Genomic DNA, 57,671 nt, shown 5'->3' with positions numbered 1-57,671 from the left:
TCGGTCGACCAGACCGACTGGCCCCACGAGAGGGTGGGCTCGCCGGCGAGGAGCGGCCAGCGGTCGCTGATGTCGCCCTTGACGATGTCGGTCAGGTCGTAGAAGGTGTTGGCCACCGTCTCCTGGAAGTTCGGGTGGGAGTCGGTCATCCAGCCGAAGATGTTGATGGCGTCGCCGAACTCGTTGGCCTGGAGCCACTGCACCGAGGTCTGGGCGAAGGTGTTGCCGTCCGCGTGGCGGAGGTTGACCTTGGTGCCGCCCCAGGCCTCCTGGAGGGCCGTGAAGTACGGGTCGTCCCCGGACGGGGGCGTGCCCCACATCGGGACGGTGATCTCGTACTCGCCGCCGGCCTCGGCGGTCTCGACGCCGTCGACCGATTCGGGGTAGGTGGTGAAGCCGGAGGGGTGGTTCGGCGGCTCGCCGACCAGGTCGGGCTGCACCGGGAGCTCGTACTCCTTGTACGTGGGCAGGAAGTCGAAGCCCTCGGTCGCCTGGGTGCTGCCGGCTCCCGACTCGATGTCGCTGCAAGCGGCGATGACGGGGAGGCCCGCCACTCCGGCGGCGCCGAGACCGGCCGCCTTGAACAGGGAGCGGCGCCGGAAGATCGACCCGTCTGAGGGAGTAGCCACGTTGCTGTCCTTTCGGTCGTGCTGCTGTGAGGGTGTTGCGGGGGGTGTGGCCGATAATTAGTTCGGCTATTCGATAAACTAAAGTAGCGCACGGTGACACCCCGCACAAGCGGGGGGTCAGGCGAAACGGGCGCGGATTGATCACGATTCGGGAACGGGACTTGTGGTGGAACATGCACATACGCCACTGTCGGGGACCGCTCGACGACCGTTGGTCGCCATCCACGACAATGCCAACTGACGGCTCGCACACCGCGCCGGAAGGCGCCGGCGGACGGTTCACGGACGCCGGCCGCCAGTGCCGGAGCGGTCTGCGGGCGTCGCGGACGAGGCCCACCGGCCCCGCCCGCGGCGGACGGAAAAAGGAACAGCAGGAGGACGAACATGGCGATGCGCATCGCGGCCAAGTCGGCCGGGGCCGACGGCGTCCCTGAGGGCGAGCCCGGCCGCGCCAAACGCGCCGACTTCACCGACGTGCGGGCCAACAACCTCGGCTTCGTGCTCCGCCAGGTCCGCGCCGAGGGCCGGTGCTCCCGCGCCGACCTGGCCGCCAAGACCGGCCTCAACAAGGCCACCGTCTCCTCCCTCGTCGCCGAGCTCATCGAGCGCCGCGTCCTGCGCGAGTCCGGCTCGGTCATCGGCAACATCGGCCGCCCCGCGGTCCTCCTGTCCGTCGACACCGGCTACTACGCCTCGCTCGGCGTCGAGGTCAACGTCGACTACATGACCCTCGTCGCCGTCGACCTCGCCGGGAACCGCCTCCTGTCCTGGCGCCGCGCCCACGACGGCTCCGGCTCCACCCCTGGCAAGTCGGTCTCCGCCCTCGCCGGGCTCGCCAAGCGCGCCGTCGACAAGATGGACGCCGAGGGCCGCCAGATCCTCGGCCTCGCCGTCGCCGTGCCCGGCATGATCGACAACGACGGCGTCGTCCAGCGCGCGCCCATGCTCGGCTGGGACCGGTTCGACCTCACCGGGCGCCTGCGCCAGGCCATGCGCGACCCCAAGTACGCCGTCACCGCCGACAACGACGCCAACCTCGGCGCCGTCGCCGAGCAGCGCTTCGGCTCCTGGGCCGGGGTGTCCAACATGATCTACCTGACCGGCGAGATCGGCCTGGGCGCCGGCCTCATCGTCGACGGCGAGCTCCGCAGGGGCGCCACCGGCTTCGCCGGCGAGATCGGCAACCTCCTCATCGAGGTCGACGGCCGCGTCGGCCGCGTCGAGGACTTCGCCGGCGTCAGCGCCGTCCTCAAGGAGCTGTCCGAATCGGACGACATCGCCGGCGCCGAGGTCGAGGCCGAGGTCGAGGACATCGTCACCCGCGCCCGCGCCGGCGAGGACCGCGTGGTCGCGTCCCTGGAGCGCATCGGCCGCTCCCTCGGCGCCGGGATCGCCCTCGCCGTCGACCTGCTCAACCCCGAGGCCGTGGTCCTCGGCGGCCACTACCAGGCCCTGAGCCCGTGGATCGGCCCCGCCGCCGAGACCGAGCTGGCCGCGCGCACCCACGCCTCCGGCGCGGGCGGGACCGAGGTCGTCGTCTCCTCGCTCGGCCACGAGGCCCCCGCGCTGGGCGCGGCCACCGGCATCCTCAACGACATCGACGCGGGCCGGATGCCGACCCCGCTCGGCGCCTGAGCCCCGCGGGACCGCAGCGCCCACGGGACACGGGAGCTGCGGTCCCCAGCGCCGCGGGCGACCCTGCGGGACTCGGCGGGCGGCGTTCGTTTCGGAACTGTTACCGCCGCCGTTTCCGCAGGCCCGCGCCTGCTGAGGGGTGGAAATCCGTCTATACCGCCCGCGCCGGCGCCCGGCCCGCCTTGACGCCGGTCGCGGCGGGGGTGTAGAAATCTTGCATTCCTCAATCGAAGCGCTTCGACAAGGTCCTTCACCGACAGCGCGGCTCCGATGTCAACGCCCTCACCGGTGGCGGCCCCCCATCATCGAAGCGCTTCGACGGCCTTTCGCACGACAGCGACGTCCAAGCAAGGGAGCCACCCATGAACGACCTCGACACGAGCCCCGCCTTCCGCGACCCGGGCCTGCCGCGCGAGAAGCGCGTCGCCGACCTGCTCTCCCGCCTCACCCTGGACGAGAAGATCGGGCTGCTGCACCAGTACCACCGGCCCGTCGAGCGGCTCGGCATGGGCCCGTTCAAGACCGGCACCGAAGCCCTCCACGGGCTCGCCTGGCTCGGCGAGGCCACCGTCTTCCCGCAGGTGGTCGCCCTCGGCGCCACCTGGAACCCCGCGCTCGTGGAGCAGGTCGGCGCGGCCGTCGCCGACGAGGTCCTCGCCTTCAACCACGACGACCCGGTCAAGGTCGGCCGCAACGTCTGGGCCCCCACCGTGAACCCGCTGCGCGACCCCCGCTGGGGCCGCAACGAGGAGGGCTACTCCGAGGACGCGTGGATGACCGGCCTCATGGGCGCCGCCTACGCGCGCGGCCTCAAGGGCGAGGGCCCCGTCTGGAAGACCGCCCCCACCGTCAAGCACTTCCTCGCGTACGGCAACGAGGCCGACCGCTGCACCACCTCCTCCAACATGCCGCCCCGCGTCCTGCGCGAGTACGAGTTCGCCGCCCACCGCCCGGCACTGGCGAGCGGCGACGCGGTCGCGGTGATGCTCTCCTACAACCTCGTCAACGGCCGCCCCGCCCACGTGACCCCCCTGGTGAACGACGAGCTGCGCACCTGGGCCGAAGACGAGGTCTTCGTCGTCTCGGACGCCTACGCGCCCAACAACCTCGCGCAGCTCCAGGGCTACTTCGAGGACCTCCCGACCGCCTACGCCGCCGCCGTCAAGGCCGGCCTGGACTCCTTCACCCAGGACGACGACCGCCCCGGCGAGGTCCTCGCCCACCTCCGGGCCGCCCTCGAGCGCGGCCTGCTCGACGAGGCCGACGTCGACACCGCCGTCCGCCGCAACCTGTCCGTGCGCTTCGGACTCGGCGAGTTCGACCCCGAGGACCCCTACGCGGGCATCGGCCGCGAGGCCGTGAACTCCGAGGCGCACCGGGCCCTCGCCCGCGAGGCCGCGACCCAGTCGATCACCCTGCTCAGGAACGACGGCATCCTGCCGCTCGCCGCCCCCGGGAAGATCGCCGTGGTCGGCCCGCTCGCCGACGTCCAGATGCAGGACTGGTACTCCGGCACCCTGCCGTACGCCGTCACCGCCCGCGCCGCGATCGGCGAGCGCGCCGAGGTCCTCCACGCCGAAGGCGTCGACCGCATCCGCCTGCGCCACAAGACCGGGTACGTCACTGTCGAGGGCGACGCCGAGGGCGACGCCGAGGTCGTCGTCGCCGACGGCACCGGCGCGGCCGCGCAGTTCGACCTCCTCGACTGGGGCGGCCTGTCCTACCTCCTGCGCAGCGTCGCCACCGGCAAGGTCCTCAACGGGACCAAGGACGGCCGCGTCACCGCCGACTCGCACGGCCCGCACGAGTTCGACGTCACCGAGACGTTCCGGATCGCCGAGATCGAGGGCGGGAAGGTCGCCTTCCGCCAGATCCACAAGCCCGAGGGCGCCGCCGGCGGCAAGTGGATCGGCGTCGGGGACGACGGCCGCCTCACCCTCGTCGCCGACCTGGCCGACGCCGCCGCGTTCGACTTCGAGTTCGTCGTCAAAGGCCACGACGAGGCCGCGGCCCTCGCCGCCGAGGCCGACGTGGCCGTGGTCGTGCTCGGCGACCACCCGCTGGTCAACGGCCGCGAGACCGAGGACCGCACCGACCTCTTCCTGCCCCAGTCCCAGGAGTACCTCCTGCGGCGCGTCATGAAGGCCAACCCGAATACCATTCTGGTCATGTCGTCCTCCTATCCGTTCGCCGTGAACTGGGACGCCACGCGCCCGCCCGCCGTGCTGTGGTCCGGCCACGGCGGCCAGGAGTGGGGCAACGCCCTCGCCGACGTCCTCTTCGGCGACCGCGACCCCGAGGGCCGCCTGCCGCAGACCTGGTACACCGACGCCGCCGAGCTCCCCGCGATGCTCGACTACGACATCGTGGCCTCCGACGCGACCTACCTCTACTACCTCGGCCAGCCGCTCCACCCGTTCGGCCACGGCCTCTCCTACGCGGCGTTCAAGTACGCGAACCTCGCCGTCGACCGCGAGCAGGCCCGCCCCGGCGACGAGCTCCGCGTCACCGTCGACGTCACCAACACCGCCGACCGCGACGGCGTCGAAGTGGTACAGCTCTACTCCCACCAGTGCGGCTCCCGCGTCAAGCAGCCGCTGCGCCAGCTCCGCGGCTTCGACAAGGTCCGCCTCGCCGCGGGCGAGACCCGCACCGTCGCGTTCACCGTCGCCGTGGACGACCTCGCCCACTGGGACAACGTCACCGGGCGGATGATCGTGGAGAAGAGCCGCCAGCGCCTCATGGTCGGCCGCTCCGCCGCGGACATCCTCCTGTCGGCCTCGGTCCGCGTCGACGGCGAGGTCGTCGGCCCGCGCGACCTCTCGGAGCCCTTGCGCGCCACCACGAACGACGCCTACGCGGGCGTCGAGTGGCGCGACGAGGACCGCACCGGCGGCGACGTGATCGCCGCCGAGGAGGCCGGCGGCTGGATCATGCTCGGCGACTGCGACTTCGGCGGAGTCGAACAGAGGCGCAGCGGCGGAGTCGAACAGAGGCGCGGCGGCGGAGTCGAACAGAGGCGCAGCGGTGGAACCGAACCGCGGCACGGCGCGCCCCGCTACACCACCGTGACCGCCCGCGTCGCCGGCCGGCCCTCGCAGCTCCAACTGCGCGTGGACGACCCGCTCGACGGCGACGTGCTCGCCAAGATCGACACCCCCGCCACCGGCGGCGTCTACGACTACGAGGACGTCACGGTCGACCTCGGCCCCGTCGAGGGCGTCAAGGACCTCTACGTGACCTTCGAGGGCCCCGTCCGCCTCGCCTCGCTCGGGTTCTCTTCTGCGCTCAGCGGCGGGGAGTCCTAGTGGCCGGCCCTGGCCGCGGCGTCACCATCGCCGACGTCGCCGCCCGCGCCGGGGTCGCCGCGAGCACCGTCTCCTACGTCCTGAGCGGCAAGCGGTCGATCTCGCCCGAGACGGCCGACCGCGTCATGCAGGCCGTCGCCGACCTCGGCTACCACCCGCACGCCGGGGCGCGCTCGCTCGCCTCCCGCCGCGCGGGCGTCATCGCGATGATGCTCCCGCTGCGCGACGGCATGCACCTGCCGGTGCTCATGCAGTTCGCCTCCGGCGCGGTCACCGAGGCCCGCCGCCACGACCAGGACGTGCTGCTCATGACCGCCGACGAGGGCCCGGCGGGCCTGTCGCGCGTCGCGGCCTCGGCCATCGTCGACGGCCTCATCCTCATGGACGTCGAGGTGCGCGACCCGCGCGTGGAGACCCTGCGCCGCCTCGGCCTCCCGAGCGTCCTCATCGGGTTCCCCGCCGACGCCGAAGGCCTGACCTGCGTCGACCTCGACTTCACCGCCGCCGGGCGGGTCTGCGCCGACTACCTCGCCGAGCGCGGCTGCGGCGACATCGCGCTCCTGGGCGCCTCCGAGGCGGTCTACGCGCGCCGCACCGGCTTCGCCGAGCGCGTCCGCGAGGGCTTCCTCGGCCGCTCCGGCGCGCGCGCCGAGGTCTGGCCCTGCCCCGACGAGGCGGTCTCGGTGCAGCGCACCGTGAAGGAGCTGCTGGCGGCCAACCCGGCGCTGACGGGCCTGGCCGTCCACAACGAGCCGGCCGTCGGCCACGTCATGCACGCGCTGGCCGACGCGGGCAAGCGCGTGGGGGAGGACTTCCACGTGGTCGTCATCGGCCCCGACGAGGTCGCCGAGCGGGTCCACCCGCAGCTGCCGTCGGTGCTGGTGCCCGCCGAGACGCTCGCGGAGACCGCGGTGCGCCACCTCATGCGCAAGCTCGACGGCCTGGAGGTCCCGGACTCGACCCTGGTCGAACCGCAGCTGACCGTCCGGTAGACCGGACGACGGCACGGCGGCCCCGAAGCCCTCGCAGGGCCTCGGGGCCGCCGTCCCTCATGGGGGGAGTGCGGTGCCCGCGGGTCACCCGACGTCGATGCCCTGGTCCTCGAGCCAGGCGAGCGAGTCGATCTTCTCGCCGTCCTGGAGCACCTCGAAGTGCAGGTGCGGGCCGGTCGAGCCGCCGGTGTTCCCCGAGAGGATGACGGTGTCGCCCTTGGAGAGCTCGTCGCCGACGCTGACGGGGACCTCGGAGGCGTGCGCGTAGCGCGTCTCGAGGCCGTCGCCGTGGTCGACGTAGACCACGTTGCCGTAGCCGCCGGCCTCGAAGCCCACGTAGGTCACGGTGCCGTCGCCGACGACCTTGATCTCGTCGCCCTCCCAGTTGCCGAAGTCGGTCCCGCCGTGCAGCCTGCCGTCGCGCATCCCGTAGTACGAGGTGATCGCCGCCTCGGAGGGGGCCGTCCACGGGTTGGCCGCCTCGGCCTCCGCCTCGGCCGCTTCGGCCGCCGCCTGCGCCGCCTCCTCAGCCGCCGCCTCGGCCTCGGCCTCGGCGGCGGCCTGCTCCTCGGCCTCCCGCTCGGCGGCCTCGGCCTCGGCCTGCACGCGGGCGGCCTCCTCGGAGGCGCTCTCGGCCGCCATCTCGGCGAGCACGGTGTCGACCTTCCAGTCGGCCTGGACCATCGTCTGCTCCTCGACGGTCCGGTCCTCGGCGGCCTGCGCGGCGGCCTGCCCCGACAGGGAGGAGACGACCCAGCCCGTGACGATGGCGGCGACGAGTCCCGCCGACACGAACCGCCAGGTGTGACGTTCGCGACGGATGCGGCGCCTGCGGATGATCGCCCGGATCCGGCGGCTGGTCATTTCGCGTCCTGCGGACTCGCAGGTGTCGTGATGTTTGCCCATAGCGCCGGGAAACCTACCCGAGCCGAACCCGACAATCGGCTCGTGACCAGCCGATACAACGTCCAAACTGGTCCCCTCGCGGCGCAGGTCGGCACCCGGGGGCAACCGCGGCTCCCCCGAAAGGAGGAGCGCGCTCACGCACAGTGAGACCTGGGTCGCGAACGGTGCCCCCGGTTATATCGGTAGACCCGTGACGTACGCCGCCGCCTAGACTTGAAGGGTCTGCGGCCGCGTCGGCCCGTCATCGCCTGAAGGAGTGCCCCATGATCACCGCTGCCGGTCTCGAGCTGCGCGCCGGTTCGCGCATCCTCCTGTCCGGGGCCGATCTGCGGATCCAGCCCGGCGACCGCATCGGACTCGTCGGGCGCAACGGCGCCGGCAAGACCACCACCATGAACGTCCTCGCGGGCCTCGCCCAGCCCTACACCGGCAAGGTCGAGCGCACCGGGCCCTTCGGGTACCTGCCGCAGGACCCGCGGTTCGCCGACCTCACGCAGACCGCCTCCAACCGGGTCCTGTCGGCCCGCGGCCTCGACCAGCTCCTGTCCGACCTCGCCAAGACCGAGGCCGAGCTCGCCGAGGTCGCCGACGACGAGAAGCGCGACAAGCTCGTGCGCCGCTACTCCCGGCTCGAGGAGCAGTTCTCGGCCCGCGGCGGCTACGCCGCCGAGTCCGAGGCCGCCCGCATCTGCTCCAACCTGGGCCTGGAGGACCGCATCCTCGCCCAGCCGCTGGAGACGCTCTCGGGCGGGCAGCGGCGCCGCGTCGAGCTCGCCCGGATCCTCTTCGCCGACGACGGCGACGGCATCCTCCTGCTCGACGAGCCCACCAACCACCTCGACGCCGACTCCATCAACTGGCTCCGCGGCTTCCTCTCGGCCCACAAGGGCGGCCTGGTCCTCATCACCCACGACGTCGACCTGCTCGACGAGGTGGTGAACAAGGTCTGGTTCCTCGACCCGACCCGCTCGGTGATCGACGCCTACAACCTCGGCTGGAAGGCCTACCAGCGCCAGCGGGCCGAGGACGCCGAGCGGCGCCGCCGCGAGCGGGCCAACGCCGAGAAGAAGGCCGCCAGCCTCACCAAGCAGGCCGCCAAGCTCGGCGCGAAGGCCACCAAGGCCAAGGCCGCCAAGGGGATGCTGCGCCGCGCCGAGGAGATGCTCGACAACCTCGAAGAGGACCTGCTCCAGGAGAAGGTCGCCGACGTGCGCCTCCCGCAGCCCGCGCCCTGCGGCAAGGTCCCGCTCACCGCGTCCGGGCTGTCCAAGTCCTACGGGTCGCTGGAGATCTTCACCGGCGTCGACCTGGCGATCGACCGCGGCTCGCGGGTGGTCATCCTCGGCCTCAACGGCGCCGGGAAGACCACGCTGCTGCGGATGCTCGCCGGGACGCTCGAACCCGACACCGGCGAGGTCGAGCCCGGCTACGGCCTGCGCATCGGCTACTTCGCGCAGGAGCACGACACGCTCGACCACACCGGGACGGTGCTGGAGCAGATGCAGTCGGCCGCCTCGGACTCCGGCGCGGACCTGCCCGACTCGGAGCTGCGGAAGATCCTGGGCGCGTTCCTGTTCCCCGGGGACGACGTGCACAAGCCCGTGGGCGTGCTCTCGGGCGGGGAGAAGACGCGGCTGGCGCTGGCGAGCCTGGTGTGCTCGGGCGCGAACGTGCTGCTGTTGGACGAGCCGACCAACAACCTCGACCCGGCGAGCCGCCAGCAGGTGCTCGACGCGGTGGACGGCTTCGGCGGCGCCATCGTCATGGTCACCCACGACCCGGGCGCGGTCGAGGCGCTGCGCCCCGAACGGGCGATCCTGCTCCCCGACGGCGACGAGGACCTCTGGTCCGACGACCTGATGGAACTCGTCGAACTCGCTTAGCGCCCGCCGGTGACGCGGCCCCCGGCCCCACCGGGGCGAGCACCGCGCGCAATGGCGCACGCTTTCGGGTGACACCCTTGCCGCGCGGCCGCGTTCCTGTCGGACCCGCGCGGAAGGACGGGCCTACCTTTCCCCTCTCGGGAGGGTGGGGGCTGGGGATGGGAGAACGGCGACGCCGGCCTATAAGCCCGAGTACATCATCACGATCGCCGCGCAGGCGCCCACGCCCGCCGTCACCAGCGGCACCGGCACCGAGCGCCGCCCGCCCGCGCCCCGGCCCGCCCGCCGGCCCTCGGTCCGCGGCGCGGTCGCCGCCACGATCAGCCACGGGCACAACGCGATCCACCCGTACTCCGGATGCTCCGGATTCGACCCGCTCAACGGCGCGATCATCAGCGCCAGCACCGGCCCGACCATCAGCGGCCACACCGCGCTCGACCCGAAGCGCCGCAGGCTCTCCACCACCGCCGGCCCGCACGCCACGCACACCAGCGCGGGCATGATCGCCAGCCACCACAGCTGCCCCGGATGCGCCGCGATCTCGCCGACCGCCGCGTTGTAGGTGTCCACCAGCCCGTACGGCCACGACGGCCCCACCGTCGCCGCCAGCCCCAGCACCGCCAGCGCCGCGCCCGCCGAGACCAGGATCTGCAACGGCCGCCGCCGCACGAAGTACAGGCACAGCAGCGACACGGCGAACCACGCCGCCCCGTACGACAGCAGCGCCGCGATGCCGAGCAGACCGCCCGCCGCCGCCGCGCCCCAGAACGCGTCCCAGCGCCGCACCCGCCGCTCCGAAGCCACCGCCCCGCACGCGAGCACCGCCGCGCACGCCGCCGCGGCGATCCCGTCGATCCCCAGCGTCGTCCACGCCGCCCACGGCCCCAGGATCAGCGCCGGCGACAGCGCCCGCGCCGCCACCGGCCCCGCCACCGACTTCACCGCGACCAGCGTCAGCGGCACCGTCAGGCACGACAGCGCGATCACCGTGATCGCCAGCCCCGCCTCGGAACCGGTGTAGGACACCAGGAGCGCCACCGCGCTGCGGGCGCCCGCGGTCGCCGTCGACATCGTCGTCGGGTCCACGTTCGTGTGCAGCGCCGCCGACCACGTGATCGAGGCCAGGTAGGACGCCACCAGCAGCGTGGGCCACGACAGCCGCGCCGCCGCCGGGCGCGAAGCCGCCGCCAGCACCGCCGCGGCCGTCAACGGCGCGACCACCATCCCGGCCGTGACGTGCAGCGACAGGTTCTGCGCGGGCCACCACGGCAGCGTGGTCGGGCCCACCACGTCGGAGGTCGACACCGCCACCGACGCCACGGTGAACGTCGCCACCAGCAGCGACGTCCAGATCGCGATGTCGCGCAACCAACTGCGTCGCAGGCGGGCGGGCGCGAGGGCGTCCACCCGGTCGGTGTAGGAGGTCTGCGGTGCGGTCACGTCACGAAACTATCGGGTATCCGACACAAGCGACCGCCGGGCGCGAAAAGTCCGGCAAACTTCACAACGTTCCTTCATCACCCTCCGTGCGTAGGAAAGGACTCATGGCACCTGAGGTACCAGCACAGCGCAGCGCCGGCCCGGGGGACGCCCCCGCCACCAGGACCGATCCGAACCGGCAGGTCCGCGGCGAGGAGCGCCGCGCACTCACCGAGCACGTCACCGCCGCCTACGAGAAAGGGCAGAGCATCAGGGACATCGCCTCCACGATAGGCCGCTCCTACGGCTTCGTTCACCGCCTCCTCGCCGAGGCGGGCGTCGACTTCAGGACCCGGGGAGGGGCCCGCAAGGGCGCCCGGAAATAAAAACCGCCCCCGCGGGCGTTCTCCGACTCGGAAACGAGATCGAAACGGCCCAAGACCCACACCACACGACGACCGAACTTGGGCACACCTGCACACAGGAGGCCCAGTGTCATCGATGGGACCTGCCGGCTGGGACGCCATGCGTTCCATGCGCCGCGCCGACGACCTCAAAGGCGTCACCCTCTCCCGCGGCGTCAAGCGCCGCATCCTGCGCTTCGCGCGCCCCTACCGCCGCGACATCGGGCTGTTCATCGCGCTCGTGACCGCGATCGCGGCCATCGGCGTCGCCACCCCGGTCCTCGCCGGCGACATCGTCAACGAGCTGACCGGCGCGGACGGCACCCAGCGCGGCGTGGTCGCCATCGCCGCCGTCATCGCCGGCCTCGCCGTCGTCGAGGGCGCCCTCAACCTCGCCATGCGCTGGTACGGGGCGAAGCTCGGCGAGGGCATCATCTTCGACCTGCGCCGGTCGGTGTTCGGCCACGTCCAGTCGATGCCGGTCGCGTTCTTCACCCGCTCCCAGACCGGCGCGCTCGTCTCGCGCCTGAACAACGACGTCATGGGCGCCCAGCGCGCCTTCACGAGCACCCTCTCCGGCCTCGTCTCCAACGGCATCGCCGTCGCCCTCATCATCGGCGTCATGTTCTTCCAGTCCTGGCAGATCACCCTGCTCTCGCTGGTGCTCGTCCCGGTCTTCCTGGTCCCCGCCAAATGGGTCGGCCGCAGGCTCGCCGTGCTCACCAAGGAGGGCTTCGACCTGAACGCGGCCATGAACACCCAGATGGCCGAGCGGTTCAACATCGGCGGCGCCATGCTCGTGAAGCTCTTCGGCCGCCCCGAGGCCGAGTCCGCCGACTTCGCCGACAAGGCCGACCGCGTGCGCGGCATCGGCATCACCACCGCCATGTACGCGCGCACCTTCATCGTCGCCCTCACCCTCGTCGCCGGGCTCTCACAGGCCCTCGCCTACGGCCTCGGCGGCGCCCTGGTCTTCGCCGGGCAGCTCAGCGCCGGCACCGTCGTGACCCTCGCGCTGCTCCTCACCCGCCTCTACGGGCCGCTGACGGCCCTCTCGAACGTCCGCGTCGACGTCATGAGCGCCCTGGTGAGCTTCCAGCGCGTCTTCGAGGTCCTCGACCTCGAACCGCTCATCCGCGAGGCCGAGGACGCCCGGGAGCTGCCCGACGGCGCCGCCGCGATCCGCTTCCGCGACGTCGAGTTCCGCTACCCCGGCGCCGACGAGGTCTCCCTCGCCAGCCTGGAGGACCTGGCCCGCCCCGACCGCTCCGACAACGGCCGCCAGATCCTCTCCGGCGTGTCCTTCGACGTCGACCCCGGGCAGCTCGTGGCCCTCGTCGGCCCCTCGGGCGCCGGCAAGACCACCACCGCGAACCTGGTGCCGCGCCTGTACGACGTCACCGCCGGCGCCGTCGAGGTCGGCGGCACCGACGTGCGCGAGCTGTCGCTGGCCTCGCTCGCCGCTCACATCGGCATGGTCACCCAGGACGCGCACCTGTTCCACGACACCGTGCGCGAGAACCTGCGCTACGCCCGCCCCGCGGCCACCGACGACGAGATCTGGGAGGCGCTCGACCGCGCCCAGATCGGCGAGACGGTCCGCCGCCTCGAATCGGGCCTCGACACCGTCGTGGGCGAGCGCGGCTACCGCTTCTCCGGCGGCGAGAAGCAGCGCCTCGCCATCGCCCGCGTCCTGCTCAAGGCCCCGCCGATCGTCATCCTCGACGAGGCCACCGCCCACCTCGACTCCGAGTCCGAGGCCGCCGTCCAGCGCGCCCTCGACACCGCGCTCGAAGGCCGCACCTCCCTGGTCATCGCCCACCGGCTCTCCACGGTGCGCCGCGCCGACACGATCGTGGTCCTCGAGGGCGGCAGGGTCGCCGAGTCCGGCACCCACGACGACCTCGTCGGTCGCGGCGGCCTCTACGCCGAGCTGTACCGGACGCAGTTCGCCGAGGGCCGCGGCCCCGAAGGGGCGCTCTCGGCCGCCGTCTGAGGCGCCGCACCGGCCGAGCCCCGAACGCGAGGACCGTTTCGCGCTGCCGGATCGCGCGAAAGCGGGGGTATTGTAGTGTCCAGAGGCCACTTCGGTTCAAATTCGCCGAAGTGGTGAAGCGCCAGCAATGGCGGCACATATCAGGCCGATACGGCGCCCTGCTCGGCCGGGGACCCCCGGGCGGAGCAGGCGGCGGGCCTGAGCATCAACATCGCAAGGAAACACAGCAATGGCGCAAGGCACCGTTAAATGGTTCAACTCCGACAAGGGCTTCGGCTTCATCGCCCCTGACGGCGACGGTCCGGACATCTTCGTCCACTTCACCGCGATCACCGGCAACGGATACCGTTCCCTGGAGGAGAACCAGCGGGTGGAATTCGACGTAGAGCAGGGCAAGAAGGGCCCGCAGGCCGCCAACCTGCGCGCGCTCTAAGCAGGAGAGCGAACGAAGCCGCTGCCCTTCACAAGGAGGACAGCGGCTTCTGTGGCGTCCGGGCCTATCCGGTGCGGTAGCCCCGCAGGAACGTCCCCTCCGAGCCGTCCGGGCTCTCCAGGCTCCGCTCCTCGACCACGTCCCCCTTGGGATCGAACAGCGACACGAGGATCGTGTGGGCATGCTCGGCCGCGTTGTACCGGTGGTCGACCACGATCATCGACCCGTCCGCCAGGAACACCACCTGTGCCCGCTCCGTCTCGACCGGCAGCTCCAGCTCCTCGCCGGTCGTGAGGTCCACGTACCGGTCGCAGCGGTCCGCCTCGACACGGCCCGACTGCGCGGTGTCGCCGAGCTCGAAATGGAAGCAGGCCCGCGTCAGGTCCGCCGAGATCGACGACAGACCCGTGAACCCGGGGTCCCCGGTCCACGACGCCGCGCCGTCGAGCACGACCTCGCCGGAGCCGTCCGGGCGGGCCGCGTAGACCCCGTCGCCGCTGACCAGGTACTCGCCGTCGGGCGTCCACCGCGGCGAGCAGGAGAACTTCCCCGACAGCTCGGACATCTCGCCCGTGGACACGTCCAGCAGGTAGCCGTCGCCGCCCTCCCCGTCGGGCATGTTGAGCGCCACCCGGTTCGAGTCCGGTGACCACGACGGCGGGCAGTCCTTCCCGCCGATCCCCAGCTCCAGGGTGCCCGCCTCATTGAACGACACCAGCGCGCCGTCGCACGCCTCGCCGTAGGCCACCGTGTACCGCTCGCCGTTCGGGGCCAGGGCGTAGTCGGGCGCCGGAGGCAGCACGGTGGTGTGCGCCTCGTCCTCGAACCGGTGGATCGAGGACAGCAGCTGCTCCTCCTCCTGCCGGTAGACCTCGAAGTAGAGCACTTCCGGCAGCGCCCCCAAGGACGGCGCGGCGTCCGGAGCGTCCCAGCCGGTCCAGCCGGTCCAGCCGTCCGAACTCCCGCACGACTCCTCCTGCGCGTCCTCGGTCTCCGTGCGCTCGGCCACCGGGGTCCCCTGCGACGCGGCCGGATCGCCGGCCGGCGGCGCGGCCTCGACGCCGCCGAACATCTCCGCGGTCGCGAGGCCCGCCAGCGCCAGTCCGCAGACGGCGGCGATCGCTCCCGCGGCGAACCGGCGCTGCCCGATGCGCCGGGCCCGCCGTCGCGCACCCGCGGCCAGGTCCTGCGACGGACCGGCCTCGCCTTCCGCGATGCCTTGCAGCAGCGCGCGAATCGAGTCAGGCACGGGCCTCTCCCCTCACGTTCGCGAACTCCAGCTCCCAGCGGGGCAGCCCCCCGCCGGCGTCGCCGAGGACCACCAGCTCGGGGAAGGAGTTGCGCAGCCGCCGCAGCCCGCGCTGGACGCGGGCGCGCAGCGTGGTCACCGGGCAGTCGAGGACGGCCGCGGCGGCCGCCTCGGTCTGGTCCTCGAAGTACCGCAGCACGATCGCGGCCCGCTGCGTGGCCGGCAGCGACAGCAGGGCGGCGTGCACGGCGAGCCGCAGGGCCGTGTCCGGTTCGTCGACGAGGCGCTCGGGCACGGCGTCGGTCGCGATCTCCGCGACCTTCCCTCGCCGCCAGCGGCTCACGTGCAGGTGGTACATGGTGCGCCGCGTGTAGGCCTCGGCGTTGGCCGTCCGGTGCAGGCGCTTCCACGACCGCCACGTGCGGGCCAGGGCGTCCTGGACGAGGTCCTCGGCGAGTCCGCGGTCGCCGGTGAGCAGGTACGCCGAGGCGCACAGGGCCGCCGACCTGGCTCTGACGAAGTCCTCGAACTCGTCCTCCCGCGTCGGCGGCGCCCCGGGCGGGGCGTTCGATCCGCTCACGATCGGTTCCGTTCCGTGAAAAGGAGATGCGGGTGCATATCTTCCTAGACGGGAATCCCGGCCGCGCCGCGCCTCCCCCGAACGGACATCAGCGCCCGGCCGAACGGCGGAGCGAAAACCGGCGTGCGATCCCCGGAACCGCCCGGCACACTGGTGCCGTGGAAATCATCGAATTCGACGCGGGCGACGCCGATCTGATCGATCAGTCCTACGCGATCCTCACCGCGGCGCACCGCGCGGACACCCCCGAGAACCCCGCCGCCCCCGAGCGCTACTTCAGGACCCTGTTCACCCACGTGATCCCCGGCCGCGAACGGCACTGGTTCGCCGCGGTCGACGAAGGCCGCGCCCTCGCCTACGCCCGCGTCAACTTCTTCACCGACGACAACCCCGAGCTCGCCATGTACGAGCTGCCGGTCCACCCCGACCACCGCGGCACCGGCGCCGAGGCGCTCCTGCGCGACCACGTCGAGCGGTACTGCGCCGAGCACGGCCGCACCACCCTCCTCACCGCCACCGCCGTCCACTGGGAGGGCGGCCCCGCCCGCGACGAGACCACCGCGCGCACCCTCGAAGCGCGCGGCTACTCCCGCGCGCTCGTCACCGTCAACCGCCGCAGCCCGGTCGACCCGCTCGGCGCCGACGAGGAGCGGCGCCGCCACGAACAGGCCCTCGCGAAGGCCGGCGACGCCTACGAGGTGCGACAGTGGATCGGCCCCGTCCCCGAGGACCTCGTGGACACCATGTGCCGCATGGAGACCATGATCATGGCCGAGGTCCCCCTGGGGGAGATCGAGGCCGAGCCCGAGCGGATGGACCCCGAGAAGCTGCGCGGCAAGGAGGCCGTCTACGCGGCCGAGGGCCGCACCTGGCTCCACTCGGTCGCCGTCGAGCGCGCCACCGGCGAGGTCAGGGCCTGGACCGAGATCGCGATCGACGACGGCGACGACCGCAACGTGCTCCAGGGCATCACCATCGTCGACCCGGCCCACCGCGGCCACCGCCTCGGCCTGCTCCTCAAGCTCGCGAACCTCCGCCAGCTGCGCGCCCACGCCCCCGGCATCGCCCACATCTGGACCGACAACGCCGACGTCAACGCCCCCATGATCGCCATCAACGAGCTGCTGGGCTACACCACCGTCGACGCCAACGCCGAGTACCAGCTGAAACTGGAGGCCTGAGCGCCGTGGACCTCCGCCGCCTCGACCCGGCCGACCGCGACGCCGTCGACCGGGTCCACCAGCTGTTCGAGCTCGCCCGCGCCACCGAGACCCCCGAACTCGCCCCGGTCTCCGCGAGCCGGTACGCCAGTTTCCTGGAGCACCCGCCGCCGGGCGCCGAGTTCCGCTGCTACACGGCCGCGCAGGACGGCGCCCTGGTGGGCGCCGTCTGGCTCTCCATGCCGCTGAAGGAGAACGCCCACTACCTCGAGGCCGAGCTGCTGGTCCACCCCGGCCACCGCCGCCGCGGCATCGGCACCGCGCTGCTCGACCGCCTCCTGGACCTCGCCCGCGACGAGCACCGCAGCGAGATCGTCCTCCTCGCCCGCGCCGCCGTCGCAGGCGGCCCGCCCCGCTCGGACGCCGGGGCGCGGTTCCTCGAGCGGCACGGCTTCGCCCCCGCGCTCACCGAGATCGACCGGAAGGCCGCGGTCGGCGCGGCCACCGCGGACGAGGAGCGGCTCTGGGACGAGGCGCTCGCCGCCTCCGGCGACTACGAGGCGGTCTCCTGGATCGGCCGCTGCCCCGACGAGCACGTCGCAGGACTCGGCCGCATCGACTCGATGATCTTCACCGAGATCCCCCTCGGCGACGTCGACCTGCGCCCCCGCACGGTCGACGCGCAGTTCGTCCGCGACCGCGAGGACCGCGCCGAAGCCCAGGGCAACGACCTGATCCGCACCGTCGCCGTCCACCGGGCCGGCGGCGGCCTCGTGGCCAACACCGTCCTCTACGCCCACCGGGACGAGACCTACGCCCAGCAGGCCATCACCATCGTCGACCCGGCCCACCGCGGCCACCGCCTCGGCCTGCTCGTCAAACTCGCGAACCTCCGCCGGCTGCGCGAGGCCCGACCCGAGGTCACCGCGGTCTGGACCGGCAACGCCGACGTCAACGCCAACATGAACGCCATCAACGAGCGCCTCGGCTTCCGGCCCGTCGACGCCCGCGTCTCTTACCGGCGCCGGCTCGACGCCTGACCGCGAAGCGGGGGCGGCGCCGTAATTCGGTTGCCGCCCCCGCCGCCGAATGTCCAGACTGAACCCATGAGCAACCTGGAAATCCTTGAACTCGACCCCGCGGACGGCGACCTCGTCTCCGGCGCCTTCGAGGTCCTCCGCGCCTCCCACGCGGCCGACAACCCCGACAGCCCCGCACCCCACGAGGGCAAGTTCGCCAAGGGCCTGGTCCACCCCACCCCCGGCGAGCAGGAGACCACCCTCATCGCCGTCAAGGACGGCACGGTCGTCGGCGTCGCCGAGATCGGCCTGCCCATGCGCGAGAACCTGCACTTTGGCTGGGCCGAGATCCACGTCCACCCCGACCACCGCCGCCAGGGCACCGGCGGGGCCCTCCTGGACCACTTCGTCGCCTACACGCGCGAGCGAGGCCGCACCGAGCTGACCCTCGACACCCACATGACCTGGGAAGACGGACCCGAACGCGCCAAGACCGGGCAGGAGTTCCTGGAGAAGCGCGGCTTCAAACTGGCCCTGACCTCGATCAACCGCCGCTGCGCCGTCGACGCCCTGGACCCCGCGACCGAGCAGCGGCTCCTGGCCGAGGCCCGGGCCGCCGCCGGCGACGACTACGAGATCGTCTCCTGGATCGGCCGCACCCCCGAGGAACTGGTCGAGACCATGGCCCGCATCGACTCCACGATCCTCGCCGAGGTCCCGCTGGGCGACCTCGCCCTCGAACCGGAGACGATCGACGCCGAGCTCAAGAACGCCAAGGCCGACCGCAACGAGGCCATGGGCGTCATCCCGATCCAGACCGTCGCCCGCCACCGCGCCAGCGGCGAGGTCGTCGCCAACACCGCCGTGTTTGCCTACGACGACACCGGCTACACCGACGCGTTCCAGGGCATCACCATCGTCGACAAGGAGCACCGCGGCCACCGCCTCGGCCTCCTCCTCAAACTGGTGAACCTCGAACTCGTCCGGGAGAACTTCCCGCAGGTGCGCGCGATCTGGACCGACAACGCCGACGTCAACGCCCCGATGATCGACATCAACGTCCTCCTCGGGTACGAGGTCGTCGACGCCCTGGGGGAGTACCAGATCAAGTTCCCCTCCTGACCGAACCGCATGGAGACGAGGGAGACAGTGTCTCCAGGCACAAGCCGACCCCGGAGGTGGCGACCGCCCTCCGCGGTCGGCTATTGTCATTAGCTGGCCCTCCTTGTGGCCCGATCAGGCGCGTCCCGCCCCATCACCGTCGGCTTATGGTGAACCTAATCTCCGCGGAACGTGCGTCACTCACGAAGTCGTTCTCGCGGAAGGCGAACCATGACTGTTGACCCAACTGTGCCGAATGCTGCCCCCAGTGAACCGGGCACGGCACTCGAAAACACCGAAACCCCTGAAACCACCCCGGTCCCCGAGGTGGGCGACGCCGCCGCCGAGGCTCCCGCGGTGACCGAGGCGGCCCCCGGATCCGCCCCGGCCGAGACCCCCGAATCCGCCTCCGGCGAGGACTTCACCGTCGAGACCGACGCCGTGGACCCCGTCGCGACCGGCCCGGGCTTCGAAGAGCTCGGCCTGCCCGAGAAGATCACCGCCGCACTGGCCGAGCAGGGCATCATCACGCCCTTCCCGATCCAGGCCGCCACGATCCCCGACGCGCTCGCCGGGCGCGACATCCTCGGCCGCGGCCAGACCGGCTCGGGCAAGACCCTGGCCTTCGGCCTGCCCACCCTCGCGCGCCTCGCCGCGGGCGGGCGCACCAAGCCCAAGCACCCCCGCGCGATCATCCTGACCCCGACCCGCGAACTGGCCATCCAGGTCGCCGACTCGCTCCAGACCTTCGGCGACGCCGTCGGCATCGACATGAAGGTCGTCTGCGGCGGCACCGCGTTCTCCCGCCAGATCGACGCGCTCCGCGCCGGGGTCGACATGCTCGTCGCCACCCCGGGGCGCCTGCGCGACCTGATCCGGCGCGGCGAGTGCTCGCTCGACGCCGTCGAGCTCGCGATCCTCGACGAGGCCGACCAGATGGCCGACATGGGCTTCCTGCCCGAGGTCGAGGAGCTGTTCGACATGCTCCCCGTCGGCGGCCAGCGCATGCTCTTCTCCGCCACGCTGGAGAAGGAGATCGACGTCCTCGTCCGCAAGTACCTGTCCGACCCGGTCACCCACTCGGTCGACCCGTCGGCCGGTTCGGTCACCACCATGACCCACCACCTGCTGCTCATCGGCCCGCGCGACAAGGCCACGATGACCGCGGCCGTCGCCGCCCGCCCGGGCCTGACGATGGTGTTCGTGCGGACCCAGCTCGCCGTCGACCGCATCGCCGACGAGTTGCGCGAGGCCGGCGTCAAGGCCGAGGGCCTGCACGGCGGCATGTCCCAGGTCGACCGCTCGAAGGTCCTGGACCGCTTCAAGAACGGCCGCCTCGACGCGCTGGTGTGCACCGACGTCGCGGCCCGCGGCATCCACGTGGACGGCGTCGACATGGTCCTCCACGTCGACCCGCCGAAGACCCACAAGGACTACCTGCACCGCGCCGGGCGCACCGCCCGCGCCGGGCAGTCCGGGCACGTCGCGACCCTGGTGCTGCCGCACCAGAACCGCAGCATGTTCAGCCTGATCGAGCGCGCCGGCGTAGAGGCCCAGCGCCACTACGTGAACGACAACTTCGACGCCGAGCTGACCGCGCTCATGGGCGCCCGCAACTTCACCGACCTGCGCGCGGTGGCGGCCGACCACCAGGCCTCGCAGAACGATGCCGAGGCGGCCCGCCTGGAGCAGCAGATCCAGCGCTTGAAGGAGGACGCCGAGGGCCTCCGGGCCCAGGCGACCCGTCTGCGCGAGCAGGCCGAGCGCGAGATCATCGAGGGCCCGTCCAAGCGCCGCGACGACCGCGGCCCGCGCCGCGACCGCGACGACCGCGGCGGGGGCTACCGCGGGAACCGCGACGGCGGCCGAGGCGGCTACCGGGGCAACCGCGACGGCGGTGGCGGCGGCTACCGGGGCAACCGCGAGGGCGGCTCCTACGGCGACCGCGACAACCGCGGCGGGGGCTACCGCGGGAACCGCGAGGGCGGCTCCTACGGCGACCGCGACAACCGCGGCGGCGGCTACCGGGGCAACCGCGAGGGCGGCTACCGCGGCGACGACCGCGGCGGGCGCGGCGGCTACGGCGACCGCGACCGCTCGTACGGCGACCGCGGCCGGGGCGGCTACGGGGACCGCGACAACCGCGGGTCCCGCGGCGGCGACGACCGGGGCGGCCGCGGCTTCCGCGGGGACGACCGCGGCAGCCGGGGCGGGTTCCGCGGCGACGACCGCGGTGAGCGCGGCGGCTTCCGCGGCGACCGCGAGCGCCGCGACCGCTGGTAGGCGATGACCGACGAAGCGGCCCTGAGGACTGAGTCCTCAGGGCCGCTTCGCGTCTCCGGTGCCGCGCCGAGGCGCCTCCTCTGGCGGCCGGCCGCCCGGCGCCGCACCGAGCAGTCCAAAGATATATATCGGAATCGAGGTTTTCGCCTCTGGCGCCGAAGGGCTCCGCGGCGCTGCGGTCGCCGTTTTCTTGTTAACGCTCCCATTTCTCGCCGGAGTATCGGAGGGTCCGGGACGCGCGCGGATCGGCTGCGGGACCGGCCCCGCATACGTCCCGGACCCCCGCCTAGGCCGGGACCCCGGCGGCGGCGGGTTCCTTCGCTTCCCGCTCGCTTTTGTTGAGCCACAGGGAATCGACCGCGAACGCACCGCCTCCGGAGAAGCCGATGGCGAGTGAGACCACGGCCAGCAGCAGCACGTACTCGTAGCCGCCGTCCCGGGAGTAGAACCCGCCGTCGAGGTGCACGAAGTACATCGCGCCGAGCATGACGCCCGCCAAGGCGAGCCCCACCAGGGGTAGGAGCGCTCCCACAATAAGCGCTGCGCCGCCGATGAGCTCGGCGAAGACCGTGAAGTAGGCCGACAGCGTGGGTGCCGGGATGCCCATGCCCTCGAAGCCCTGCGCGGTCGCCTCCAGGCCGTTGACGCTGAGTTTCTGCCAGCCGTGCGCGATGAAGACGACACCGAGCATGACGCGTCCGATGAGGAGTGCGTAAGGTTGCAGTTTTGTGAGCATATGCCCTCCAAGGGAAATGCTGCCCCTGTTGGCGGGCCGACGAATCGCGTCGGGCGGCGGTCGGCGCTGACCGCCGTCTCCGGATCGGAACCCGGGGCAGGCGAGGTTGAAAGTTCAACTAACTTGGAAGCATATCAAGTAAAATAGACGATTGTAAATATGCCCGCTCGATATTATCTCGCGCCTTTCGCGGCATAAGGCCGCCGCGCGGCGAGAGGCGGCGGACCGCCGGCCCGCCGCCCCTTCCCGCAGCCTCCTACCGCTGCGCGCGCTGCCTGACGAACTGGTCGACCACCTCGAAGGGCTTGCCGATGTCGTCGCTCATGAGCTTCTGCACCAGCGTGTACTCGGTGCCGTCCTGCGTGACGATCCTGGCCTTGTAGCTCATGCCCTTGAGCTGCTCGATGTGCTTGACCTCCTCGAACGGCAGCCACAGCGCCGCCGATCCGATGAGGCCCTCGACGCCGCCGCACTCCTGCATGACCTGCTTGAGGCGCTTCTCGCCCTCGCCCTGCCCGAGGTGCAGGAACGCCAGGCCGGTGGTGGCCGCGAACAGGTGCCGCTTCTCGCCGTTCAGCTCCACCACGTCGCTCGCGGCGATGATCCGGGCGCGCTCGGCCGCGTGCGAGGCCGCCGTGGTCGCGCCGCTGGAGACGGCCAGCGCGAGGTCGACCCCCTGCTTGGCGAGGGCTTCGCGCACCGACGCGGCGTCAGTGTCCTCGTCGAACACCATCGCGCTGAGGCCGTCGACGTCGAACGGCTCCCCGTCCCGGCCGACGACCCGCATCGGCCCGTCCCAGGACAGCTCGAACCGCAGCGCGCCCGAGGCGATGGCGGCGCTCGCGATGATCGTCCGCACTCCGCCGCGCGGGAAGTTCGCGGCCTCCAGGTCGGCCCAGAGCCGCTTGCCGCGCCCCTCCTTGGCCTCGGTCAGCAGGCCGTCCAGGTTCGCCCTCTCGGGGCCGAGCACGCGCTCGACGGCCCGGTAGGCGGCGTCGGCCTGCTTGCCGTGGACGGCCGCGGCCGTCCGGTGGCACAGCTCGGACCACGGGACCCGCTCGACGTCGGGGGAGATCCACTCGGCGTCGACGCGCCGGGCGATCGCGTCGAAGTCGGCCAGGAGCCCGGTGGCGGGGGCCTCGTCGCCCGGCCGCGGCTCGCCGGGGGCCCCTTCGAGCGCGGCGACGCGGGCGGCGATCGGCGGGTGGGTGTCGAGCCGGTGGGCCTTGTCGGGCAGCGGCTCGGCCCGCAGGGCCTCGATCTCCTCGGCGCGGCCCTCGCGGAAGGCCGCGAAGCCGCCGAAGACGTCGTCGGGCACGAGTTTCTGCTGGGCGCCCAGGAGCATGTACTGCTCCTGGTACCGGCTCCAGGCCGCGGCCATGACCGGCAGCTCGCGGAAGGCCGCGCGGGTGTTCTCGCCGCCGGTGAGCCTGGCGGCGATCTGGTCGGCCTCGAACTCCTGGGCGCGGCTCACGCCCGCCTGGACGTTGAAGAACAGCGCGGCGTAGGCGCGGAACAGCCACGTCACGGGGTTGAAGCGCCGCTCGGCGAACGCGGCGAGCATGAGCCGCACGGCGACGTGGCCGCGGTAGGCCAGCGCTCCCAGTCTGGTGTGGGCCTGCGAGTAGTGGCCGAACTCGTGGCCGATGACGGCGCGGAACCGCCCGGTCGTGAAGGACGCGAGCAGCGGCAGGCCGACGATGAGGTAGCGGCGGCCGCCGACCAGGCCGAGGGCCTTGGCGTCCTCGCTGACGGCGGCGTTGAAGTCGGGGTCGACGAGGATCTCGTCGGGGCCGCGGGTGCCGGCGGCCTCGGCCGAGCGCTCGGCGAGCTCCCACAGGCCGGGGGCGTCGGCGCGGGTGAGCCGGACGCCCTGGGGCGGGGAGGGCTTGTGCCGCAGGGCGCGGTAGAGGGCGACGAGCACGGCCACGGTGATGCCGAGGCCGAAGCCGATCACCTCGACGCTGGCGCGGCTGCTGCCGAACCGCATCACGACGTAGACGGTGCCGGCCGCGACGGCGGCGACGATGAGGAGGGCGTAGACGTAGAACCCGCCGAGGAGCGCCACGGAGACCGCGGCGCGCAGGGCGTTGGGCTTTCGAGGGGCGGGGGCGGTATGGGTCATGTTCGAGGGACTCATGGGAAGGATGTTAGTGAACAGTCCTCAGTGTTTCACCGCGGCATCGCCCACCAGGCACGGAGTCTCCGGATCGTTTGCGGGCGAACGATTCTCCGGTGAGTCCGCAAACTCCCGACAGTCCTCAGTGGCGGCGGACGGCGTCCTCGACGAGTTGGAGGACGCGCGTGATCGCCAGGTCGTCCCGGCCGGTCGCCAGGTAGTGGACGAGGCCGTCGTACATCAGCTGGAGGAACCCGCCGAGCACCTCGATGTCGACGTCGGTGCGCAGCACCCCGATCTCCCGCTGGTGCTCCAGGCGCTCCCGGCTGGCCTCGGCGATCGCCTCGCGCCGCCGCCCCCACGCCTCGGCGAACTCCGGGTCGGTGCGCAGCCGCCGCGCCACCTCCAGCTGCGTGCCCAGCCAGCCGGCGATCTCGGGCTTGTCGGCCCCGGCGGTCAGGTCCTGCATGACCCCGACCAGGCCCCGCTCGGCCACCGTCGCCGCCATCTCGGCCGCGTCCACCGAGGCCACGGCCAGGAACAGGGCGTCCTTGTCCCGGAAGTGGTGGAAGATCGCCCCGCGCGAGAGCTTCGTGGCCTCCTCGAGCCGCCGCACTGTCGCGCCCTCGTAGCCGAAACGGGCGAAGCACGAGCGGGCGCCGTCGAGGATCTGCTGACGGCGCGAGTCGAGGTGTTCTTGGCTGACGCGAGGCACCCGGCAATCTTGCCACCTGGCCTTGGCCCCTGGCCATGCAGTCGCCTACCGTTGAGCGTGCGGATACGCGGCGACGACGAGGAGGCGGGGCATGAAGCTGAGCGATTTCTGGGACCGGATGGACGAGACCTTCGGCGCCGGTTACGCCCGTTCGGTGGCCGCCGACCACTCCCTCGGGCAGCTCGGGGGCCGCACCGTCGACCAGGCCCTCGCCGAGGGCGAGAACGCCAAGGCCGTGTGGATGGCCGTCTGCCGCGCCTGGCCCGAGCGGATCCCGGCGCGCCTCGTCCGCTGAGCGCCGGATCCTATATATCCTATAGGATTTTGCGCGCGGCGGACGTGAGACCGGTGTCTCCCCGGGAACCGCCCTGTTCGAACAAGGCGTTGTCCTAGGTTGTCGGTCGGGGCGGCTACCGTATTCGACATGGCTAAGCAGACAGGATCAGGATCCAGGGGAGGCGGGATGAACTCCGCTCAGGACAAGGCCAAGGCGCTCGATCTCGCGCTGGCCCAGATCGACAAGCAGTTCGGCAAGGGCTCGGTCATGCGACTGGGGGAGAAGCCGAAGCAGAACGTCAAGACCATCTCGACCGGCTCGATCGCGCTCGACGTCGCGCTCGGCGTCGGCGGCCTGCCGCAGGGCCGGATCATCGAGATCTACGGCCCGGAGTCCAGCGGTAAGACCACCATCGCGCTGCACGCGATGGCGAACGTGCAGGCCGAGGGCGGCGTGGCCGCGATGATCGACGCCGAGCACGCGCTCGACCCGGTCTACGCCGAGAAGCTCGGCGTCAACGTGGACGACCTCCTGGTCAGCCAGCCGGACACCGGCGAGCAGGCCCTGGAGATCGCCGACATGCTGGTCCGCTCCGGCGCGGTCGACCTGATCGTCATCGACTCGGTGGCCGCGCTCGTGCCGCGCGCCGAGATCGAGGGCGAGATGGGCGACTCGCACGTGGGCCTCCAGGCCCGGCTGATGAGCCAGGCGCTGCGCAAGATCACCGGCGGCCTGAACACCACCGGCACCACGATGATCTTCATCAACCAGCTGCGCGAGAAGATCGGCGTCATGTTCGGCTCGCCCGAGACCACCGCGGGCGGCAAGGCCCTGAAGTTCTACGCCTCGGTGCGCCTGGACATCCGCCGGATCGAGACGCTCAAGGACGGCGGCGAGGCCGTCGGCAACCGCACCCGCGTCAAGGTCGTCAAGAACAAGGTCGGCTCGCCGTTCCGGCAGGCCGAGTTCGACATCCTCTACGGCGTGGGCGTCTCCAAGGAGGGCTCGCTCATCGACATGGGCGTCGAGCACGGCATCGTGAAGAAGTCGGGCGCCTGGTACACCTACGAGGGCGACCAGCTCGGCCAGGGCAAGGAGAAGGCCCGGTCCAACCTCAGGGAGAACCCGGACCTGGCCCTGGAGATCGAGAAGAAGATCAAGGAGAAGCTCGGCGTCGACGCCGCCGCAGCCGACATCCCGGCCGAGGACGAGATTGAAGAGCCCCCGGTCGACTTCTAAGCCGAACGACCCCGAGGCCGCCCGGCAGTACTGCCTGCAACTGCTGTCGGGTCGGCCCAGGACCCGTTCCGAGCTCGGCGACTCGATGCGCCGCAAGGGCTTCGAGGAGTCGGTCGTGTCCGAGATCCTGGAGCGCTACGCCGAGGTCGGTCTCATCGACGACGAGGTCTTCGCCCGCGCCTGGGTCGAGTCGCGCCACCGCTCGCGCGGCCTGTCGAAGCGGTCCCTCGCCGGGGAGCTGCGCCGCAAGGGCGTCGACCCCGACTTCGTCGACGCCGCCGTCGAGGCGGTCAGCGACGAGGACGAGCGCGAGGCCGCCCTGGCGCTGGCCCGCCGCCGGTACCGCTCGCTCGCGGGCCAGGGCGACGAGGCCGTCCTGCGCAAGCTCGTGGGCATGCTCGCCCGCAAGGGCTACGGCTCCGGCGTGGCGATCCCGGTGGTCAAGCAGGTCCTCGCCGAAGCCGAGAGCGAGGCCGCCGGACTCCTCGACGAGGACGCCCACTACGAATAGCGGGGCGCCGCACAGGCCGCGCATCGAAAAGTGCGCGCGCCGCGCCCGCCCATGCGATGAATCGAAGGCCGCAGGCCGATCTCCCAGGTCGCGCCCCGGTCCGGCACCCGCCGGGACCGGGGCCTTCACCGTTCCAGGATTCGGAACGCGGCAGGTCGGTAAGGCGCCGTTAACGCGTTCGACATACCATTGCCGCGACGACGCAGCGCCGCGCCCGGTCCTCCGTCTCTCCTTACCTTTGCGAGGTATCCATGACCGAACCGAAACCCGTCGTGGTCATTGCCGACCCACTCGCGCCCGCTGCGATCGAGGTCCTCTCCGGGGACTTCGACGTCCGGGAGATCGACGGTACGAACGTGGAGTCCCTCCACGCCGCGCTGGTCGACGCCGATGCCGTGATCGTCCGCTCCGCCACCACCATCGACGCGCCCGCGCTGGAGTCCGCGCCGAAGCTCAAGGTCGTCGCCCGCGCGGGCGTGGGCCTCGACAACGTCGACCTGCCGGCCGCCACCGAGCGCGGCGTCATGGTCGTCAACGCGCCGACCTCCAACATCGTCTCGGCCGCCGAGCAGGCCATCACGCTGCTGCTCGCCAGCGCCCGCCACATCGCCCGCGCCGACGCCTCGCTGCGCGCGGGCCGCTGGGACCGCAAGAAGTTCACCGGCGTCGAGATCCAGGGCAAGACCCTCGGCGTGGTCGGCTTCGGCAAGATCGGGCAGCTCGTCACCACCCGCATGCAGGCCTTCGACATGGACGTCGTCGCCTACGACCCGTACGCCCAGCCCGCGCTCGCCGCGAAGCTCGGCGTCCGCCTCGTCGACCTCGACACGCTGCTGGCGTCCTCGGACTTCATCACGATCCACCTGCCGAAGACCCCCGAGACCGTCGGGATCATCGGCGAGGACGCCCTGCGCAAGGTCAAGCCCGGCGTGCGGATCGTCAACGCCGCCCGCGGCGGCCTGATCGACGAGGACGCGCTCGCCGCGGCCCTCCAGGACGGCCGCGTCGCCGCCGCCGGCCTCGACGTCTTCGTCAAGGAGCCGTGCACCGACTCGCCGCTGTTCGCGCTCGACAACGTCGTGGCCGCGCCCCACCTGGGCGCCTCCACCCGCGAGGCCCAGGACAACGCCGGCCTCGCCGTCGCCAAGAGCGTCAAGCTCGCGCTGTCGGGCGAGTTCGTGCCCGACGCGGCCAACGTCCAGGCGGGCGGCGTGGTCAACGAGGCCGTGCGCCCGCTCCTGCCGCTGGCCGAGCGCCTGGGCCGCACCTTCAACGCGCTGGCCGGCTCGGCCGTCCAGTCGGTCACCGTGGAGGTCCGCGGCGAGGTCATCGCGCACGACGTCACGGTGCTCCAGCTCGCCGCGTCCAAGGGCCTGTTCGTGGACGTGGCCGACTCGGTCACCTACGTGAACGCCCCGCTCGTGGCCGAGCAGCGCGGCGTCGAGGTCGGCCTGCTGACCTCGCAGGAGTCGCAGGAGTACCAGACGCTGCTGACCCTGCGCGGCGCCATGGTCGACGGCCGGGGCCTCCAGGTCTCCGGCACCATCAGCACGGGCCCGCACGGCGGCCTGCGGCTGACCGAGATCGACGGGTTCGAGCTCGACATCGACCTGGACGGCTCGCTGCTGTTCCTGCGCTACGCCGACCGCCCCGGCGTGGTCGGCCTCATCGGCGGGGCCTTGGGCGACCTGGGCATCAACATCGCCGCGATGCAGGTGGCCCGCAAGGCCGCCGGGGGCGAGGCCGTCATGGCGCTGGCCCTCGACGCTCCGGTGCCCGCCGAGGTGCTCGGCCGCGTCAAGGACGCCGTCGGCGCGACCGGCATCAAGACCGTGACCCTCCAGGACTAGGGGTGTTCGCGAACCCCATGGGAACTCGGCCGGCCCTCCGCCGGAGTGGACGTTCATCGATGCGTTCCATCTGCTGAGAGTCGTGAGTCGGAATGCGGGACGGGTGCGTTATGGTGAACGCACTCGCCCGCATTCCGCGTCTCCGGCCCAGAACGCCGTTCCGAGACCAGTCGGGCATCCAGCATCGAAAGCAGCAGAGAGGCAGCATGAGCAGGATCGCGGTCATCCCGGGCGACGGGATCGGGCAAGAGGTCATCGCCGAGGCGCAGAAGGTGCTCGCCGTGGCCCTTCCCGGCTACGAGTCGACCGAGTACGACCTCGGGGCGCGCCTGTACAACCGCACCGGCGAGGTCCTGCCCGACAGCGTGCTGTCCGAACTGGACGAGCACGACGCCGTCCTCCTCGGCGCCATCGGCGACCCCACCGTGCCCCCGGGCGTCCTCGAGCGCGGCCTGCTCCTCAAGCTCCGCTTCGAGTTCGACCAGTACGTGAACCTGCGCCCCAGCCGCCTGTACCCGGGCGGCTCCTCGCCGCTGGCCGACGTCAAGCCCGGCGACATCGACTTCGTGGTCGTCCGCGAGGGCACCGAGGGCCTCTACGCCGGCGCCGGCGGGAACCTCCACACCGGTTCCCCGGCCGAGATCGCCACCGAGGAGTCCCTGAACACCCGCTACGGCGTCGAGCGGGTCGTCCGCGACGCGTTCGAGCGCGCCCGCCGCCGCCGCGGCCACCTCACGATGGTCCACAAGACCAACGTGCTCGTGCACGCCGGCGGCCTGTGGAAGCGGGCCTTCGACGACGTCGCCGCCGAGTACCAGGACGTCACCACCGAGTACCAGCACGTCGATGCCGCGGCCATGTTCCTGGTGAACCGGCCCCACACCTTCGACGTCATCGTCACCGACAACCTCTTCGGCGACATCCTCACCGACATCGCCGCCGCGGTCACCGGCGGCATCGGCCTGGCCGCCACCGGCTCCATCAACCCCGACCACACGCACCCGTCGACGTTCGAGCCCGTGCACGGCTCGGCGCCCGACATCGCCGGTCAGGGCGTGGCCGACCCGGTCGCCGCGATCTCCTCGACCGCGCTCCTGCTCGAGCACCTGGGCCGCGCCGACGCGGCCGTCGCGGTGAACGCCGCGGTCGAGCGCGAACTCGCCGGACGCGACTCCGGCGGCCCGATCCGCACCGGCGAGGTAGGCGACCGAGTAGCCGCCGACGTCGCCGGACAACTCAGCTGACCCACCAGCAAGCAGCCTCGACGCCCGGCGGGCCCGCGCTCCAATAGAGCGCCTCGCCGGGCGTTTTTCCATGTCGTCCACGCGGTGCCCGTCCCCTGCTCGACCACCTGAACGAGCGGTAAGTTAGGCATCAGGACCAGTAACGCCGATACGACTCTGTGAATCCGAAGGACAGATCCATGACCACCGACGGTCTTCCCGACCTGCGGCGCGAGCCGCACCCGAACCCGACGCCCGCCGCCGAACGCGAGGCCATCCTCGCGAACCCGGTGTTCGGCACCGTGTTCACCGACCACATGTTCACCTTGACCTGGACCGAGGGCCGCGGCTGGCACAGCGCCACCCTCAAGCCCTACGGCCCCCTGACCCTGTCCCCGGCCGCGGCGGTCCTGCACTACGCCCAGGAGATCTTCGAGGGCCTCAAGGCCTACCGGCACGAGGACGGCGGCATCGGCCTGTTCCGCGCCGAGGCCAACGCGCACCGCCTCAACATCTCCGCCACCCGCATGGCGATGCCGCACCTGCCCGAGGAGTGGTTCCTCGCCTCCATCCGCGAGCTCCTCGCCGCCGACGGCGACTGGGTCCCCGGCCAGGACGAGGCCACGCTCTACCTGCGCCCGTACATGATCGCCTCCGAGGCGTTCCTGGGCGTGCGGCCAGCGAAGGAGTACCAGTACCTCCTCATCGCCTCCCCGGCCGCCGCGTACTTCAAGGGCGGCCCGAAGCCGCTGACGCTGTGGGTCTCCGAGGAGTACAACCGGGCCGGGCCCGGCGGCACCGGCGCGGCCAAGGCCGGCGGCAACTACGCCGCGAGCCTCCTGCCCCAGTCCGAGGCCATCGAGCACGGCTGCGACCAGGTGATCTTCCTCGACGCCGTCGAGTACAAGTACGTCGACGAGCTCGGGGGCATGAACCTGTTCTTCGTCTACGAGAACGAGCGGGTGCTCTACACCCCCGAACTGGGCACCATCCTCCCCGGCATCACCCGCGACGCGATCCTCACCCTGGCGACCGAGGCCGGCTGGGAGGTGCGCGAGACGAAGTACTCGCTCGACCGCTGGCGCGACGACGCCGAGTCGGGCCTGCTCACCGAGGCGTTCGCGTGCGGCACCGCCGCCGTCATCACCCCGGTCGGCACGGTCAAGGGCCGCGACAGCTCGTTCACCATCGGCGGCGGCGAGGCCGGCAAGTTCACGATGCAGCTGCGCCAGACCCTCCTCGACCTCCAGTACGGCCGCGCCGAGGACACCCACGGCTGGGTCACCAAGGTCGCCTGACCGGAGGCCGCGGCCGCCCGATCACGCACTCGCACAACCGAGCGCGTCGCGCAACCGCCCGAAAACCGGACGGACGGCGGTCCCCTTCCCGTACCTTTGAGACCACATGTGTCGAGACGCGGGGAGGGGACTTTGGGCGAGGTCACCATTCGGCTGAACCGGCTCGGCCTGGAGCGCGGCCGCATGTGGCAGGCGGTCCTCGCCGCCGCGGCCATCGCACTGCCCGTGGTGGTGTGGCTCGGGCTCGAACGGGCCCTGGGCGACTCGGTCCAGAACATCGGCGAGGGCGAGACGCTCTACCTCCAGTCCTACCCCGTGGCCGGGGCGAGCCTCCAGTACGAGCTGCCCGGCGCGGGCTGGACGAGCCCGGGCGTGCACTTCGCCGACCAGCGCCAGAACTTCGTCCGCGACCACCTCACCGCCTCCGTCGAGGTCGGCTCCGGGGTGGACAGCCTCGAGACCCTCCTGGAGCGCCGCGTCGCCCCGATCGTCGGCGAGCCCGGCTACACCTACAACAACCTCCGGTCCTACACCGACACCGCGACCGGCCTCTCCGGCGTCCGCGCCGACGTCCTCGGCATCGACACCGCCGGGTCGATCACCGTGGTCGGCAACGGCGAAGGCGCCGCCGCGATCCTCGTGCTCCTCGCCCCCGGGTCCGACCCGGCCGCGTCCGAGGTCGACCCGGCGCCCTACACCGCGACGTTCGAGCTGGAGGGCGAATGACGGTCCGCACCGAGCGCGTCGTGGTCGAGAGCCAGGGCGCCTTCGTCCGCCTCCGGCGGCCCGCCTACTGGCTCTTCGTCGCCTGCCTCGTCTACGGCCTGCTCGAACTCGGCGCGGTGCTCTCGCCCGACTACGCCGACATCGCGACCGCCCTGTGGGCCTCGGTGGCCATCAACGTCCTGGTGGTCATCGTCTTCCTGGTGATCCTGTCGCGCCTGGACCTGTTCGAGCGCGAACCGCCCTCCGTGCGCGCCGCCGCCATGTGCTGGGGCGGGCTCGCCGCCGTCGGGTTCGCCATGGTCGCCAACGACGCCGCCCTCGTGGTCCTCGCCGAGCTCACCGACGCCCAGTGGGCCCGCACCTGGGGCCCGGCCATCGTCGGCCCCCTCAACGAGGAATGGCTCAAGGCCCTCGGCGTGGCGATGCTCGTCCTCATCGTCCGCGAGCACTTCGACCGCTCCATCGACGGCCTCATCTACGGCGCCCTGGTCGGCCTCGGCTTCCAGGTGGTCGAGAACCTCACCTACGCGATCAACTTCGCGGTCATGAACCCCAACTCGGACCTGTCGGGGGCCCTGACGGTCACCTTCACCCGGGTCCTGGTCGCCGGCCCCTGGTCCCATCCGCTCTACACGGGCGCGGCCGGGCTCGGCATCGCGTTCTACGTGACGCAGACCCGGCGCCGCCGCAGCATCCGCCTCGGGGTCGCCGTCGGCCTGTTCGCGCTCGCCCTGGCGATGCACGCGCTGTGGAACCTGCCGGTGCCCGCGGGCCTGACCCCGGCGGTGACGATCCCGCTGACCTACGGCAAGGGCCTGATCATCCTCGGCCTGTTCTTCGTGCTGTACCACTTCGCGGCCCGCGCCGAATGGCGCTGGTTCGTCACGACCATGTCCGACGAGGACGAATCGGTGATCACCACGGCCGACCTCACCGAGATGCGGTCGCTGCGCAGCCGGCGCAAGGCCCGCAAGCGGGCCGCGGCGCGCTGGGGCAAACCGGCCTCCCAGCTGCTGCGGCAGCTCCAGCGGGAGCTGGTGAACCTGGCGACGCTCGCCGCGCGCGACCAGCGCCGCGGCCAGGACCTCCCCGACGGGCCCGACGTGCAGGCCGTCAAGCGCAACATCGCCGCCATCCGGGTCGAGCTCGCCGCGGCCACGGGCGAGACGAAGGCCGAGGCCAAAGCCGGAATGAAGGCGTGAACGCCCCTCAGCCGCCGACGGGGGCCTTCCGCGGGTCGGGCGCGTTCGACGCGGACTTCGGGGCCTGGCCGTCCCCGGGCTCGCTCGCGGACCCGCTCGGCGCCTCGCCCGGCCCTTCGCTCGTCGGCGCCTCCGACGTCGGCTCCCCGGTCGGCTCCTGCGTGGGCGGCTCGGACGTCGGCTCCCCGGTGGGCTCCCGGGTCGGCTCCTGCGTCGGGGACGGGGAGCCGGTGCCGTTCTCCTCGCCGCCCGGCCCCGAGGTCTCCTCGCCGCCGACCGGGACGAGCCCGGGAGAGCCGCCCGGCGCGTTCCCCGAGCCGCTGCCGCGGGCCTGCGTCTGCTCCGCGCTCGGCGAGACGCCGACGCCCGGATCGGCCGCCTCGCCCCCGGTGGGCGCCTCGGACGCGGACTCGGACTCGGACGCCTCGGCGTCCTGCCCGGTGGTGTCCGAGCCGAGCCCGAACCAGCCGTCGACGATCCCCGCGTCCTCGCCGTCGCCGCCGGGCCCGGTCAGCCCCGGCACCGGCTCGCGCAGCAGCGCCCCGGTCGCGAGGACGCCGCCCGCGACCGTGGCCACGGCGATCACCCCGATCCGCCGGAGCTTCCGCGACTGGCGCAGGTCGTACGAGAGCGAGCGAACCGCGCCCTTGGTCTCGCGCCCGATGGCGCCGAAGAGTCCCACGTGTCTCCACCGTCCGTTCGTGATCCTTCGCCCGGTTCAACGAGCGAGGCGACCGGTGGTAACCGTTGGGTCACCCGTGCGGGGATGAATCACACTCTTCGGGTGACGCCCTCGGCCCGGACGGGCCGGGAGCGGATAGGGTCCCGCCTCAGAAGTCGCGCTTGACGGCCTTGACCAGCAGTCCCGCGAAGACCTCCAGCGCCGCGGGCTCCACGTCCGGGCGCGACGCCTCCAGCGCCGCCTCCGCCTCGGACGCCAGCGCCTCGATGCGCGCCTCCGCGTCGGACAGCGCGCCGGTGTCCATCAGGATCGCCCGCAGCCGCGCCACCCCGTCCCCGTCCAGGTCCGGGTCGCCCAGCCCCGCGTCGAGCGCCGCCCGCTGCGCGCCGTCCGCCGCGGCCCAGGCCCTGGCGACCAGGAACGTGTGCTTGCCCTCGCGCAGGTCGTCCCCGGCGGGCTTGCCGGTCTGCGCCGGGTCGCCGAAGACCCCCAGCACGTCGTCGCGCAGCTGGAACGCCTCGCCCAGCGGCAGCCCGATCGCCGAGTAGTGCCCCCGCACGGCCCCGCCCGCGCCCGCCAGCGACGCGCCCACCAGCAGCGGCCGCTCGATGGTGTACTTCGCGGACTTGTACCGGGCCACCTTCGCGGCCGTCGCCTCCGAGACGTCCCGGCGCACCTCCGAGAGCACGTCCAGGTACTGCCCGGCGCTCACCTCGGTGCGCATCAGGTCGAAGTCGCGCCGCGCGGCCGCGACCGCGGCCACCGGCATCCCCGCCGAGCACAGCAGCTCGTCCGACCAGGCCAGGCACAGGTCCCCGAGCAGGATCGCGGCGGCCGCACCGAACTCCTCGGGCCGCCCCGACCAGCCCTGCTCGCGGTGCAGGGCCGCGAAGCGCCGGTGCACCGACGGCGCCCCGCGCCGCGTGTCCGAGCCGTCGATGAGGTCGTCGTGCATGAGCGCCGAGGCCTGGAGCAGCTCCAGCGACGACACGCACGCCACCAGCTCCGGCGAGTCCCCGAGCCCCGCGCCCCGCGCGCCCCAGTACGCGAACGCCGGACGCAGCCGCTTCCCGCCCTTCAGCACGAAGTCGCGCACCGCATCGGCGTACGAACCGAGCCACGGGTCGATGTCGCAGATGACGGCGGCCTGCCGGTCGAGGAAGGCGGTCAGGGCTGCGCCGATGCGCTCGTTGAGCTCCACGGTCCGAACCCTAGGCTCCCCCGCGCCGATCCCAACTATTGGGTGGTGACGAGTGCAGGTCAGGACACGTGTGTCAGAACCGTTACCGTTGTGGACATGACACTCGGAGTGCCCAGCGTGATGCCGGTCAAGGCCGCCAAGATCGGCGACCTGCTCCGCTCGGGCACGCCCAAGTTCTCCTTCGAGCTCTTCCCGCCCCGGGACGAGAAGGCCGAAGGCGTCCTGTGGCGCACCATCCGCAACCTGGAGCAGCTCGGCCCCGACTTCGTCTCCGTCACCTACGGCGCGGGCGGCCTCACCAGGGAGAAGACGGTCGAGACCACCGAGCTCATCAACGCCGAGACCACCATGCTCACCATGGCCCACTGCACGGCCGTCGACCACACCGTCGGCGAGCTTCGCAACCTGATCGGCCACTTCGCCAACGTCGGCGTCCGCAACATCCTCGCCCTCCGCGGCGACCCGCCCGGCGACCCGCGCGCCGAGTGGGTCGAGCACCCCGGCGGGCTGCGCCACGCCTACGAGCTGGTCGAGCTCATCAAGTCCTCCGGCGACTTCAGCGTCGGCGTCGCCGCCTTCCCCGAAGGCCACCCGCGCGACGTCGACTGGGAGACCGGCGTGCGCCACTTCGTCGCGAAGTGCCGCGCGGGGGCCGACTTCGCCATCACCCAGATCTTCTTCGGCGTCGAGGACTACCTGCGCCTGCGCGACGCCGTCGCCGCCGCCGGGTGCGACGTCCCGATCGTCCCGGGCATCATGCCCGTCACCAACATCAGGCAGATCGAGCGGTTCGCGATCCTCACCGGCATGGACTTCCCCGAGCCCCTGGCCGAGCGCCTGCGCGCGGCCGGGGACGACCGGGACGCCATCCGGGACATCGGCGTCGAGGTCGCGACCGCCATGGGCGAGCGGCTCCTCGCCGAGGGCGCCCCGGGGCTGCACTTCACCACCCTGAACCACTCCCGCTCGACCCGGCGGGTCTGGCAGAACCTGCGCGGAGCGTAGCGCCGCGACCCGATCGGGGGACGACGGCGACCGGACGGACACGTAGAGTCCTCTGGTATGTCCGATGCTGCGACTGCACGTTCGATGCCATCTGCTACAACAAGGTCCATGCGCTCCCGTGTGCCCGCCGACTCCCTCGTGGGGCGGGTCATCCTCTCCACCCGGTTCCAGCCCGGCGCGGTCGTCGGCGTCGGTCTCACCGCCGCCCTCCTCGTCCCCGTCGGCGTCCTGCTCGGCGGTCCGTTCATCCTGGCCGCCCTCCCGCTCATCGCCCTCACGGCCCTCGCCGACGCCTCCTACGCCCTCCTCGCCACCCGCTCGACCAGCCTCTCGCGGCGCGTCCTGGTCCTGGAGCCGCTCGCCGCCCGCTTCTCCGAGGCCTCCTGGCTCATCGCCCTCTGGTTCCTCGGCGCGCCCGGCTGGGCCGTCGCGGTGACCGGCGCGCTGTGCTGGATGTACGTGCAGACCCGCTCGCGGGCCCGCGAGGTCGGCCTGCGCGACCTCGGCATGACGACCCTGGGGGAGCGGTCGGTGCGCGAGTTCGTGGTCGCGCTCGGCTTCGGCGCGGCCGGCGTGATCGCCGTGGCCGGCGGCGAAGGCGGCGCGGGCGGGCAGTGGATCGGCGGCGCGGTCACCATCACCGTGACCGCCTGGATGCTCCTCGCCGCGCTCGGCCTGCTCCAGCTGGTCATCGTCGTCTCGGCGGCGCTGCGCAACGACTGACGCGGTCTTCGCCCGCGCGGGAATGATCCGGCGGGGCCCCGTGTTATGCCGTCCATGCGCTACGAAGACATCACCGACGACCAGATCGCCGCCTTCATCGACTCCACCTCCCGAGAACCGCAGGTCCCCGAGGAGACCCAGCGGCTGCGCGACGCCGAGGAGATGCTCGCGCACAAGGACCCGCACGCGGCCCTGAAGTTCCTGGAGCCGCTGCTGCGCGACCACCCCGAGCACCCGGACGTGATGCTCACGGCCGCGCGCGCCTACTTCAAGTCGGCGCAGCTGAACAAGGCGCTGGCGCTCTCGGAGAAGATGGTCGAGGCCAACCCGGCGGACTTCTACGCCCGCCTGCTCCTCGGCCGCACCCTCCAGCGCCTCGGCCGGGCCGACGAGGCCCGCGGCCACCTGCGCCTGATCGACGAGGTCACCGAGTAGCCGCCCTCGCGGGCGGCGAAGCGCGGCCGCCCGCGAGCGGCCGTGTTCTCGAACACTCGATGTGAACCGCGTGAATTCCCCGAGCCGCGGGCCGAAAGGCCCGCGGCTCGTTCGCGTTGCCGCGCAATGACTCTCCTGTCAGATCAGCGACAATCCGTAGTCGAATGCTGATTTTTCGCAATGTTGGGGGTTGGAAATGTCGGACCCCTGTGGTTCCATATTTCTCGAACGCAAGTTCGAACAGGTTTAGGAGGCCCTCATGGCAGCTTCTCGACCCGGAGCCACCCGATCCGCTTCGTCAGTCACCGCTCGAGGCGCGAACCCGCCTCGACTCGTGCAGGCCGGGACCGTCTCGAACTCCCGTCTGCGCATCCCCGCCGACCAGCTCCCCAACCGCTCGCCGCTCCAACTGCTCGCGACCGCCCGCGCCGACCTCGACGACGCGGCCGAGCGCGTGCGCCCGGGCGAGCGCTACGCCGAGGCCCACATGGCGGCCCTGCGCGTGGCCGTCGCGGTGCTCTCCGTCCGCGCCGGAGACGCCACCGGCAGGCGCCGCCCCGGCCGCCCGTCGAGCACCTGGGAGCTGCTGCGCAACGTCGCGCCCGAGCTGGAGGAGTGGGCCTCCCACTTCGCCCGCACCGCCCGCAAGCGGGTCCTCGCCCAAGCCGGCATCCCCGACATCGTCACGGCCGAGGAGGCCGACGCGATCGTCGCCGACGCCCGCCGGTTCCTCGGCGTGGTGGTGCGCCTGCTCGGCTTCAGTGCGCTTGCGCACTGAAGGGTGAGGGCAGCAGTGCGCTCGCGCACTGAAGAGTGAGCACAGGAGTGCGCTCGCGCACTGAAGAGTGAACGCAGTAGCGCACTCGAGCGCCGAACCATGCGTGCAGTGGCGCGATGGCGCGCTGAAGAACGAGTGCGGTAGTGCGATGACGCGCTGAGGAACGAGCACGGCAATGCGAGGATCGCGTCGGCCTCCGCCGCCCCCGGCCGCGTGACACCGGTGACCCCGGCCCGGCGCGGCGGCATGGCTGCTCCCGCGCGATGCGGGCGGTTATACGATTGCTGCTGGCGCCCGCCGTTCGCGAGAATGGGTTCCAGCAGCCGCAATGACCGACCGTTTCCTCCGAGGAGTATTGAACCCGTGTATCGGACACACCTCGCCGGCACGCTGAGTGCCGCTGACGTCGACCAGCAAGTCACCCTCGCCGGATGGGTGGCCCGACGACGCGATCACGGCGGGGTGGAGTTCGTCGATCTGCGAGACGCCTCGGGCGTCGTCCAAGTCGTCTTCCGCGACTCGGAGGCCGCCAAGGCCGCCCACGAACTGCGGGGCGAGTACTGCGTCTCGGTCACCGGCACCGTCACCCGCCGTCCCGAGGGCAACGAGAACCCCGAGCTGCCGACCGGCCGGATCGAGGTCAACGCGACCGGCCTCGACGTCCTCTCCGAGGCCGCCCCGCTGCCGTTCCAGATCGACGACCACGTGGACGTCTCCGAGGACATCCGCCTGCGCCACCGCTACCTCGACCTGCGCCGCACCGGCCCGAACCAGGCGATCCGCCTGCGCTCCAAGGCCAACCACATCGCCCGCAACCTCCTGGTCGAGGACGGCTACGTCGAGATCGAGACCCCGACGCTGACCCGCTCCACCCCCGAGGGCGCCCGCGACTTCCTGGTCCCCGTCCGCCTCCAGCCCGGCACCTGGTACGCCCTGCCGCAGTCGCCGCAGCTGTTCAAGCAGCTGCTCATGGTCGGCGGCTTCGAGAAGTACTTCCAGATCGCCCGCTGCTACCGCGACGAGGACTTCCGCGCCGACCGCCAGCCCGAGTTCACCCAGCTCGACATCGAGGCCTCCTTCGTCGACCAAGACGACGTCATCGACCTGGGCGAGCGCATCGTCCAGGCCCTGTGGTCCGAGCTCGCCGACTACCAGGTCCCGCTGCCGATCCAGCGCCTCACCTGGCACGACGCCATGGACCGCTACGGCTCGGACAAGCCCGACCTGCGCTTCGGCCAGGAGCTCGTCGAGCTCACCGACTACCTGCGCGGCACCGAGTTCCGCGTCTTCGCCGGCGCGATCGAGGCCGGCGGCTACGTCGGCGCGGTCGTCATGCCCGGCGGCGCCTCCCAGACCCGCAAGGAACTCGACGGCTGGCAGGACTGGGCCAAGGCGCGCGGCGCCAAGGGCCTGGCGTACATCACCTTCAACGCCGAGACCGGCGAGCCCAAGGGCCCGGTCGCCAAGAACCTGTCCGAGGAGCACCTGGCCGGCCTCGCCGACGCCGTGGGCGCCAAGGCCGGGGACGCAGTCTTCTTCGCCGCCGGCGCCGACCGCCGCGAGGCCCAGGAGCTGCTCGGCGCCGCCCGCCTCGAGGTCGGCCGCCGCACCGGCCTCATCGACCCCGACGCCTGGGCGTTCTGCTGGGTCGTCGACGCCCCCATGTTCGAGCCCACCGACGAGGGCGGCTGGACCGCGATCCACCACCCGTTCACCTCGCCGAACCCCGAATGGGTCGACAAGTTCGAGACCGACCCGGCGAACGCGCTCACCTACGCGTACGACATCGTCTGCAACGGCAACGAGCTCGGCGGCGGCTCCATCCGCATCCACGACGCCAAGGTCCAGAGCCGCGTCTTCGACGTGCTCGGCCTGACCCACGAGGACGCCCAGGAGAAGTTCGGCTTCCTCCTCGACGGCCTCAAGTACGGCGCCCCGCCGCACGGCGGCATCGCCCTCGGCTGGGACCGCGTCACCGCGATCCTCGCCAAGGCCGACTCGATCCGCGACGTCATCGCGTTCCCCAAGTCCGGCGGCGGCGTCGACCCGCTGACCTCGGCTCCGACCCCGATCACGCCCGAGCAGCGCGAGGAGGCCGGCATCGACTTCACGCCCGAGCCCGAAGCGGGTACCGACGCCGTTGTCGATTAGCCCTACGATGTCGTAGTGGGCGGCCCGAGCCTGCGGCTCGGGCCGTCTCCCATTTCGATGTGCCAGGTTGCCCCTCAACACATTCCATTTGGCGGGAGTCCGTGGGCGGTGGCCGTGGGCCTTTAGTGCCTGATATATGTAACATCCGGCCGACGCAGGAGTAAGAGGAGCGGGTTCGACGTGCAGAGCGGGACCTTGGTGGCGGGTCGCTATCAATTGGACGAGCGACTGGCCGCGGGCGGCATGGGCGAGGTCTGGAAGGGCACCGACACCCGACTGCAACGCGAAGTAGCCGTAAAGATACTCCACGCGGGGCTCTCGAGCAACGACAAGTTCCGCGCCCGCTTCCAACTCGAGGCCCGCGCCGTCGCCGCGCTCCAGTCCCCGGGCATCGTCGGCCTCTACGACTACGGCGAGGAGACCGGCGACGAGGGTCTGATCTCCTACCTGGTCATGGAACTCGTGCGGGGCCGCTCCCTCGCCGACATCCTCCGCGACCGCGGCCCGCTCCCGCCGGCCGAGGTCATGCAGATCGTCGCGACCGCCGCCGACGCCCTCGAGACCGCCCACCGCGGCGGCATCATCCACCGCGACGTCAAGCCCGCGAACCTCCTCGTGGACGAGGAGACCGGCGCGACCAAGATCGTCGACTTCGGCATCTCCGCGGCCCGGGGCGCCTCGGGCCTCACCGAGACCGGCACGGTCATGGGGACCCTCGCCTACGCGTCCCCCGAGCAGCTCAACGGCGCCGAGCTGACCGGCGCGAGCGACCTGTACTCGCTCGGCATCGTCGCCTACGAGGCGCTGATGGGCCGGCCGCCGTTCGTCTCCGACACGCCCGTCGCGGTCATGAACGGCCACATGACCCAGGCCCCGCCGCCGCTCTCCCGCGAGATCCCCGCCGGCATCGCCCAGGTCGTCCTCCAATCGCTCCAGAAGGACCCGCGCGCCCGCTACGCCTCCGCCGCCGAGATGGCCCGCTCCGCGCGCGAGGGCCGCGTCGTCACCGGCAGCATCCAGACCGGGGCCTCGACCCCGCCGGACGGCCAGCAGACCCAGTACTTCGGCTCGGACGGGACCGCCCTGCTCGCCGGCGCCGCAGTGGGCGGCAACACCGCCGAGCAGCCCACCGGCCAGATGGCCCAAGAAGAGAAGAAGAGCGCCATCACGCCGTGGCTCATCACCGCGGCCGTGACCGCCGCGGTGGTCATCATCGGCCTGCTGCTGTGGTGGAACGTGTTCCGCGACCGGGACCCGGGCAACTTCCAGGAGAACGAGACGACCTCCAGCGAGGCGGAGACCTCGGAGGCGGAGCCCACCACCGAAGAGGCGCCTACCACCGAAGACGACGAGGACGACAAGGACTGGGACCGCACCACGGACGAGGAGACCTCCGAGACGCCCAGCGAGACGCCCTCGGAGACCGATTCACCGTCCCCGACTGATGACGTCACTGAAACGGAGTCCGAGTCGCCGAGTGAAGTCCCCACGACCACGTCCGAACCTGAGGACCCTCCCACCACCGAGGCCGGTGGGGGCGTAGAGGATTAAGCGCACCGTTGCGGCCCGCGGATTCGATCCGCGGGCCGCAACCGCGTTCCTAACCCCCGATCGGCCGGTACCGGATCACCTCGTCCGCGCCGTTCCCGTTCGAGGTCGTGACCCACAGCCAGCCGTCCGGGCCCAGCTCCACGGTGCGGATGCGGCCGAGTTCCGAGACCAGTTCGGCCACAGGCTCACCGGTCACCTCGCCGCCGCTCACCGGGACCGTCCACAGGCGCTGGCCGCGCAGCGCTCCGATGTAGATCGTGTCGCCCGCGACCTCGGCCCCCGAGGGCGACGCCTCGGCGGTCGACCAGGTGGCCAGGGGGTCGACGAACTCCGGCTCCCCGCCGGTGCCCTCGACCTCGGGCCAGCCGTAGTTTCCGCCCGGCTCGGCGTGGTTGAGCTCGTCCCAGGTGTTCTGGCCGAGCTCGGAGAAGTACATCTCGCCGTCCGGGCCCCAGGTCAGGCCCTGCACGTTCCGGTTGCCCCAGGTGTAGACCAGGGAGTCCTCGAAGGGGTTGTCGTCGGGGACCGACCCGTCCGGGTTCGCCCGCAGGATCTTCCCGCCGAGGCTGTCGAGGTCCTGCGAGTTGGCGCTGTCGTTCGCGTCGCCGGTCGAGATGTACAGCTTGTCGTCCGGGCCGAAGGCCAGGCGCCCGCCGTTGTGGTTGAGCGCCGAGGGGATCCCGGTGACCACCGGCTCGGGTTCGAAGCTGTCGAGCGTGAAGCGGACGACCCGGTTGTCCTCCTCGGTCGAGAGGTACGCGTAGATCCAGCCGTCGCTTGCGAACGTCGGCGAGACGGCCAGGCCCAGCAGGCCGCGCTCGTCGAACTGGTTCGTGCCGCCGACGACCTCGAGGTTCCCGAGCACGACCGGCTCGGCGTCGTAGCCGATGCGCAGGACGTCGCCCGAGTTGCGCTCGGCGACGAGCGCCGAGACGCCGTCGGGCAGGAAGGTGAGGCCCCACGGGATCGTGAGTCCCGTGGCGACCGTGTCGCCGGTGCGGAAGTCGAACGTGGGGTCCGCGGCGGGTTCGGCGGGCGGGTCCTCCTCGGCCCACGCCGTGGCGGTCCCCGCCGCGAGTACCAGTCCGGCGATCGCCGCGCCGATGGCAGGCAGTCTGCGTCGCATGGCTGCTCCTTGTCTCTCATGGTGCCGGGTAATGAAAGCGAAGAAATCATGATATAGATGGATTTCAATTAATTACAACCTTAGCGGCGATTCCGCCCGGCGGCGACGAGAACCGGGCGCGAACGGCCGCAATCGACCCGGTAACAATCCGGACATGCGACGGTCTCGGGCCCTTCGGTCCTGGAAGACGTCGCCTATGCTCGGGACCAGGAACTCGGCAACCCCATGAACCAGGAGCTACCCACATGTCCTCCCGCACCGCACAGCGCCTCGCCGGCGCGCTCGCCGTCCCCGCGCTCGGTCTGGCCCTCGTCGCCTGCGGCTCCGACGAGCCCGCCGAGCAGTCCGGCTCCGGCGACGCCGACGACAACCAGGCCGCGGCCCAGCTCAGCCCCCAGGAGGCCGTTCTGGCCTCCGTCGAGGGGCTCAACGACTCCTCGTACAAGATGGAGTCGACCATGACGGTCAACGACCTCGAGTACATGATCGCCACCGGCACCTACGCCGGTGAGAACTCGCAGGCCAGCGTCGACATCCTCATGAGCGCGCTCATGGAGGCCAGCGGCGAGGAGTTCACCGCCGAAGAGGCCGAGATGATGAGCTCCATGTTCGGCGACATGCACACCGAGACGGTCGTCGTCGACAAGGTCCTCTACATGCAGATGAGCGGCGGCATGTTCGACGCCATGGCCGAGGACTTCGGCGAGAACGCCTGGTTCACCATGGACCTCACCGAGGACGCCGCGCTCGGCGACATCTACGCCCAGTACGGCGGCATGGACCTCGCCGAGCAGACCGAGCTCGTCCTCACCGAGCTGACCGACGTCGAGGAGACCGCCGAGGGCACCTTCACCGGCACCCTCGAGGCCGACTCCGAGTCGATGACGGCCCTGTCCGGGGCCTCCGGCGCCGAGGCCTCCGAGCTGGTCGACGGCACGACGGTGACCGTGACCCTCGACGACGAGGGCCTGCTGGAGACGATGGTCATGACCATGCCCGAGTACGAGGGCATGACCATGGAGATGACCAGCACCATCGTCGAGGTCGGCGGCGACTACGCCATCGCGGCCCCCGAGACCGACAACCTCCACGACTTCGAGGAGTTCGCCGCCATGGGCGGCATGTAGCACCTGGACGCCGAAGGCCGCCGCACCGGACCGGTGCGGCGGCCTTCGTCCTGCCTCAGTCGGCGGCCTTCGCGGGCACCTCCTCGTCGTCCTCGGACGGGGCCGTGCGCGCCGGCCCCCGCCGGTCCTTCCACGCCGCGGCCAGGCCGCGGGCGGCCTCGACGATCATCCAGACCGCCAGGGCGAAGATGACCGCGTCCAGCGGCGCGAGCACCCACTCGCCCTGCTCGACGAAGTTGACGAGGTTCTCGATGAGCGCCCAGGTCGTCATCCCGACCAGGAACACCAGCGGGACGAGGATCGCCACCGGGTTGGCGCGGCGCTTGGTCACCCACACCGCGATCACGGCGAGCGCGAGCCCGGCCAGGAGCTGGTTCGTGGTGCCGAACAGCTGCCACAGCACCCCGAAGGCGTACCCGGCGTCCTCGCCGCCCGGCAGCAGCGCCAGCCCGAGCGGGATGAGGACCGCTATCGCGGTGACGAGCGTCAGGCGGTTCGCCGCCCAGCGCCAGCCGGCAAGCTCGGCGATCTCCTGGACCACGTAGCGCTGCAACCTGACCCCGGTGTCCATCGTGGTGGCCGCGAAGGAGATCACCACGACCGCGGCGAAGACCGCCGCCACGTCGAGCGGGATGCCGAGGTTGTTCGCGAACACCGCGATCCCGCCCACGAAGTTCGAGGTCGCGCCGCCCGAGGCGGTCGCGAAGTCCGGGTAGAGCGCCTTCCAGTCGGCCTGCGTGGCCGCGACTCCCGCGCTGACGGCCAGGATCGAGCACAGCGCCAGCGTGCCCTCGCCGAGGGCGCCGCCGTAGCCGACGTACTTCGCGTCGGTCTCCTTGTCGAGCTGCTTCGAGGAGGTCCCGGACGAGACCAGGCAGTGGAACCCGGAGATCGCGCCGCACGCGACGGTGATGAACAGGAACGGCCACATGCTCGGGCTGTCCTCGGGGACGGTGTTGAGCGCGGGGGCGACGACGGTGTTCCAGCCGACGCCGACGCCGAGCAGCACCAGCGCGAGCGCCACGAACAGCTGGTGGGAGTTGATGTAGTCCCGCGGCTGGAGCAGCACCCACACCGGTATGCGCGCGGCGATGAAGCAGTAGACGAACAGGATCACGATCCACACGTTGCGCGGGTTGTCGACCCCGATCGCGTCGGCGAGCGGCGTGATGTCGACCGGCACCTCGTTGCCGATCCAGATGAGGACGTACAGGGCCGCGACGCCCAGGAGGCTCGGCACGAGGGCCGCGCCGCGCCGCTTGTACACGTAGTAGCCGATGGCGATCGCGATCGGGATCTCGCCGAAGATCGGGATCACCGAGCCGGGGTAGGCCACCAGCAGGTTGCCGATGACCACCGCGAACACGGCGTTCACCAGGGTGAGCAGGAAGAAGATGATCACCAGGAACAGCGTCCCGGCCCGGGGGCCGATCACGTCCTTGGTGAGCGTGCCGATGCCCTTGGCCTTGTGCCGCACGGAGAGCACCAGGGCGCCCATGTCGTGGACGCCGGCGGCGACGATGGTGCCGACGACGATCCAGACGAGGGCCGGGAGCCAGCCCCAGTAGACGGCGATGGCGGGGCCGACGATGGGGGCGGCCCCGGCCACCGAGGTGAAGTGGTGGCCGAAGAGGACGTGCTTGTTGGTGGGGACGAAGTCGACGCCGTCGTTGAACCGGTGCGCGGGCGTCACGTAGGCCGGATCGAGCCGGTAGACCTTCTGCGAGAGGTAGCGGGCGTAGAAGAGGAATCCGCAGGCGAACAACGCGAGTACCGCTATCGCCAGGACCATTGCGGGCATCATTGCCTCCCAATGTGTTGTGTGATGTGGGCAACACCGAGGTGCTACCACGGTAGAGGGATGGAATCATGCCTGTCAATGCCTTCCGTGCGGGAAAGCGGCGAACCTCCCGCTTCGCACGCGGATCTGCGGTTCGCTCACGCACATGCCTTACGCTGATGGGGACATGGACGCACCAGGCTTGTTCGAAATCGCCGGATCACCTGAGCCGCAGGGCTCGGGCATCCTCGGCACCGGAGCGGCCACCGGCGACGAGCCGCTGGCCGTGCGCATGCGCCCCCGCGCGCTCGATGAACTCGTCGGCCAGGACCACCTCCTCGGCCCCGGCTCGCCGCTGCGACAGGTGGTCGAGGGCCGCCAGCCGCTCTCGGTGATCCTGTGGGGCCCGCCCGGCTCCGGCAAGACCACCATCGCCCACCTCGTGGCCCAGTCGGGCGACCGGCGCTTCCGCGCGATGTCGGCGCTCAACTCCGGCGTCAAGGACGTCCGCGCGGCGATCGACGAGGCCCGCCGCGTCCGCCGCACCGGCGGCCCGCAGACGATCCTCTTCATCGACGAGGTCCACCGCTTCACCAAGACCCAGCAGGACTCCCTCCTGGGCGCCGTCGAGGACCGCACCATCACCCTCCTGGCCGCCACCACCGAGAACCCCTACTTCTCCGTGGTCGCGCCCCTGGTGAGCCGCTGCGTGCTCCTCACCCTGCGCGAACTCGACGCCACCGACGTCGGCGAGCTCGTCGACCGCGCCGTCGCCGACGAGCGCGGCCTGGGCGGCTCCGCGACCCTCACCGACGAGGCCCGCGAGCACCTGGTGCGCACCGCCGCCGGGGACGCCCGCAAGGCCCTCACCGCCCTGGAGGCCGCCGCCCTCACCGTCCAGGGGACCGAGGGCGGGCCCGAGATCACCGTCGCCGTCGTCGAGGCCGCCATCGACACCGCCGCCGTCCGCTACGACCGCGACGGGGACGGCCACTACGACGTCGCCAGCGCCTTCATCAAGAGCCTCCGCGGCTCCGACGTCGACGCCGCGATGCACTACCTCGCGCGCATGGTCGTCGCGGGGGAGGACCCGCGGTTCATCGCCCGCCGCCTGGTGGTCTTCGCGTCCGAGGACGTCGGCATGGCCGACCCGACCGCGCTCCAGACCGCCACGGCCGCCGCCACCGCCGTGGAGCGCATCGGCATGCCCGAGGCCCGCATCAACCTCGCCCAGGCCGTCGCCCACCTGGCGACCGCCCCGAAGTCCAACGCGGTCATCACCGCGATCGACGAGGCCATCGGCGACGTGCGCCAGGGCAGGGTCGGCCCCGTTCCGCCGGACCTGCGCGACGCCCACTACAAGGGCGCCGGGAGCCTCGGCCACGGCGCGGCCTACGTCTACCCGCACGACGACCCCCGCGGCGTCGTCCCGCAGCGGTACGCCCCCGACGTGGTCGCCGGGCGCGACTACTACCGGCCGACCCGGCACGGCCGCGAGGCCGAGATCGCCGACCGCCTGGAGAAGCTCCGCCGGATCGTGCGGCAGGCCCCCGACCGGAAGCCGGGCGATGACTGACCGCCCGAGCGGCTCCAGCCGGCTCGCGGCCGCCCTGGAGCACACGGGGGCGCGCATCGAGCGGCTGCGCATGAGCGTGATCGCCGTCGGCGTCTCGGCGGTGCTGCTGGTCGCGGCGGTCCTGTTCTTCGGCCGGGCGGTCACGGTCGACCCCACGCGCCGCGCCGCCGACGAGCTCGCGGTCCCCGGCTGGGCCGCCGCCACAGTGCGCGAGGAGACCTACGGCAGCCGCTGGTGCCTGGGGGAGTGCCGGGTGCGGATGCGCACCTGGACCTCCGAGGGCACCGTGGAGGACACGGCCCGCGAGTACTGGGAGGCCGCCCTGAACGCCGGGTGGGTCCCGGCCGACCCGGGCCTGTGCGTCGGCGGCCTCGGCGAAGAGGGCTGCTACACCCGCGACGAGCTGTACCTCGAACTCTGGGTCGTCCCCGTCGAGTGCGGCGACCGGTACGCGCTGTGCGTCGGCGCCGAGGTGACCGCCGTGGTGGCCTCCCAGGCCGCGCTGCCGCGCCTCGCCGAGGAGCGCGCCGCCGCGGACCCCCGCTGAGGGCCCGCGCGCACTGGACTGTGGACCGACGCGCCCCGTTGCGCCGGATGTCCGGTCCCGCAAGGTAAGGTCGGGGCTGCGTCGCTCTTACGCGAATACCGGGATTCATCATCAGCCGCTCCGGTCGGTCAATGCTTCAGCAAGGGGGAAGAGCTGTGCCAGGCGAGACGTTGGCAGTGGAGTTCCAGAACGTCGGGCTGTGGGAGGTAGCGCTCCTGATCATCGCGGTCGCGCTCTTCATCTTCCTGCTGATGCTCGCGCTCGGCCTGATCCGCAAGGCCACCGCCACCCTCAACCGGGTCAACAGCGTGCTCGACAAGGTCGACCACGAGATCGGCCCGATCCTGCGCAACGCCAACACCACCCTCGACAACGTCAACGCCTCGCTCGTGCAGGTCGAGGGCGAGCTCGAGAAGGTCTCCTCGATCACCGAGAACGCCGCCCACGTCTCCTCGAACGTCGCCAACGTCACGAGCCTGATCGTCTCCGCGATCGGCTCGCCGCTGGTGAAGGCCGCCGCGTTCGGGTTCGGCCTGCGCACCGCGGTCAAGAAGCGCAACCAGGGCGTCGACGAGGACCAGGTCCGCCGCATGGTCGAGGCCTCCCGCCAGACCAAGCGCGAGGCCAAGCGCGCCGCCAAGGCCCGCCGGAAGGCCGAGCGGTAGCCGCGGCGGTCCGTCCGAGGTAAATCGACTGGCGCCGGCGCAGAGCATCGGCGAACATCGAGTCAGGAGCTCCCGTGTTGAAACGGATGATCTGGGTAGGCATCGGCATCGCCGTCGGCGTGGTCGCGGTCCGCAAGCTCACCAAGGCCGCGCACTCGGTCACTCCCGGCGGGGTCGCCGAGCGGGTGGGCGACGCCGGTGCTGAAATGAGGCATTCGCTCAAAGCGTTCTGGGCGGACGTGTCCGAGGCGCGCCAGGCCAAGGAGGCCGAGCTGCACGACGCGATCGAGCGCGGCGAGGACATCACCCCGCTGCTCGCCGACGACGAAGACGACGACGACCGGGCCCTGCCCGGCCGTCGCCACTAGACCTTGAAGGAGGTGCCCCATGGAGACCGCTGAAATCCAACGCCGATTTCTGAAGTTCTTCGAGTCCAACGGCCATACGGTGGTCCCCAGCGCACCGCTGCCGGCCATCGAGGACCCGAACCTGCTGTTCATCAACGCGGGCATGGTCCAGTTCGTGCCCTACTTCCTCGGTCAGGCGGCCCCGCCGTGGGACCGGGCGACGTCGGTGCAGAAGTGCCTGCGCACCCCCGACATCGACGAGGTCGGCAAGACCTCCCGCCACGGCACGTTCTTCCAGATGAACGGCAACTTCTCCTTCGGGGACTACTTCAAGGACCAGGCGATCCGCTTCGCCTGGGACCTGACCACCGGGCCTGTCGAGCAAGGCGGCCTCGGCCTGGACGGCGACCGCATCTGGGCCACGGTCTACCTCGACGACGACGAGGCGATCGACATCTGGCACAAGCAGATCGGGCTCCCGCTCGACCGCATCGTGCGCCGCGGCCAGGCCGACAACATGTGGTCCATGGGCATCCCCGGCCCCTGCGGGCCCTGCTCGGAGCTGTACTACGACCGCGGCCCCGCCTACGGCCCCGAAGGCGGCCCCGAGGTCGACGAGGACCGCTACCTCGAGTTCTGGAACCTCGTGTTCATGCAGCAGGAGCGCGGCGCGGGCCCGGCGAAGACCGACTACGAGATCCTCGGCGACCTGCCCAAGAAGAACATCGACACCGGCATGGGCCTGGAGCGCATGGCCGCCCTCCTCCAGGGCGTCGACAACATGTACGAGACCGACCAGGTCCGCCCGATCATCGACAAGGCCGCCGAGCTGACCGGGAAGCGCTACGGCCTCTCGACCTCGCAGACCGCCTCCGAGTCGCACCCGGACGACGTGCGCTTCCGCATCATCGCCGACCACGTCCGCTCGAGCCTCATGCTCATCGGCGACGGCGTCGTGCCCTCGAACGAGGGCCGCGGCTACGTGCTGCGCCGCATCATGCGACGCGCCATCCGCTCGGTGCGCCTCCTCGGCTACGACAAGCCGGCGATGCCCGAGCTGCTGCCGGTCGCGCTCGAGCGCATGGCCACCGCCTACCCCGAGCTGCGCACCGACTTCGACCGGATCTCCTCCTACGCCTACGGCGAGGAGGAGGCCTTCCTCAAGACCCTCAAGCACGGCACCGCCATCCTCGACGTCGCGGTCACCGAGACCAAGACCGAGGGCGGCGGGACCCTCTCCGGCGCCAAGGCGTTCGAGCTGCACGACACGTACGGCTTCCCGATCGACCTGACCCTGGAGATGGCCGAGGAGCAGGGCCTCTCGGTCGACCAGGACGCGTTCCGCCGGCTCATGACCGAGCAGCGGCAGCGCGCCAAGGCCGACGCGGCCGCCCGCAAGACCGGCCACGCCGACCTGTCCGCGTACTGGAGCCTCCTCCAGGAGCAGGGCCCGACCGACTGGAGGGCCTACGAGACCCTCGAGACCGAGTCCCGCGTCATCGGCCTGCTCAAGGACGGCCAGTCCGTCCCGGTGGCCAGGGCCGGCGACATCGTCGAGGTCGTGCTCGACCGGACCCCGTTCTACGCCGAGTCCGGCGGCCAGCACGCCGACGCCGGCAAGCTCGTCGGCCCGAGCCTGTTCGCCGAGGTCCTCGACGTCCAGCGCCCGGTCAAGAAGCTCGTGGTCCACAAGGTGCGCGTCCTCGAGGGCGACCTCGTCCTGGACGCCTCGGTCGAGGCGACCGTGGACCAGGAGTGGCGCCTCGGCGCCCGCCAGGCCCACTCGGGCACCCACGTGGTCCACGCGGCCCTGCGCGAGGTGCTCGGCCCGTCCGCGCTCCAGTCCGGCTCGTTCAACCGGCCCGGATACCTGCGCCTGGACTTCTCGTGGCGCTCGAAGCTCTCCGACGAGACCCGCAGCGAGATCGAGGAGGTCTCCAACCGGGCCGTCCGCGACGACCTCCCGGTCGCCGTCAAGTACATGACGCTCCCCGAGGCCAAGGAGTTCGGCGCGGTCGCGCTGTTCGGCGAGACCTACGACGAGACCGTCCGCGTCGTCGAGATCGGCGGCCCCTGGTCCCGCGAGCTCTGCGGCGGCACCCACGTGTCGCACTCGGCCCAGATCGGCCCGCTCGTCCTCACCGGCGAGTCCTCGGTCGGCTCCGGCCAGCGCCGCGTCGAGGCCGCCACCGGCATGGAGGCCTACAAGTACCTGGCGCGCGAGCGCGACCTCGTCTCGCAGATCGCCGAGGAGATCGGCGCCCAAAGAGGCGACGTCCTCGAGCGCGTCCGCGCGATCCTGCAACGCTCCAAGGACGCCGAGCGGGAGCTCGCGGCCCTCCAGGCGAAGGCCGTCTCCGGCCGCGCCGCCGAGTTCGCCGCCTCCGCGAAGCAGGTCGGGGCCGTCAAGGTCGCCGCGCTCCAGGCGCCCGAGGGCACCAAGGGCGGCGACGTCCGCAACCTCGCGACCCAGATCCGCGGGCACCTGCCCGAGGGCGAGCCGGGCGTCGCGGCGGTCGTGGCGACCGCCGGCGGCAAGGCCAGCATCGTCGTCGCGGTGAACGCGGCCGCGAAGGCCCAGCACGTCTCGGCGGCGGCCCTCGTCAAGGCCGCGCTGTCGGGCAAGGGCGGCGGCAACGACGAGATCGCCCAGGGCGGCGGCGTCCCCGCCGACCAGGCCCCGCAGCTGCTGGACGCGGTCGTCCGCGCCATCGCCGCGTAGACCTGTGGAAGACGAAGCGAACGGCCCCGCCGCCGCTCGGCCCGAGGAGGCCGAGTGGCGGCGGGGCCGCCGTCTCGGCGTCGACCTCGGCAAGGCCCGGGTCGGCGTCGCGGTGTGCGACCCCGACGGCCTCCTCGCCACGCCGGTGGCGACGGTCCGTCGCGACCTCAAAACCGCTGGTGGGGACATTCCCTCCGATATCAAAGAAATCGCCGAAACGGCCCGGGAATACGATGTGGTGGAAATCGTCGTCGGTCTACCCGTTACTCTTTCGGGTGAGGAGGGGCCGGCCGCGGCTCACACCCGTGCCTGGGTGGAGCGGTTCGCCGACCACGTCTCACCCGTTCCGGTGACCCTGACCGACGAGCGCATGACCACCGCCGTCGCGACCCGCAGACTCAATGAAGGCGGCGTCCGCGGCAGGCGCAAGCGCTCCATCGTCGATCAGGCGGCGGCGGTGGAGATCCTCCAGCAATGGTTGGACCGGCGGCGGAGGTAGGGAACGGGATGCTCGGCGACTTCAGGACCGAGGACGAGCGCGCGGCTGCGCCACGCAGCCACCGCCGCAAGGACTCCGGCAAGTCCCTGATCGCCATGACCCTGGTCGTGGCCCTCTTCGGAGTCCTGGGCGTTGGCGGCTGGTGGGCCTACAACAACGTCGTCAAGGAGTACTTCATCGCCGAGGACTTCACCGGCGACGGCAACGGCACCGAAGTGGTCGTCACCGTCGAGGACGGCTGGCTCGTCTCCGACATCGCGGGCGAACTCGAGGAGCAGGGCGTCGTCGCCTCCGCGAAGGCCTTCCTCAACGCCTCCGAGGACGACGGCGACTCCGGCACGGGCATCCAGCCGGGCACCTACAAGATGCAGGCCGAGATGTCCGCGGCCTCCGCGCTGGCGTTCCTCCTCGCCCCCGAGAACCGGCTGACCAACGCGGTCACCATCCCCGAGGGCTACCGTATCTTCGAGGTCTTCCAGGCCCTCTCCGACCACACCGGCGTCCCCGTCGAGGAGTTCGAGGCCGCGGCCGAGGACCCCGAGGCGCTCGGAGTCGACCCGATCTGGTTCGAGGGCTTCGGCGACCGCCAGGTCAAGTCCGTCGAGGGCTTCCTCTTTCCGTCGACGTACGAGTTCGACGAGGAGTGGACCGCCGCGGAGATGCTCTCGGCGATGATCGACCAGTTCAACAAGGTCATCGACGAGATCGGCTTCCTCGAGGACATCCAGAACATCGAGGACCCCGACCCCGACTTCGACCCCAGCACCCTGGGCGAGCAGACGTTCAACCCGCCCACCAACGGGGAGTTCAAGATCTACCCGTGGATGGCGCTCCAGATCGCCTCGATCGTCCAGTCCGAGTCCGGCATCGCCGAAGACGACGCGAAGATCGCCCGGGTCATGTACAACAAGCTCTACCTCAGCTGGATCGACCACGCGCAGACCAACTGCAACTGCTTCGAGTCCGAGGCGATCTGGAACTACGGGCGCCTGTACAACGGCGAAGAGGCCATCACCTCGCACGCCGACATCAACTGGTTCGAGGTCATGCGCGACCCCGACAACCCCTGGGCCGCGAGCGCCCCGGAGAACGCCGGCTACATGCCGACCCCCATCTCCAACCCCGGCGCCGCAGTGCTCGAAGCCGCCGCCAACCCCGCCGACGGCGACTGGCTCTTCTTCGTGACCGCCTACGAGGACGGCAGCGCCCTCTTCGCGCACGACCACGACGACCACGAGGACAACACCGAAATCGCCCAAGCGAACGGGATGGCCTGATGCGCGCGGCCGTCCTCGGCAAGCCCATCGAGCACTCGCTCTCGCCGGTCATCCACAACGCCGGCTACGCGGCCGCCGGGCTCGCCGACTGGACCTACACGCGCCACGAGTGCGACGAGTCCGGCCTCGCCGCCTTCGTCGACGGCCTCGACTCCGACTGGGCCGGGCTCTCGCTCACCATGCCCCTCAAAGAGGTCGCCCTCGACGTCGCCGACGAGGCCACCGAGGTCGCCGAGGCGATCGGCGCGGCCAACACGCTCGTCCTGCGCGGCGGCCGCCGCATCGCGGACAACACCGACGCGCCCGGGATCGTCGACGCGCTCGCCGAGACCGGCATGAAGTCGGCCGACGAGGTCGCCGTCCTCGGCGCGGGCGGCTCCGCCCGCGGCGCGCTCGCCGCCGCCAGGCAGCTGGGGGCCGCCAAGGTCACCGTGTACGCCCGCCGCCGCGAGGCCATCAGTGAACTCGAACCGGTCGCCTCCCGGCTCGGCCTCGAACTCGAGGCCGCCGGATGGGACGAGGCCGAGCGCTGCGGCCGGGCCGACCTCGTGATCGCCACGGTCCCCAAGGGCGCCGCCGACGGCCTCCGCCCCGTCTGGGGCGAGGGCACCGTGCTGTTCGACATCCTCTACGACCCCTGGCCGACCCCGCTCGCCGCGGCCGCCGAACGCGACGGCGTCCGCGTCCTCGACGGCCTCGCGCTCCTGCTCGCCCAGGCCGTCCGCCAGTGGACGCAGTTCACCGGCACCGACCGCGCCCCCGTCGCCGCGATGCGCGAGGCGCTCTACGGCGCCGTCCCCTCCCGCAGCGCCCCCGAGGCACAATAGGACCATGAGCCACCCGCACACCTTCGTCTACGACGGCGACTGCGCCTTCTGCACCAAGTCGGCGCAGTTCCTCGAGCGGCACGTCCGCACCACCGCGAAGGTGGTGCCGTGGCAGTGGGCCGACCTCGACGCCCTCGGCGTCACCCAGGCCCAGGCCGAGGAGGCGGTCCTGTGGATCGGGGCCGACCACGTCGCGGCCGGGCCCGACGCCATCAGCGTCCTGCTGCGCCGCGCCCAGTGGTACTGGAAGCCCTTCGGCTGGATCCTCGCCCTCAAGCCCGTCTCCTGGCTCGCCTGGCCCGTCTACCGCCTCGTCGCCCGCAACCGCCACCGCCTCCCCGGCGGCACGGCCGCCTGCTCCCTCCCGCAGGCCGAGCGCGACCGCCTCCGCTACGGCGGATGAGCTTCCCTCCCATGCCGGTCTGCGCTGGTGTGGCATACTCGCCCAGTGCCGAAGGTCGTAGACGAGCCCCCGCTGACGCGCCGAGGCCGCATCGTGCGGATCGCCGCCACCCTCGCGATGACGGCCGCGCTCGTGGCCACCTCCCTGTGGGGCACTGACGACCTCTTCCCGTTCGCGCCGTTCAAGATGTACTCCCACGCGCACGACCCCGACGGCTGGGCCAACAGCACCGTCCTCATCCTCGTGAACGCCGAAGGCGAGTCGTTCCCCATCGGCGACAACGACACCGGCTTCCGCCGCGCCGAACTCGAAGGCCAGATGGCCCGCTTCCGCGAAGACCCCGCCCTCCTGGCGCTGGTCGCCGAGGCGTACGAGGAGGCCCACCCCGACGAGCCCGAGATCGTCGGCGCCGAGATCCTGATCAGGCGCTACGAACTCGTCGACGGCGAGCGCACTGGCGCGGAGACCGAGGAGCTGGTGGCCTCCTGGACCGAAGGGGAGGCGCCGTGAACCGCCTGACGCGCGGCGTGAACGACTTCTTCTTCACGCCCGTCCCGCTCGGCCGGGTCGCCGCCATGCGCTTCCTCGCCGGGCTCTTCGTCTGGATCGAGTGGTGGGCCTACAAGCCGTTCATCATCCAGCACCGGTTCCTGCCCGAGGACCTGTACCAGCCCCTCCTCATCGGCCGCATCCTGCCGATCCCGGCCCCGAACTACTGGATCGTCACCGGCACCCTCGTCGTCGTGCTCGCCTCGGCCCTGCCGGTCATGTTCGGCTACCGGCCGAGGCTGTTCGGCTGGATCCTCTTCATCGCCTACTTCGAGTGGATGCTCATCTACAACTCGTACGGCAAGGTCGACCACGCCAGCTTCGGCTTCATGGTCCTCCTGCTCGTGCTGTGCATGATGCCCGAGGCCCGGTGGGGCGACCGCGAGCACCTGTCCGCGCGGGTCGGCTGGGGCTTCAACCTGGTCCAGATCGCCGTGGTCTGCACCTACTTCCTCTCCGCCTGGGCGAAGTTCCGCTACGGCGGCCTCGAATGGGCCAACTCCGGGGTCTTCACGTGGGCGATCATCCGCCGCGGCACCGTCTTCTCGGACTGGCTGCTGGAGTTCCCCGCGCTGCTCCAGTTCGCGCAGTGGGGCATGATCGCCTTCGAGCTGCTGACCCCGATCGTGCTGATCGTCTACCGCTGGAAGAAGGTCCAGTACGCGATCGTCGCGTTCCTCTACTGCTTCCACATCGTCGTCTTCGCCGCGCTCACCATCAGCTTCCTGCCGCACCTGTTCGCCATGGCCTGCTTCCTGCCGCTCGAGCGGATCGACCCGCGCGCCCTCGCCCGCAAGGCGAAGGCGCGGCTCACGGGGCGCAAGGGGGACCCGCCCCGCGACGCCTCCGAGTCCGAGCCGGAACCCGCGGGAACCGCCTGACCACCGCCCGTGCCCGGCCGTCCTAGGGCCGCTCGGCGGGCGGCGGCGTGGCATACTCTGGCGGTGCCCGACGAACCCCGCCTCTCCACGGTGCGCCCGGTCGGCAAGGCCGTGCGCATCACCGTCTCCATGGTCGTGCTCGCCCTCGTCACCGCCACCACCTTCTGGGGCGCCGACGACTTCTTCCCGTTCGCGCCCTTCAAGATGTACTCCTTCTCCAAGGAGCTCGACGGCTGGGCCGGCTCGACCCGCGTCGAAGCGGTCAACGAGGAGGGCGAGCGGTTCCGCCTGACCGAGGCCGGCACGGGCTTCCGCCGCGCCGAGGTCGAAGGCCAGAAGAGCCGCTTCATCGAGGACCCCTCGCTCCTGGAGCACATCGCCGAGGCCTACGAGAACACCAACCCCGACAAACCCGAGATCGTCACCGTCGAGATCATCGAGCGCCGGTACCGGCTCGAGGACGGCTACCAGACCGGCGAAGTGATCGAAGTCGTCGAAGCCACCTGGACCAGGGAAGGAGCCGACGCGTGAACTCCTCGCCCCGACCCGGGTCGCTGCTCCCCGCGAGCACCCTCGCACCGGCCCAGAAGGCCGTCGGCTGGTTCTTCCAGCCCGTCGCGCTCGGCCGCGTCGCCGTCATGCGCTTCCTCGCCGGGGCCTTCATCTGGGTCGACTGGTGGTGGTACATGCCGTGGATCATCGGCCACCGCCACGTCCCCGGCGAGCTCTACCAGCCCCTGTTCATCGCCCGCGTCCTGCCGGTCTTCCCGGTCCCGAACTACTGGATCGTCGTCGGCACCCTCGTCGTCCTCCTCGCCGCCTCCGTTCCCATGATGTTCGGCAAGGCCCCGCGCCTGTTCGGATGGATCGTCGCGGCCGCCTACTTCGAGTGGATGATCATCGCGATGTCCTACGGGAAGGTCGACCACGGCAAGTTCGCGTTCCTGCTGCTGCTCTTCCTGCTCCCGACCATGCCCAAGGCGAGGTGGGGCGACCGCCGCAACCTCTCCGAGCACGTCGGCTGGGGCTTCAACCTCGTCCAGATCGGCGTGGTCTGCACCTACTTCTTCGCCGCCTGGGCCAAGATCCGCTACGGCGGCTGGGAATGGCTCAACTCGGCCACCATGACCTGGGCGATCATCCGCCGCGGCACCGAGTTCTCCAACTGGCTGCTCGACTTCCCGGGGCTGCTGCGCGCCTCCCAGTGGGGCATGGTCGGCTTCGAGCTGCTCAGCCCCGTCGTCATGTTCGTCGCGGCCAAACGGCTCAAGTACGGCATCGTGGCGTTCTTCTACTGCTTCCACCTGACGGTGTTCCTCGCCGTCGAGATCAGCTTCCTCAACCACATGGTCGCCATGGCCTGCTTCCTCCCGCTGGAGCGGATCCGGCCGCGTGAGCTGATTCGCGATCTGCCCCGCCTGCCCGGCCTGGTCCGCCGGAAACTCCAGGCCCGCAAGGCGGTACCGGCCCAAGGCGGCCCCGCCGAGCCGTCCCGGGAGGCCGAACCGGCGTCCTGACCCTCGGAAAACGAGTGGCCCGCTCCCACGACGTTTTCCTACGGTTGAGGGATGCCGATTCTCGAAGCCCGGTCCCTCACCAAGACCTTCCGCAGGCCTGACAAGGCCTCCGGGTTCAAGGGCGCCGTCAAGCACCTCGCGCAGCGCAAGTACAAGAACTACACCGCCGTCGACGGGATCGACCTCTCGATCGACGCGGGGGAGTCGGTGGCCTACGTCGGGCCCAACGGCGCGGGCAAGTCCACCACCGTCAAACTCCTCACCGGCATCCTCAAGCCCACCGAGGGCACCGTCCGGGTGATGGGCCGCGACCCGCACACCGAGCGGATCGCGAACGCCCACGACATCGGCGTGCTCTTCGGCCAGCGCACCCAGCTGTGGTGGGACCTGCCCGTCGAGGAGTCCCTGA

General features: G+C 71.5%; 52 protein-coding genes (2 of these 52 running past the window's edge). 40 read left to right on the top strand and 12 right to left on the bottom strand.

Translation table 11 applies throughout. From position 1 onward, the window contains the following. Positions 1–629, bottom strand: the start of a protein-coding gene (locus tag LO763_RS15085) for a type 2 periplasmic-binding domain-containing protein (RefSeq protein WP_230603492.1). The gene continues 1,057 nt to the left of window position 1, outside the view; only the first 629 of its 1,686 coding nucleotides appear in the window; it begins with the start codon at positions 627–629; its stop codon lies beyond the left edge, outside the window. Positions 630–1,013: 384 nt separating this feature from the next. Here LO763_RS15085 and LO763_RS15080 point away from each other — a divergent pair, with 384 nt between their 5' ends. The 3 genes from LO763_RS15080 (at position 1,014) to LO763_RS29870 (ending at position 6,564) form a co-directional block, all read left to right on the top strand. Next, complete coding sequence (locus tag LO763_RS15080) at positions 1,014–2,264, top strand: ROK family transcriptional regulator (RefSeq protein WP_230603490.1); 1,251 nt, start codon at positions 1,014–1,016, stop codon at positions 2,262–2,264. A 362-nt stretch (positions 2,265–2,626) separates the two neighbouring features. Continuing rightward, a complete protein-coding gene (locus LO763_RS15075; protein ID WP_230603488.1) occupies positions 2,627–5,572 on the top strand; it encodes a glycoside hydrolase family 3 protein in 2,946 nt (981 codons plus the stop codon). Next, positions 5,572–6,564, top strand: a complete 993-nt coding sequence (locus LO763_RS29870; protein WP_230603486.1) for a LacI family DNA-binding transcriptional regulator — start codon at positions 5,572–5,574, stop codon at positions 6,562–6,564. Before LO763_RS15075 ends, LO763_RS29870 begins: the two co-directional genes overlap by 1 nt. A gap of 84 nt (positions 6,565–6,648) precedes the next feature. On the opposite strand, the gene LO763_RS15065 is transcribed toward LO763_RS29870, so the two are convergent. Then, positions 6,649–7,428 carry a M23 family metallopeptidase gene (locus LO763_RS15065; RefSeq protein WP_230603484.1) on the bottom strand — a complete coding sequence of 260 codons (780 nt, stop codon included), beginning with the start codon at positions 7,426–7,428 and terminating at the stop codon, positions 6,649–6,651. Positions 7,429–7,733: 305 nt separating this feature from the next. Here LO763_RS15065 and LO763_RS15060 point away from each other — a divergent pair, with 305 nt between their 5' ends. After that, complete coding sequence (locus LO763_RS15060) at positions 7,734–9,353, top strand: ABC-F family ATP-binding cassette domain-containing protein (protein WP_230603482.1); 1,620 nt, start codon at positions 7,734–7,736, stop codon at positions 9,351–9,353. Positions 9,354–9,533: 180 nt separating this feature from the next. Here LO763_RS15060 and LO763_RS15055 read toward each other — a convergent pair whose 3' ends face one another. Continuing rightward, on the bottom strand, positions 9,534–10,793 hold the full coding sequence (locus tag LO763_RS15055; RefSeq protein WP_230603480.1) for a hypothetical protein: 1,260 nt from the start codon (positions 10,791–10,793) through the stop codon (positions 9,534–9,536). 104 nt (positions 10,794–10,897) lie between these two features. Here LO763_RS15055 and LO763_RS15050 point away from each other — a divergent pair, with 104 nt between their 5' ends. From LO763_RS15050 to LO763_RS15040, 3 genes are all read left to right on the top strand, one after another. After that, entirely contained in the window at positions 10,898–11,158 is a 261-nt protein-coding gene (locus tag LO763_RS15050; RefSeq protein WP_230603478.1) for a helix-turn-helix domain-containing protein, read from the top strand. Between the two features lie 88 nt (positions 11,159–11,246). After that, positions 11,247–13,172: an ABC transporter ATP-binding protein gene (locus tag LO763_RS15045; protein ID WP_439650296.1), complete on the top strand. Its 1,926-nt coding sequence runs from the start codon at positions 11,247–11,249 to the stop codon at positions 13,170–13,172. Positions 13,173–13,401: 229 nt separating this feature from the next. Continuing rightward, entirely contained in the window at positions 13,402–13,605 is a 204-nt protein-coding gene (locus LO763_RS15040; RefSeq protein ID WP_030161360.1) for a cold-shock protein, read from the top strand. A 64-nt stretch (positions 13,606–13,669) separates the two neighbouring features. Here the strand turns inward: LO763_RS15040 and LO763_RS15035 are convergent, their stop codons facing one another. Both LO763_RS15035 and LO763_RS15030 read right to left on the bottom strand, forming a co-directional pair. After that, on the bottom strand, positions 13,670–14,854 hold the full coding sequence (locus LO763_RS15035; protein ID WP_230603476.1) for a TolB family protein: 1,185 nt from the start codon (positions 14,852–14,854) through the stop codon (positions 13,670–13,672). Next, the gene (locus tag LO763_RS15030) at positions 14,847–15,434 is read right to left on the bottom strand and encodes a SigE family RNA polymerase sigma factor (RefSeq protein ID WP_230603474.1); all 588 of its coding nucleotides are present in this window, start codon (positions 15,432–15,434) and stop codon (positions 14,847–14,849) included. Before LO763_RS15030 ends, LO763_RS15035 begins: the two co-directional genes overlap by 8 nt. Positions 15,435–15,592: 158 nt before the next feature. On the opposite strand from LO763_RS15030, the gene LO763_RS15025 reads away from it, so the two are divergent. The 4 genes from LO763_RS15025 to LO763_RS15010 all read left to right on the top strand — a co-directional run bounded on the left by LO763_RS15025 (position 15,593) and on the right by LO763_RS15010 (position 20,997). After that, positions 15,593–16,615, top strand: coding sequence for a GNAT family N-acetyltransferase (locus LO763_RS15025; protein ID WP_230603472.1), 1,023 nt, complete (start codon positions 15,593–15,595; stop codon positions 16,613–16,615). A 5-nt stretch (positions 16,616–16,620) separates the two neighbouring features. Further along, complete coding sequence (locus LO763_RS15020; protein WP_230603470.1) at positions 16,621–17,634, top strand: GNAT family N-acetyltransferase; 1,014 nt, start codon at positions 16,621–16,623, stop codon at positions 17,632–17,634. Between the two features lie 66 nt (positions 17,635–17,700). Continuing rightward, a complete protein-coding gene (locus tag LO763_RS15015) occupies positions 17,701–18,735 on the top strand; it encodes a GNAT family N-acetyltransferase (protein WP_230603468.1) in 1,035 nt (344 codons plus the stop codon). 210 nt (positions 18,736–18,945) lie between these two features. Next, the gene (locus LO763_RS15010) at positions 18,946–20,997 is read left to right on the top strand and encodes a DEAD/DEAH box helicase (RefSeq protein ID WP_230603466.1); all 2,052 of its coding nucleotides are present in this window, start codon (positions 18,946–18,948) and stop codon (positions 20,995–20,997) included. 286 nt (positions 20,998–21,283) lie between these two features. On the opposite strand, the gene LO763_RS15005 is transcribed toward LO763_RS15010, so the two are convergent. From LO763_RS15005 to LO763_RS14995, 3 genes are all read right to left on the bottom strand, one after another. Beyond that, positions 21,284–21,733 carry a DoxX family protein gene (locus LO763_RS15005; RefSeq protein ID WP_230603464.1) on the bottom strand — a complete coding sequence of 150 codons (450 nt, stop codon included), beginning with the start codon at positions 21,731–21,733 and terminating at the stop codon, positions 21,284–21,286. A 256-nt stretch (positions 21,734–21,989) separates the two neighbouring features. Then, on the bottom strand, positions 21,990–23,873 hold the full coding sequence (locus LO763_RS15000) for a M48 family metallopeptidase (RefSeq protein WP_230603462.1): 1,884 nt from the start codon (positions 23,871–23,873) through the stop codon (positions 21,990–21,992). A gap of 121 nt (positions 23,874–23,994) precedes the next feature. Beyond that, on the bottom strand, positions 23,995–24,567 hold the full coding sequence (locus LO763_RS14995) for a TetR/AcrR family transcriptional regulator (RefSeq protein WP_230603460.1): 573 nt from the start codon (positions 24,565–24,567) through the stop codon (positions 23,995–23,997). 91 nt (positions 24,568–24,658) lie between these two features. On the opposite strand from LO763_RS14995, the gene LO763_RS14990 reads away from it, so the two are divergent. From LO763_RS14990 to LO763_RS14955, 8 genes are all read left to right on the top strand, one after another. Beyond that, positions 24,659–24,862: a DUF3046 domain-containing protein gene (locus LO763_RS14990; RefSeq protein WP_230603458.1), complete on the top strand. Its 204-nt coding sequence runs from the start codon at positions 24,659–24,661 to the stop codon at positions 24,860–24,862. A 168-nt stretch (positions 24,863–25,030) separates the two neighbouring features. Next, the gene (gene recA, locus LO763_RS14985; RefSeq protein WP_230603456.1) at positions 25,031–26,083 is read left to right on the top strand and encodes a recombinase RecA; all 1,053 of its coding nucleotides are present in this window, start codon (positions 25,031–25,033) and stop codon (positions 26,081–26,083) included. Continuing rightward, a complete protein-coding gene (locus tag LO763_RS14980; protein WP_230603454.1) occupies positions 26,058–26,594 on the top strand; it encodes a regulatory protein RecX in 537 nt (178 codons plus the stop codon). The genes recA and LO763_RS14980 overlap by 26 nt, the downstream gene beginning before the upstream one ends. Before the next feature lie 251 nt (positions 26,595–26,845). Further along, positions 26,846–28,444 (top strand): phosphoglycerate dehydrogenase, encoded by a 1,599-nt coding sequence (gene serA, locus LO763_RS14975; protein WP_230603452.1) that lies wholly within the window; start codon positions 26,846–26,848, stop codon positions 28,442–28,444. A 206-nt stretch (positions 28,445–28,650) separates the two neighbouring features. After that, a complete protein-coding gene (locus LO763_RS14970; protein WP_230603450.1) occupies positions 28,651–29,688 on the top strand; it encodes a 3-isopropylmalate dehydrogenase in 1,038 nt (345 codons plus the stop codon). 179 nt (positions 29,689–29,867) lie between these two features. Further along, entirely contained in the window at positions 29,868–30,965 is a 1,098-nt protein-coding gene (locus LO763_RS14965) for a branched-chain amino acid aminotransferase (RefSeq protein WP_230603448.1), read from the top strand. Between the two features lie 132 nt (positions 30,966–31,097). Further along, the gene (locus LO763_RS14960; RefSeq protein ID WP_230603446.1) at positions 31,098–31,691 is read left to right on the top strand and encodes a hypothetical protein; all 594 of its coding nucleotides are present in this window, start codon (positions 31,098–31,100) and stop codon (positions 31,689–31,691) included. Then, entirely contained in the window at positions 31,688–32,893 is a 1,206-nt protein-coding gene (locus tag LO763_RS14955) for a PrsW family intramembrane metalloprotease (protein WP_230603444.1), read from the top strand. Before LO763_RS14960 ends, LO763_RS14955 begins: the two co-directional genes overlap by 4 nt. 7 nt (positions 32,894–32,900) lie before the next feature. Here LO763_RS14955 and LO763_RS14950 read toward each other — a convergent pair whose 3' ends face one another. Both LO763_RS14950 and LO763_RS14945 read right to left on the bottom strand, forming a co-directional pair. Further along, a complete protein-coding gene (locus LO763_RS14950) occupies positions 32,901–33,575 on the bottom strand; it encodes a hypothetical protein (RefSeq protein ID WP_230603442.1) in 675 nt (224 codons plus the stop codon). Positions 33,576–33,723: 148 nt separating this feature from the next. Further along, a complete protein-coding gene (locus LO763_RS14945) occupies positions 33,724–34,776 on the bottom strand; it encodes a polyprenyl synthetase family protein (protein ID WP_230603440.1) in 1,053 nt (350 codons plus the stop codon). Between the two features lie 96 nt (positions 34,777–34,872). On the opposite strand from LO763_RS14945, the gene metF reads away from it, so the two are divergent. The 6 genes from metF to LO763_RS14915 all read left to right on the top strand — a co-directional run bounded on the left by metF (position 34,873) and on the right by LO763_RS14915 (position 41,419). Then, positions 34,873–35,781, top strand: coding sequence for a methylenetetrahydrofolate reductase [NAD(P)H] (metF, locus tag LO763_RS14940; protein ID WP_230603438.1), 909 nt, complete (start codon positions 34,873–34,875; stop codon positions 35,779–35,781). Positions 35,782–35,889: 108 nt separating this feature from the next. Next, positions 35,890–36,504: a hypothetical protein gene (locus LO763_RS14935; RefSeq protein ID WP_230603436.1), complete on the top strand. Its 615-nt coding sequence runs from the start codon at positions 35,890–35,892 to the stop codon at positions 36,502–36,504. Between the two features lie 54 nt (positions 36,505–36,558). Then, the gene (locus LO763_RS14930) at positions 36,559–36,939 is read left to right on the top strand and encodes a tetratricopeptide repeat protein (protein WP_230603434.1); all 381 of its coding nucleotides are present in this window, start codon (positions 36,559–36,561) and stop codon (positions 36,937–36,939) included. Between the two features lie 334 nt (positions 36,940–37,273). Next, complete coding sequence (locus tag LO763_RS14925; protein ID WP_230603432.1) at positions 37,274–37,717, top strand: SAV_6107 family HEPN domain-containing protein; 444 nt, start codon at positions 37,274–37,276, stop codon at positions 37,715–37,717. A 363-nt stretch (positions 37,718–38,080) separates the two neighbouring features. Continuing rightward, entirely contained in the window at positions 38,081–39,868 is a 1,788-nt protein-coding gene (gene aspS / locus LO763_RS14920) for an aspartate--tRNA ligase (RefSeq protein ID WP_230603431.1), read from the top strand. A gap of 216 nt (positions 39,869–40,084) precedes the next feature. Continuing rightward, positions 40,085–41,419: a serine/threonine-protein kinase gene (locus tag LO763_RS14915; protein ID WP_230603429.1), complete on the top strand. Its 1,335-nt coding sequence runs from the start codon at positions 40,085–40,087 to the stop codon at positions 41,417–41,419. Positions 41,420–41,468: 49 nt separating this feature from the next. Here LO763_RS14915 and LO763_RS14910 read toward each other — a convergent pair whose 3' ends face one another. Then, on the bottom strand, positions 41,469–42,545 hold the full coding sequence (locus LO763_RS14910) for a PQQ-dependent sugar dehydrogenase (RefSeq protein ID WP_230603427.1): 1,077 nt from the start codon (positions 42,543–42,545) through the stop codon (positions 41,469–41,471). Between the two features lie 245 nt (positions 42,546–42,790). Here LO763_RS14910 and LO763_RS14905 point away from each other — a divergent pair, with 245 nt between their 5' ends. Continuing rightward, positions 42,791–43,672, top strand: coding sequence for a hypothetical protein (locus tag LO763_RS14905; RefSeq protein ID WP_230603425.1), 882 nt, complete (start codon positions 42,791–42,793; stop codon positions 43,670–43,672). 55 nt (positions 43,673–43,727) lie between these two features. Here the strand turns inward: LO763_RS14905 and LO763_RS14900 are convergent, their stop codons facing one another. Then, on the bottom strand, positions 43,728–45,473 hold the full coding sequence (locus LO763_RS14900; protein ID WP_230603423.1) for a carbon starvation CstA family protein: 1,746 nt from the start codon (positions 45,471–45,473) through the stop codon (positions 43,728–43,730). A gap of 166 nt (positions 45,474–45,639) precedes the next feature. Here LO763_RS14900 and LO763_RS14895 point away from each other — a divergent pair, with 166 nt between their 5' ends. The 14 genes from LO763_RS14895 to LO763_RS14830 form a co-directional block, all read left to right on the top strand. Then, positions 45,640–47,028 (top strand): replication-associated recombination protein A, encoded by a 1,389-nt coding sequence (locus LO763_RS14895; RefSeq protein ID WP_230603421.1) that lies wholly within the window; start codon positions 45,640–45,642, stop codon positions 47,026–47,028. Further along, the gene (locus LO763_RS14890) at positions 47,021–47,575 is read left to right on the top strand and encodes a hypothetical protein (RefSeq protein WP_230603419.1); all 555 of its coding nucleotides are present in this window, start codon (positions 47,021–47,023) and stop codon (positions 47,573–47,575) included. The genes LO763_RS14895 and LO763_RS14890 overlap by 8 nt, the downstream gene beginning before the upstream one ends. A 155-nt stretch (positions 47,576–47,730) precedes the next feature. Continuing rightward, positions 47,731–48,240, top strand: coding sequence for a DUF948 domain-containing protein (locus LO763_RS14885; protein WP_230603417.1), 510 nt, complete (start codon positions 47,731–47,733; stop codon positions 48,238–48,240). Between the two features lie 74 nt (positions 48,241–48,314). Next, positions 48,315–48,608, top strand: coding sequence for a hypothetical protein (locus LO763_RS14880; protein WP_230603415.1), 294 nt, complete (start codon positions 48,315–48,317; stop codon positions 48,606–48,608). Between the two features lie 19 nt (positions 48,609–48,627). Further along, a complete protein-coding gene (gene alaS, locus LO763_RS14875) occupies positions 48,628–51,309 on the top strand; it encodes an alanine--tRNA ligase (RefSeq protein ID WP_230603413.1) in 2,682 nt (893 codons plus the stop codon). 4 nt (positions 51,310–51,313) lie between these two features. Next, positions 51,314–51,808, top strand: a complete 495-nt coding sequence (gene ruvX, locus LO763_RS14870; protein WP_230603411.1) for a Holliday junction resolvase RuvX — start codon at positions 51,314–51,316, stop codon at positions 51,806–51,808. After that, on the top strand, positions 51,784–53,085 hold the full coding sequence (locus LO763_RS14865) for an endolytic transglycosylase MltG (protein ID WP_230603409.1): 1,302 nt from the start codon (positions 51,784–51,786) through the stop codon (positions 53,083–53,085). The genes ruvX and LO763_RS14865 overlap by 25 nt, the downstream gene beginning before the upstream one ends. Next, entirely contained in the window at positions 53,085–53,912 is an 828-nt protein-coding gene (locus LO763_RS14860) for a shikimate dehydrogenase (RefSeq protein WP_230603407.1), read from the top strand. Before LO763_RS14865 ends, LO763_RS14860 begins: the two co-directional genes overlap by 1 nt. A gap of 4 nt (positions 53,913–53,916) precedes the next feature. Next, on the top strand, positions 53,917–54,315 hold the full coding sequence (locus LO763_RS14855) for a thiol-disulfide oxidoreductase DCC family protein (protein WP_230603405.1): 399 nt from the start codon (positions 53,917–53,919) through the stop codon (positions 54,313–54,315). A 45-nt stretch (positions 54,316–54,360) separates the two neighbouring features. Continuing rightward, complete coding sequence (locus LO763_RS14850) at positions 54,361–54,825, top strand: hypothetical protein (RefSeq protein ID WP_230603403.1); 465 nt, start codon at positions 54,361–54,363, stop codon at positions 54,823–54,825. Next, positions 54,822–55,745, top strand: coding sequence for a hypothetical protein (locus LO763_RS14845; RefSeq protein WP_230603401.1), 924 nt, complete (start codon positions 54,822–54,824; stop codon positions 55,743–55,745). The genes LO763_RS14850 and LO763_RS14845 overlap by 4 nt, the downstream gene beginning before the upstream one ends. A 63-nt stretch (positions 55,746–55,808) precedes the next feature. Then, on the top strand, positions 55,809–56,276 hold the full coding sequence (locus LO763_RS14840) for a hypothetical protein (protein WP_230603399.1): 468 nt from the start codon (positions 55,809–55,811) through the stop codon (positions 56,274–56,276). Beyond that, on the top strand, positions 56,273–57,262 hold the full coding sequence (locus LO763_RS14835; protein WP_230603397.1) for a hypothetical protein: 990 nt from the start codon (positions 56,273–56,275) through the stop codon (positions 57,260–57,262). The genes LO763_RS14840 and LO763_RS14835 overlap by 4 nt, the downstream gene beginning before the upstream one ends. 51 nt (positions 57,263–57,313) lie before the next feature. After that, positions 57,314–57,671: the 5' end (the start) of an ABC transporter ATP-binding protein gene (locus LO763_RS14830; protein ID WP_230603395.1), read on the top strand. 641 nt of this gene lie beyond the right edge of the window; 358 of the gene's 999 nt are visible here — the first part of the coding sequence; its start codon is at positions 57,314–57,316; its stop codon lies beyond the right edge, outside the window.

Origin of the sequence: Glycomyces amatae (assembly GCF_020991375.1) — a bacterium.
GTDB classification, from domain to species: domain Bacteria; phylum Actinomycetota; class Actinomycetes; order Mycobacteriales; family Micromonosporaceae; genus Glycomyces; species Glycomyces amatae.
The sequence above is the reverse complement of the archived record's forward strand: the minus strand, read 5'-3'. Positions and strand labels throughout refer to the sequence as shown.

Coding starts and splice junctions, on each gene's coding strand:
- recA (WP_230603456.1), top strand. CDS start 25,031: ATGAACTCCGCTCAGGACAAGGCCAAGGCGCTCGATCTCGCGCTGGCC.
- LO763_RS15005 (WP_230603464.1), bottom strand. CDS start 21,733: ATGCTCACAAAACTGCAACCTTACGCACTCCTCATCGGACGCGTCATG.
- LO763_RS14890 (WP_230603419.1), top strand. CDS start 47,021: ATGACTGACCGCCCGAGCGGCTCCAGCCGGCTCGCGGCCGCCCTGGAG.
- LO763_RS14860 (WP_230603407.1), top strand. CDS start 53,085: ATGCGCGCGGCCGTCCTCGGCAAGCCCATCGAGCACTCGCTCTCGCCG.
- LO763_RS15040 (WP_030161360.1), top strand. CDS start 13,402: ATGGCGCAAGGCACCGTTAAATGGTTCAACTCCGACAAGGGCTTCGGC.
- metF (WP_230603438.1), top strand. CDS start 34,873: ATGACACTCGGAGTGCCCAGCGTGATGCCGGTCAAGGCCGCCAAGATC.
- LO763_RS14965 (WP_230603448.1), top strand. CDS start 29,868: ATGACCACCGACGGTCTTCCCGACCTGCGGCGCGAGCCGCACCCGAAC.
- LO763_RS14855 (WP_230603405.1), top strand. CDS start 53,917: ATGAGCCACCCGCACACCTTCGTCTACGACGGCGACTGCGCCTTCTGC.
- LO763_RS15080 (WP_230603490.1), top strand. CDS start 1,014: ATGGCGATGCGCATCGCGGCCAAGTCGGCCGGGGCCGACGGCGTCCCT.
- LO763_RS15015 (WP_230603468.1), top strand. CDS start 17,701: ATGAGCAACCTGGAAATCCTTGAACTCGACCCCGCGGACGGCGACCTC.
- LO763_RS14910 (WP_230603427.1), bottom strand. CDS start 42,545: ATGCGACGCAGACTGCCTGCCATCGGCGCGGCGATCGCCGGACTGGTA.
- LO763_RS15065 (WP_230603484.1), bottom strand. CDS start 7,428: ATGACCAGCCGCCGGATCCGGGCGATCATCCGCAGGCGCCGCATCCGT.
- LO763_RS15010 (WP_230603466.1), top strand. CDS start 18,946: ATGACTGTTGACCCAACTGTGCCGAATGCTGCCCCCAGTGAACCGGGC.
- LO763_RS14865 (WP_230603409.1), top strand. CDS start 51,784: ATGGTTGGACCGGCGGCGGAGGTAGGGAACGGGATGCTCGGCGACTTC.
- LO763_RS15060 (WP_230603482.1), top strand. CDS start 7,734: ATGATCACCGCTGCCGGTCTCGAGCTGCGCGCCGGTTCGCGCATCCTC.
- LO763_RS14970 (WP_230603450.1), top strand. CDS start 28,651: ATGAGCAGGATCGCGGTCATCCCGGGCGACGGGATCGGGCAAGAGGTC.
- LO763_RS14930 (WP_230603434.1), top strand. CDS start 36,559: ATGCGCTACGAAGACATCACCGACGACCAGATCGCCGCCTTCATCGAC.
- LO763_RS14990 (WP_230603458.1), top strand. CDS start 24,659: ATGAAGCTGAGCGATTTCTGGGACCGGATGGACGAGACCTTCGGCGCC.
- serA (WP_230603452.1), top strand. CDS start 26,846: ATGACCGAACCGAAACCCGTCGTGGTCATTGCCGACCCACTCGCGCCC.
- alaS (WP_230603413.1), top strand. CDS start 48,628: ATGGAGACCGCTGAAATCCAACGCCGATTTCTGAAGTTCTTCGAGTCC.
- LO763_RS15000 (WP_230603462.1), bottom strand. CDS start 23,873: ATGAGTCCCTCGAACATGACCCATACCGCCCCCGCCCCTCGAAAGCCC.
- LO763_RS15075 (WP_230603488.1), top strand. CDS start 2,627: ATGAACGACCTCGACACGAGCCCCGCCTTCCGCGACCCGGGCCTGCCG.
- LO763_RS14955 (WP_230603444.1), top strand. CDS start 31,688: ATGACGGTCCGCACCGAGCGCGTCGTGGTCGAGAGCCAGGGCGCCTTC.
- LO763_RS14895 (WP_230603421.1), top strand. CDS start 45,640: ATGGACGCACCAGGCTTGTTCGAAATCGCCGGATCACCTGAGCCGCAG.
- LO763_RS14935 (WP_230603436.1), top strand. CDS start 35,890: ATGCGCTCCCGTGTGCCCGCCGACTCCCTCGTGGGGCGGGTCATCCTC.
- LO763_RS15050 (WP_230603478.1), top strand. CDS start 10,898: ATGGCACCTGAGGTACCAGCACAGCGCAGCGCCGGCCCGGGGGACGCC.
- LO763_RS14905 (WP_230603425.1), top strand. CDS start 42,791: ATGTCCTCCCGCACCGCACAGCGCCTCGCCGGCGCGCTCGCCGTCCCC.
- LO763_RS14900 (WP_230603423.1), bottom strand. CDS start 45,473: ATGCCCGCAATGGTCCTGGCGATAGCGGTACTCGCGTTGTTCGCCTGC.